General features: G+C 43.1%; 49 protein-coding genes (1 of these 49 running past the window's edge). 27 read left to right on the top strand and 22 right to left on the bottom strand.

Translation table 11 applies throughout. From position 1 onward, the window contains the following. The 4 genes in view from ACZW67_RS06695 to ACZW67_RS06680 are tightly spaced (at most 52 nt apart) and all read right to left on the bottom strand, a layout consistent with a single transcriptional unit that may run on beyond the window. A protein-coding gene (locus ACZW67_RS06695; protein ID WP_465182632.1) for a molybdopterin-dependent oxidoreductase crosses the window boundary here: on the bottom strand, nt 1–430 show its 5' end (the start). It extends 3,062 nt beyond the left edge of the window; only the first 430 of its 3,492 coding nucleotides appear in the window; its start codon is at nt 428–430; the stop codon falls past the left edge of the window. After that, nucleotides 427–1,905 carry an NAD(P)/FAD-dependent oxidoreductase gene (locus tag ACZW67_RS06690; RefSeq protein WP_465182631.1) on the bottom strand — a complete coding sequence of 493 codons (1,479 nt, stop codon included), beginning with the start codon at nt 1,903–1,905 and terminating at the stop codon, nt 427–429. The genes ACZW67_RS06695 and ACZW67_RS06690 overlap by 4 nt, the downstream gene beginning before the upstream one ends. A 52-nt stretch (nt 1,906–1,957) precedes the next feature. After that, the gene (locus ACZW67_RS06685) at nt 1,958–4,132 is read right to left on the bottom strand and encodes a protein kinase domain-containing protein (RefSeq protein ID WP_465182630.1); all 2,175 of its coding nucleotides are present in this window, start codon (nt 4,130–4,132) and stop codon (nt 1,958–1,960) included. Between the two features lie 16 nt (nt 4,133–4,148). After that, entirely contained in the window at nt 4,149–5,657 is a 1,509-nt protein-coding gene (locus ACZW67_RS06680) for a NarK family nitrate/nitrite MFS transporter (protein WP_194196420.1), read from the bottom strand. A gap of 640 nt (nt 5,658–6,297) precedes the next feature. Between ACZW67_RS06680 and nirB the strand changes: the two genes are divergently transcribed. Both nirB and nirD read left to right on the top strand, forming a co-directional pair. Next, the gene (gene nirB, locus ACZW67_RS06675) at nt 6,298–8,898 is read left to right on the top strand and encodes a nitrite reductase large subunit NirB (RefSeq protein WP_465182629.1); all 2,601 of its coding nucleotides are present in this window, start codon (nt 6,298–6,300) and stop codon (nt 8,896–8,898) included. Nucleotides 8,899–9,077: 179 nt separating this feature from the next. Continuing rightward, nucleotides 9,078–9,428 (top strand): nitrite reductase small subunit NirD, encoded by a 351-nt coding sequence (nirD, locus tag ACZW67_RS06670; protein ID WP_465182628.1) that lies wholly within the window; start codon nt 9,078–9,080, stop codon nt 9,426–9,428. 149 nt (nt 9,429–9,577) lie between these two features. Here the strand turns inward: nirD and ACZW67_RS06665 are convergent, their stop codons facing one another. Together ACZW67_RS06665 and ACZW67_RS06660 are read right to left on the bottom strand one after the other, a co-directional pair. Then, a complete protein-coding gene (locus tag ACZW67_RS06665; protein WP_465182627.1) occupies nt 9,578–10,399 on the bottom strand; it encodes a DODA-type extradiol aromatic ring-opening family dioxygenase in 822 nt (273 codons plus the stop codon). A 113-nt stretch (nt 10,400–10,512) separates the two neighbouring features. Then, nucleotides 10,513–10,965, bottom strand: coding sequence for a DoxX family protein (locus ACZW67_RS06660; protein WP_197217050.1), 453 nt, complete (start codon nt 10,963–10,965; stop codon nt 10,513–10,515). Nucleotides 10,966–11,126: 161 nt separating this feature from the next. On the opposite strand from ACZW67_RS06660, the gene ACZW67_RS06655 reads away from it, so the two are divergent. Next, entirely contained in the window at nt 11,127–12,053 is a 927-nt protein-coding gene (locus tag ACZW67_RS06655) for a LysR family transcriptional regulator (RefSeq protein ID WP_465182626.1), read from the top strand. A 326-nt stretch (nt 12,054–12,379) separates the two neighbouring features. Here ACZW67_RS06655 and ACZW67_RS06650 read toward each other — a convergent pair whose 3' ends face one another. Beyond that, the gene (locus ACZW67_RS06650) at nt 12,380–13,606 is read right to left on the bottom strand and encodes an NADH:flavin oxidoreductase/NADH oxidase family protein (RefSeq protein WP_465182625.1); all 1,227 of its coding nucleotides are present in this window, start codon (nt 13,604–13,606) and stop codon (nt 12,380–12,382) included. Between the two features lie 77 nt (nt 13,607–13,683). After that, nucleotides 13,684–13,992, bottom strand: a complete 309-nt coding sequence (locus tag ACZW67_RS06645) for an ArsR/SmtB family transcription factor (RefSeq protein WP_110924327.1) — start codon at nt 13,990–13,992, stop codon at nt 13,684–13,686. A 177-nt stretch (nt 13,993–14,169) separates the two neighbouring features. Between ACZW67_RS06645 and ACZW67_RS06640 the strand changes: the two genes are divergently transcribed. The 13 genes from ACZW67_RS06640 (at nt 14,170) to ACZW67_RS06580 (ending at nt 28,539) form a co-directional block, all read left to right on the top strand. Continuing rightward, nucleotides 14,170–15,867, top strand: coding sequence for a phosphoethanolamine transferase (locus tag ACZW67_RS06640; protein ID WP_465182624.1), 1,698 nt, complete (start codon nt 14,170–14,172; stop codon nt 15,865–15,867). A 43-nt stretch (nt 15,868–15,910) separates the two neighbouring features. Beyond that, nucleotides 15,911–16,597 (top strand): response regulator transcription factor, encoded by a 687-nt coding sequence (locus ACZW67_RS06635; protein WP_465182623.1) that lies wholly within the window; start codon nt 15,911–15,913, stop codon nt 16,595–16,597. A 107-nt stretch (nt 16,598–16,704) separates the two neighbouring features. Next, nucleotides 16,705–18,051, top strand: coding sequence for a sensor histidine kinase (locus ACZW67_RS06630; protein ID WP_465182622.1), 1,347 nt, complete (start codon nt 16,705–16,707; stop codon nt 18,049–18,051). A 417-nt stretch (nt 18,052–18,468) separates the two neighbouring features. Then, the gene (locus ACZW67_RS06625; RefSeq protein WP_465182637.1) at nt 18,469–18,858 is read left to right on the top strand and encodes a diacylglycerol kinase; all 390 of its coding nucleotides are present in this window, start codon (nt 18,469–18,471) and stop codon (nt 18,856–18,858) included. Between the two features lie 164 nt (nt 18,859–19,022). Then, entirely contained in the window at nt 19,023–19,790 is a 768-nt protein-coding gene (locus ACZW67_RS06620) for a PAP2 family lipid A phosphatase (RefSeq protein WP_465182621.1), read from the top strand. Between the two features lie 337 nt (nt 19,791–20,127). Continuing rightward, complete coding sequence (locus tag ACZW67_RS06615; RefSeq protein WP_465182620.1) at nt 20,128–21,549, top strand: cytochrome c; 1,422 nt, start codon at nt 20,128–20,130, stop codon at nt 21,547–21,549. A 69-nt stretch (nt 21,550–21,618) separates the two neighbouring features. Further along, nucleotides 21,619–23,265 carry a flavin monoamine oxidase family protein gene (locus ACZW67_RS06610; protein ID WP_465182619.1) on the top strand — a complete coding sequence of 549 codons (1,647 nt, stop codon included), beginning with the start codon at nt 21,619–21,621 and terminating at the stop codon, nt 23,263–23,265. 136 nt (nt 23,266–23,401) lie between these two features. After that, the gene (locus ACZW67_RS06605) at nt 23,402–24,016 is read left to right on the top strand and encodes a c-type cytochrome (RefSeq protein WP_110924342.1); all 615 of its coding nucleotides are present in this window, start codon (nt 23,402–23,404) and stop codon (nt 24,014–24,016) included. A gap of 665 nt (nt 24,017–24,681) precedes the next feature. Then, entirely contained in the window at nt 24,682–25,956 is a 1,275-nt protein-coding gene (locus tag ACZW67_RS06600; protein ID WP_465182618.1) for a patatin-like phospholipase family protein, read from the top strand. A gap of 227 nt (nt 25,957–26,183) precedes the next feature. Then, on the top strand, nt 26,184–26,879 hold the full coding sequence (locus ACZW67_RS06595) for a haloacid dehalogenase type II (RefSeq protein ID WP_110924318.1): 696 nt from the start codon (nt 26,184–26,186) through the stop codon (nt 26,877–26,879). Between the two features lie 42 nt (nt 26,880–26,921). Then, the gene (locus ACZW67_RS06590) at nt 26,922–27,338 is read left to right on the top strand and encodes a DUF6789 family protein (RefSeq protein WP_342767482.1); all 417 of its coding nucleotides are present in this window, start codon (nt 26,922–26,924) and stop codon (nt 27,336–27,338) included. A 289-nt stretch (nt 27,339–27,627) separates the two neighbouring features. Continuing rightward, nucleotides 27,628–27,777 (top strand): hypothetical protein, encoded by a 150-nt coding sequence (locus tag ACZW67_RS06585; protein ID WP_465182617.1) that lies wholly within the window; start codon nt 27,628–27,630, stop codon nt 27,775–27,777. Next, nucleotides 27,778–28,539 (top strand): haloalkane dehalogenase, encoded by a 762-nt coding sequence (locus ACZW67_RS06580; protein WP_465182636.1) that lies wholly within the window; start codon nt 27,778–27,780, stop codon nt 28,537–28,539. It abuts the gene before it with no gap. A 423-nt stretch (nt 28,540–28,962) separates the two neighbouring features. Here the strand turns inward: ACZW67_RS06580 and ACZW67_RS06575 are convergent, their stop codons facing one another. Then, nucleotides 28,963–29,136, bottom strand: coding sequence for a hypothetical protein (locus tag ACZW67_RS06575; protein ID WP_181416335.1), 174 nt, complete (start codon nt 29,134–29,136; stop codon nt 28,963–28,965). A 131-nt stretch (nt 29,137–29,267) separates the two neighbouring features. Next, entirely contained in the window at nt 29,268–29,903 is a 636-nt protein-coding gene (locus ACZW67_RS06570; protein ID WP_110924315.1) for a DUF411 domain-containing protein, read from the bottom strand. Between the two features lie 478 nt (nt 29,904–30,381). Here ACZW67_RS06570 and ACZW67_RS06565 point away from each other — a divergent pair, with 478 nt between their 5' ends. The 4 genes from ACZW67_RS06565 to ACZW67_RS06550 all read left to right on the top strand — a co-directional run bounded on the left by ACZW67_RS06565 (nt 30,382) and on the right by ACZW67_RS06550 (nt 33,805). Continuing rightward, on the top strand, nt 30,382–31,101 hold the full coding sequence (locus tag ACZW67_RS06565) for a heavy metal response regulator transcription factor (protein WP_465182616.1): 720 nt from the start codon (nt 30,382–30,384) through the stop codon (nt 31,099–31,101). Then, entirely contained in the window at nt 31,091–32,575 is a 1,485-nt protein-coding gene (locus tag ACZW67_RS06560) for a histidine kinase dimerization/phospho-acceptor domain-containing protein (protein ID WP_465182615.1), read from the top strand. Before ACZW67_RS06565 ends, ACZW67_RS06560 begins: the two co-directional genes overlap by 11 nt. A gap of 546 nt (nt 32,576–33,121) precedes the next feature. After that, nucleotides 33,122–33,382 carry a hypothetical protein gene (locus tag ACZW67_RS06555; protein WP_465182614.1) on the top strand — a complete coding sequence of 87 codons (261 nt, stop codon included), beginning with the start codon at nt 33,122–33,124 and terminating at the stop codon, nt 33,380–33,382. 69 nt (nt 33,383–33,451) lie between these two features. Further along, nucleotides 33,452–33,805, top strand: coding sequence for a hypothetical protein (locus ACZW67_RS06550; RefSeq protein WP_465182613.1), 354 nt, complete (start codon nt 33,452–33,454; stop codon nt 33,803–33,805). A gap of 254 nt (nt 33,806–34,059) precedes the next feature. On the opposite strand, the gene ACZW67_RS06545 is transcribed toward ACZW67_RS06550, so the two are convergent. From ACZW67_RS06545 to ACZW67_RS06530, 4 genes are all read right to left on the bottom strand, one after another. Then, entirely contained in the window at nt 34,060–34,707 is a 648-nt protein-coding gene (locus tag ACZW67_RS06545) for a glutathione S-transferase (RefSeq protein WP_465182612.1), read from the bottom strand. Nucleotides 34,708–34,795: 88 nt separating this feature from the next. Then, nucleotides 34,796–36,349: a phosphatase PAP2 family protein gene (locus ACZW67_RS06540; RefSeq protein WP_465182611.1), complete on the bottom strand. Its 1,554-nt coding sequence runs from the start codon at nt 36,347–36,349 to the stop codon at nt 34,796–34,798. Nucleotides 36,350–36,666: 317 nt separating this feature from the next. Then, a complete protein-coding gene (locus ACZW67_RS06535) occupies nt 36,667–37,704 on the bottom strand; it encodes a hypothetical protein (protein ID WP_465182610.1) in 1,038 nt (345 codons plus the stop codon). Nucleotides 37,705–38,172: 468 nt separating this feature from the next. Continuing rightward, a complete protein-coding gene (locus ACZW67_RS06530) occupies nt 38,173–38,778 on the bottom strand; it encodes a short chain dehydrogenase (protein ID WP_197217002.1) in 606 nt (201 codons plus the stop codon). 187 nt (nt 38,779–38,965) lie between these two features. Between ACZW67_RS06530 and ACZW67_RS06525 the strand changes: the two genes are divergently transcribed. From ACZW67_RS06525 to ppc, 3 genes are all read left to right on the top strand, one after another. Then, a complete protein-coding gene (locus ACZW67_RS06525; RefSeq protein WP_465182609.1) occupies nt 38,966–39,850 on the top strand; it encodes a LysR family transcriptional regulator in 885 nt (294 codons plus the stop codon). A 391-nt stretch (nt 39,851–40,241) separates the two neighbouring features. Further along, entirely contained in the window at nt 40,242–41,258 is a 1,017-nt protein-coding gene (locus tag ACZW67_RS06520) for a bile acid:sodium symporter family protein (RefSeq protein WP_465182608.1), read from the top strand. A gap of 420 nt (nt 41,259–41,678) precedes the next feature. Next, a complete protein-coding gene (gene ppc, locus ACZW67_RS06515) occupies nt 41,679–44,459 on the top strand; it encodes a phosphoenolpyruvate carboxylase (protein ID WP_465182635.1) in 2,781 nt (926 codons plus the stop codon). 172 nt (nt 44,460–44,631) lie between these two features. On the opposite strand, the gene ACZW67_RS06510 is transcribed toward ppc, so the two are convergent. Then, nucleotides 44,632–45,351: a hypothetical protein gene (locus ACZW67_RS06510; RefSeq protein ID WP_465182607.1), complete on the bottom strand. Its 720-nt coding sequence runs from the start codon at nt 45,349–45,351 to the stop codon at nt 44,632–44,634. Between the two features lie 193 nt (nt 45,352–45,544). Then, entirely contained in the window at nt 45,545–46,267 is a 723-nt protein-coding gene (locus ACZW67_RS06505) for a hypothetical protein (RefSeq protein WP_465182606.1), read from the bottom strand. A 330-nt stretch (nt 46,268–46,597) separates the two neighbouring features. Between ACZW67_RS06505 and ACZW67_RS06500 the strand changes: the two genes are divergently transcribed. Beyond that, complete coding sequence (locus tag ACZW67_RS06500) at nt 46,598–47,764, top strand: TauD/TfdA family dioxygenase (RefSeq protein ID WP_465182605.1); 1,167 nt, start codon at nt 46,598–46,600, stop codon at nt 47,762–47,764. 143 nt (nt 47,765–47,907) lie between these two features. On the opposite strand, the gene ACZW67_RS06495 is transcribed toward ACZW67_RS06500, so the two are convergent. The 3 genes from ACZW67_RS06495 to ACZW67_RS06485 all read right to left on the bottom strand — a co-directional run bounded on the left by ACZW67_RS06495 (nt 47,908) and on the right by ACZW67_RS06485 (nt 50,291). Then, the gene (locus tag ACZW67_RS06495) at nt 47,908–48,414 is read right to left on the bottom strand and encodes an MFS transporter (RefSeq protein ID WP_465182634.1); all 507 of its coding nucleotides are present in this window, start codon (nt 48,412–48,414) and stop codon (nt 47,908–47,910) included. Between the two features lie 14 nt (nt 48,415–48,428). Next, nucleotides 48,429–49,031: an MFS transporter gene (locus ACZW67_RS06490; protein ID WP_465182604.1), complete on the bottom strand. Its 603-nt coding sequence runs from the start codon at nt 49,029–49,031 to the stop codon at nt 48,429–48,431. Nucleotides 49,032–49,100: 69 nt separating this feature from the next. Next, nucleotides 49,101–50,291, bottom strand: a complete 1,191-nt coding sequence (locus ACZW67_RS06485; protein WP_465182603.1) for an MFS transporter — start codon at nt 50,289–50,291, stop codon at nt 49,101–49,103. A gap of 156 nt (nt 50,292–50,447) precedes the next feature. Between ACZW67_RS06485 and ACZW67_RS06480 the strand changes: the two genes are divergently transcribed. Beyond that, the gene (locus tag ACZW67_RS06480) at nt 50,448–51,359 is read left to right on the top strand and encodes a LysR family transcriptional regulator (RefSeq protein WP_465182602.1); all 912 of its coding nucleotides are present in this window, start codon (nt 50,448–50,450) and stop codon (nt 51,357–51,359) included. A gap of 131 nt (nt 51,360–51,490) precedes the next feature. Here ACZW67_RS06480 and fhuB read toward each other — a convergent pair whose 3' ends face one another. The 3 genes from fhuB to ACZW67_RS06465 all read right to left on the bottom strand — a co-directional run bounded on the left by fhuB (nt 51,491) and on the right by ACZW67_RS06465 (nt 55,512). After that, nucleotides 51,491–53,644 (bottom strand): Fe(3+)-hydroxamate ABC transporter permease FhuB, encoded by a 2,154-nt coding sequence (fhuB, locus tag ACZW67_RS06475; RefSeq protein ID WP_465182601.1) that lies wholly within the window; start codon nt 53,642–53,644, stop codon nt 51,491–51,493. Continuing rightward, nucleotides 53,641–54,576: a TroA family protein gene (locus ACZW67_RS06470; RefSeq protein WP_465182600.1), complete on the bottom strand. Its 936-nt coding sequence runs from the start codon at nt 54,574–54,576 to the stop codon at nt 53,641–53,643. The genes fhuB and ACZW67_RS06470 overlap by 4 nt, the downstream gene beginning before the upstream one ends. 171 nt (nt 54,577–54,747) lie before the next feature. Continuing rightward, on the bottom strand, nt 54,748–55,512 hold the full coding sequence (locus tag ACZW67_RS06465) for an ABC transporter ATP-binding protein (protein WP_465182599.1): 765 nt from the start codon (nt 55,510–55,512) through the stop codon (nt 54,748–54,750). Between the two features lie 151 nt (nt 55,513–55,663). Here ACZW67_RS06465 and ACZW67_RS06460 point away from each other — a divergent pair, with 151 nt between their 5' ends. Both ACZW67_RS06460 and ACZW67_RS06455 read left to right on the top strand, forming a co-directional pair. Beyond that, entirely contained in the window at nt 55,664–56,839 is a 1,176-nt protein-coding gene (locus ACZW67_RS06460) for an SIP domain-containing protein (protein ID WP_465182598.1), read from the top strand. A gap of 216 nt (nt 56,840–57,055) precedes the next feature. After that, nucleotides 57,056–57,421, top strand: coding sequence for a DUF3817 domain-containing protein (locus ACZW67_RS06455; protein WP_465182597.1), 366 nt, complete (start codon nt 57,056–57,058; stop codon nt 57,419–57,421). Nucleotides 57,422–57,671: the final 250 nt, after the last annotated feature.

The following is a 57,671-nucleotide window of genomic DNA, read 5'->3' as shown; positions in this document are numbered from 1 at the left end:
AATCGTTATCCAATTGCATGGGCTGATGCTGTTGCATGACTGCATGCTTGTTTTGATAATATGGCTCGGTCAAGCGGCGTGCAGCGCCCAATGTTTGTGCCAGTGCACTCCCTTTTGAGCACAATTTACCAAAGTTAGCCGGATGTTCAGGATCTCCTTTGACACTCAGCACCTCTGTTGCATTCACACTCGCTAAAACACCGCATCCCACGCCGCAATAAGGGCACGTCGTGCGGATAGTAGTGATCGAAGCATCAATCAAATCACCATTAGATGACGACGGTGCTTTTTTGATATGTTTGGCAGCACTTATATCATGTGTTTCAATGACGCAGTCTGTTGTTTTTTGCATGCTATTAGGCAGATTGTTCGATTTATTAGCTGGCACTACTTTGCTAGCAGCAGATTGATTGGCGGTAGCATCATTCATAATGCATCCTCTAACAGTTCGGCCGCTTTATGATGATTGATGTTATTGTCTGTATCATTAAATTCTACATCTACTTCCGTAGTTGGCGAATTGTTAAGCGTGATTTCGTCCAAATGACAATATGCTTCGCCAAATATGAGTGTGTCTTTGATAGGCGTAATATCAACATTATCTATAATCAACTGACTGTAAAAGCTGCCATCGCTGGTGTCCCCATAAAGCACAGCGCCAATGAGTTTGTTTTCTTTGAGGTACAGACAATGATAATGGTTTAAGGCAGGCTGACGATACACGAGGGTTTCAACAGTATCAGCGGCTTCGTCATCAAAAGCGATTTGCCCTGCAGAAAATGCCGACATACCAGATACTTTCAATTTTAATGACAACGGCTTGCTGACAAAGGGAACCCAGTGGTCTGGCACGGTGGCTTTACTATCTATGACATTTATATCGTTTTCTATCAAAGCATCTTTTAAAACCGTGACCAATGTATCCACTTGCTGATTGACCGGCGCCACCATTCCAAATAGCTCACCCTCTCGCTCTATACACTCACCAATGGCATAAACATTGGGACAACTGGTGTGCATAAAATTATCGACCACAATACCGCGATCAACCTCAAGCCCGCTTTGTTTGGCAAGCGATGTATTGGGTATCACACCCACTGCCATCACGATAAAATCGGCCGCTAGCGTATGCCCGTCCTTTAAAGACAATCCGCATACTTCTCCTGCATCATTCATCTCAATGGCCTCAGTATGGGCAGAAACCGCGAGACCAACCCCTCGGCGACTGAGCTCAGCTTGCAAAAGCTCGGCAGCTGGCAGGTCTAGTTGGCGATTGAGTACATAACCGTCCATATGAATGACCGTCATGCTCGCGCCCTGTGCCGCTAACGCGCAGGCAGCCTCTAATCCCAGTACGCCCCCGCCAATCACCAACCCCGTTTTTCCTTGGCGGGCATAGTCCATCAGCGCGGTCACATCGGCAAGGTCTCGAAACACATGCACGCCCTTAGCCGTGTGATTGGGGAACGGAATGACTCGGGCAGTTGACCCTGTGGCCATTACTAACTTGGCATAGTTAAGTGTTTGCCCATCATCTAGCTTAATACACTGGCACTTGGTATCTATTGTCTCTACCACAACTCCAGCCAATACGGTGATACCTAACTGCTCATACTCTAAGCTATCGTATAAATAAGTATCTTCAAACGCCGTGTCGCCAGCCAATACGGGTGACAACATAATGCGGTTGTAGCCCACTTGCGGCTCTTTACTGATTAATGTAATTGGCAAACGGGCGGTGTCATCATTCGATTGTGTGCGAGCAAGCTCAATGGCAAAGCGACTGCCTGCCATGCCCGCCCCGATGATAACGATGCCAGCGTTTTTTTGATGACCTGATGCTAAGGCGTGATTGTTGGTATGAGTATCTACCGTAGTGGCGGCTTGCGATATAGATAACGACATAAACAGTAAGTCCCTTAGCCGCGCGGAGCAGCATTGAATGCAAAACAGCGTGTCATGAAAAGTACGCCAACAATAATAAAATGATGACAAACTCTATGAAGCAAATGCCATGCCATACCAGTAGAGGGTTACGCTTAATGAGTGGTTCTGGGTCACGGCTGTGTGCCTTATTATCGGGGTTAAAATCCTGTAAAAACTCACCAATGGCTTGATAGCGCGCGTTGGTGTTGACATGCAGCGCACGCATGAGTGCCTGTTGGCTGGCGTCAGGTACGTTCTGCTGCCGTAGCGGCTGCGCGGGCATTAGTAATGTTTGATTTGGCATCATTAGTGTCTGGGTATTAAATGGCAATTGTCCCGTCAGCAATTCATAGCCAATCACTGCAATCGAAAACAAGTCAGAATGCACGCCTTTTGGTGCATCGGTGTAATATTCTGGTGCAGCATAGTGCAAATCACCATTTGGTGGTCGGGTACTGTCTTTTAAGATAGAGGAGCTGGCGGAACCAAAATCAATGAGTTTGACGGCGCCAGATTTGGTTAAAAGAATGTTTTCGGGTTTGATGTCTTGATGCAGCAGATAGTTGCGATGCATGACTCGAACCGCCATGCCAATTTTGGTGAGCAAATCAAAGGTTTGCCACACATCACAAGGCGTATGACGATCCATAAAGTCCCGTAAACTCTCACCAGCGATATATTCAGTCAAATGATATAAGTATGTGGTACTTGCTGGTACTGGATAGTAACGCAGCAGCCCCGACTCACTGAGTCCAGAACCCACGTTATGACCAATATTATTGGATGCAGGATTGATAGGTAATCGATTGGGGTCAGCTTGATTGTAAGCCGACTCGCCCGCGCGGCGATGTTTTGATAGGCTCAAACCAATTTTGCGTTCCTTTAAAAAATCACGCAGATAGTGACCATCGGCCACAGAGTCTAAACTAGGCGATTTCAAGACAAAGTCACGGTTGTCTTCATCTTGTACCCAGTACACGTGACTGCGAGCCGTGCGGGCAATGATACCAATCACAGTAAAGCCATCAATATGATCACCTATCTGTAAATCGGTTGGCAGCTGGTAGCGATTCACATCATGTATGACCGTATCCAGATTATCAAAGTCAATGCCATTTAAATGACCAATACCTTTAGCGCCATTGATAGAAGGGAAGTGGGCTGACCGTGTGTTCATACTCAGCATAACCATGCTTAGATTGTCATGACTGCCTGCACTAAAGGCTTGCTCGCACACGGCTTGACTGGTATTGAAACCTAGCGGTAATTTGTGTGTGGTTGCCATCAACTGAAATATATCAGTCGCACTGCTGCACAGCTCAAATTGCAACTCTGTGGGCTCTATATGCTCATAAACCCCATCTGTCATGATAGCCAAACACTCGTTTTGATGAAGGGTAAATACCGATTGTTGTAGCTCTAACTGGCTATCTGCGCCGATAGCTGCAGCAAGCGCTCCTTTGTCTTGGCCACGATGAACGCGGTGATCTTTGCTCAATACTGTCAGACAATCTACCCCAACGCGGTATATTCGAGAGTCGCCTGTATGAAACAGGTGAATACGGTCACCGATACAGAGCAAGCCTGATAACGTAGATAACAACGGCGGCACCCGTTGATACGCTTGAGGAAAATATAAAATATCGTTGGCTTTATTGACTGCTGTTTTGATGAGACTAGCGACTTGATCATCGTCAAAACTGATGGATGACGTCTCATCTTGTGATTGTGCCAGTGCGGTCAACCCCAATGTTATTTTGTGAGCAATGGTATTCACCACCAGCCTACTTGCCTGTTTTGGAAACTGACAAGCGCTGACCCCATCTGCCATCAACACCAATAATGGGGCTGATGATGGCGGGTGAGATACTGCATGAGGCATTGGGCGATTGGCACCAGATGATTCTGCACCTGAACATTGATATGGTAGACAGGTGGTGATAAGTAAACTGTCTTGGTTTTCCGTCTTGCGACCTGCCATAGTAAAAAAATCAAGCCACCATAATGCAGTGCTGCCATCATCAATACTCTTACTTTCATCAGTCTCACTAATAGCGTGGCTATCAATGCTCTGGCTGACCTCATTGGCAACAAACTGACCTGACTCTATCAAAGATGACGGATTGCCTGTATTAAAATGAACAGCCATCTCATCAGCATTTTGACTATTGTTTCTATTGGCGTTTGCTGCGTGTGCTATCGTCATCTGTCTTCACCCCGTACTATCTATGACTCACTTGTATTTCGGCAAATGTGCCATCTGGCATTTCTTCAATAATGATGCCTTCTGGCTCTTTTAAGAAAAACAAGGCAAAGAATCCAGCCACTGCTGTCGCGGCAATCACAAAGAAAAACACCTGATAAGACACCAGACTCAGCACCGTTAAATACACCACTGATCCAACATTGCCATACGCGCCTGTCATCCCTGCAAACTGCCCTGTCATGCTGCGTTTGATCAGAGGAATCACCGCAAAAACAGCACCCTCACCTGCTTGTACAAAGAATGAGCAAAACATTGTGATTAACAATGCCAATGCCAGTGGCCACGTTGAGTCAAGGAAGCCCATCAACAGATACCCGATGGCCAAACCAGCTGTCAAAATCAATAAAGTTATTTTGCGACCAAACTTATCACTGAGCCAACCGCCGCCTGGGCGTGACATAAGGTTCATAAAGGCATAGCTCGATGCCAATACCCCTGCCATCACAATCGATAAACTAAAAGTTTCTTGGTAAAACAGAGGTAGCATCGACACAACAGCGAGCTCTGATCCAAACGTGGCAAAATACAAAATATTTAAGATACCCACTTGCTTAAAATCATAACGATGCGCCACTGGTACAGGCGTGGTGAAAACCTCTTTATTAAAGCGGTAGCTACTGATGAACTCGTAAACATAAAGTATCGCAAGGCCAATATAGACCATGGTGACACTAGACTGGCTCAATAAGCTCACACCATCAGGTGATAGTTTCCATGCCAATAATGCCAATGCCAAATACATAGGCAGTTTAAAAACCATCATTAACCAAAAATCACCTGATGACGTCACCATCATGGCACCTGATTTTTTGGGTTTAAAATAAGTAGCCCCTTTGGGTGTATTACGCGCCATCTTATAAAAAATGATGCTATAAAGCGCCATCACCACCCCTGATGTGGCTGTTGCATAACGCCACCCTTCATCACCACCGAAAACTGCTGCTGCACCAATCGCTATAGTTGGTAATAACAGTGCCGCTGCTGCCGAGCCAAAATTACCCCACCCTCCATAAATACCCTCAGCCGTCCCCAATTCATTGGTTGGAAACCAATCACTCATCAAACGAATACCCACCACAAAACCTGCACCCACAAAACCCAGTAAAAACCGAGACAGCGCCAAGGTATTGTAATCCTGCGCGAACGCAAAGGTAAAACAAGGAATCGCACCAATGGCTAAAATGGCGGTATAAACAATACGAGGGCCAAAGCGGTCTGTCAGCATCCCGATAATCACGCGAGCAGGAATGGTTAATGCCACGTTTAAAATGAGTAACGTTTTGATTTGGTCTTTACTCAGATTGAGTGTTTCTCCAATCGCTGATAAAAATGGTGCATGGTTGAACCATACAAAAAAGGTAAGGAAAAATGCCATCCAACCTAAATGAAGGATTTTATTTTTACCCGTAAATGACAAAACATTAAGCTTGTCTTTACTAGGCGCAACGGGGGCTGATGATGACATAGGCAACTTCCTCAAATGATTAACTTCAGGGTTCTGACAACGTACTAAAGGTACTAGGTGTTCAAAAAATGCAGTGTTCAAATATGATAAGTAGCAATGTTTCAGGCGGTGCAATGGTTATGCCAGTTATTTTTGTACGCTGCCAAATCTATATAAAGACCAACGCTTATTGAGTCTCTAGGCGCCTTTAATGGCGGGTCTATAACCATCATCACACCTGACGCTTATGCTAATAAAGCATTAACACAGCAGGTTTAAAACACTCCATCAGCCTTTCTTATAAACAGCAATAACATCCAACGTGGGGCACAGCAGTATCTATTTTGGTGCATTAATTTTTGATATCGCTATCGTTAATAATCATGTTCACCCTGATTTTTGGCAAGTAATGGTAATAATCATGCTCACGCAAAAACCTTTGTACATAAGCGACTGCTCCCGATACGACATACCTTTATATCTAATAGCAACGCGCAAAAACTCAGTCAATCAAAGTGCCATGGCATGATTATTGAATGCTCTGTAATAGTAGGTATTAAATGCTGTTTATCAGCTGTTGTTGAGAAACGAAACCGTTTATAGCGTGATAAAAAATAAACGATGACCGTATCCAACCAGCCCCATTACTAAGGACAGACGCATGAGTAGCACTGCATTGAGCACAGGAAGTAAAGGCAATTTGGTGGTGATTGGCAACGGTATGGTCGGTCATCACTTTATTGAACGAGCAATTGAGCAAGGGTTACACCAGCAATTTGACATTCATGTATTTGCTGAAGAAGACCGCCCTGCTTATGACCGTGTTTATTTGTCGAGCTACTTTGAACATAAAGATGCCAGTAAGCTAAACCTAGTAGATTTAACAGCCTATGAATTATCAAAAGTTAATTTGCATTTGAATCAGTGTATTGTAGATATCGATTCAGCCAGTCAGCGTATTACTACTGAGGCAGGCGAGATTATTGAATACTCTGAGTTGGTGCTAGCGACGGGCTCATATCCTTTTGTGCCGCCCATCCTAGGCCGCGAGCATCCGCATTGCCACGTATACCGAACCATTGCGGATTTAGATGAGATTTTAGCGATTGCTGAGCTGCCCACTGTCAAAAAAGGCGTGGTGGTTGGTGGTGGTCTATTGGGGCTTGAGGCCGCAAAAGCGCTCGTGACGCTAGGGCTTGATACCTATGTGGTCGAGTTTGCGCCGCAATTGATGGGCGTTCAGCTCGATGCCGCTGGCGGTGAGATTTTAAAGCGAAAAATAGAAGCATTGGGTGTCAAAGTACTGACAGGCAAAAACACCAAAGAGATTCTGTCTAATACTGCGCCGAACTCTGATGACACCAGCGGTGATGATCAACATTTAACCATGGAGTTTACAGATGGTACCTCTCTAACGACCGATATGATTGTGTTTAGCGCCGGTATTAGACCGCAAGATGGCCTTATTAAAAACAACCCCGAATGCGGTATCGAAATGGGCGGGCGTGGTGGCATCTTGATCAATGAGCAATGTCGTACCAACGCTGATCATGTTTATGCCGTAGGCGAATGCGCAGTATGGGACAATAAAGTATTTGGTCTGGTGGCTCCCGGCTACAATATGGCCAGTATCTGTGCCGCGCAAATTGCTGGTGATAGCAAGCAGATATTTACGGGTGCCGACATGAGCACCAAGTTAAAACTGATGGGTGTGGATGTGGGCAGTATTGGCGATGCACATGGCACGAGTGAAGGCAGTTTAAGCTATCTGTATCAAAACCCTGCTGAGGGCATCTATAAAAAACTGGTCACCACACCTGATAACAAACGCTTGCTTGGTGCTGTACTGGTAGGCGACACCGAAGACTATAACAACTTACTGCAATTGTATTTAAATGACATTGACCTACCTGCACACCCAGAAAGCCTGATACTACCCAATGTTGAAAAACCCGTAATGGGCATCGACAATCTGCCAGATACCGCCACGATTTGTTCTTGTTATAACGTGACCAAAGGTGCTATCTGCTCCGCCGTCGAAAACGGCGCATACTCCGTCAGCGATGTAAAAACCATGACCAGTGCTGGTAGTGGCTGTGGCGGCTGTGCCCCTATGGTCAAAGATACGGTCAGCTATCAACTCACCGCCATGGGCTTTGAAGTAAACAATGACTTGTGTGAGCACTTTGCTTACTCTCGTCAAGATTTATATAGCCTGATTCGCGTGCACGGTATCAAAACCTTTGATGAATTACTAACCGAACATGGTAGCGGTCATGGTTGTGAGATCTGTAAACCAACGGTCGCCTCGATTTTGGCATCGTGCTGGAATGACTACGTACTCAAAACCGAGCTGACACCACTACAGGACAGTAACGATTACTACTTAGGTAACATCCAAAAAGACGGCACTTATTCCGTCGTGCCGCGTGTGCCGGGCGGTGAAATTACTGCAGACAAGCTCATCGTACTGGGTCAAGTGGCAAAGCAGTTTAATTTGTACACCAAAATCACTGGTGGGATGCGGGTCGATCTGTTTGGCGCACGCATGGAGCAATTGCCTGATATTTGGACGCAACTGGTGCAAGCAGGCTTTGAGACTGGCCATGCCTATGGTAAATCTTTACGTACCGTGAAGTCTTGTATTGGCAATAACTGGTGCCGTTACGGAGTCGATGACAGCATTGGCCTCGCCTTGAGATTAGAAGATCGTTATAAAGGCGTGCGCTCACCGCACAAAATCAAGATGGGTGTGTCGGGTTGTATGCGCGAATGTGCTGAGGCGCAAAGTAAAGACTTTGGCATGATTGCGACTGAAAACGGCTGGAATTTATTTGTCTGTGGTAATGGCGGTATTACCCCGCGTCACGGCGAGCTGTTCGCCACCGATCTAGATACCGAAACCATGGTCAAATACATCGACAGAATCATTATGTTCTATATAAAAACAGCGGACAAGCTACAGCGCACGTCAAAGTGGCGTGAAAGCTTAGATGGTGGGCTTGACTACCTGAAGGCTGTCATTATCGAAGACAGTTTAGGCATAGCAGATGAGCTCGAAGCACAAATGCAATTATTGGTCGACAATTACGTGTGTGAGTGGGCGGCGACGATTAATGACACCGAAAAACTCAAACGTTTCCGTCATTTTGTAAACAGTGAGCAAGGCGATGAGAATGTCGTTTTCGTGACCGATCGTGAACAGATTCGTCCAGCGACTGACGCGGAAAAAGCAACCATCAACCTGGTTGAACTGGCCTAGCCAATGATGAGTGCCTTGTTAGTTATCACAAAAAGCAAGGTGCTGTTTTTTCTACTCATGTTTCTAGACTCAAGTTTTACGACTCACTTTTCTCAAATCATGTTTTGCAAATTGCAGCTTGTCATTCACAATTTATCACTCATACAGAGCAATATTATCATCACTAAGGATACCGCCTCATGAACCAACAGACTATTTGCACACTTGACGATATCATCCCTGAAACCGGTGTCTGCGCCCTGATAGATGGCAAACAAATTGCTATTTTTCGCACCAAGCAAAATGATTTATTTGCTCTTGATAACTACGATCCATTCAGTCAAGCCAATGTACTGTCTCGGGGTTTGATTGGTGGCACCACGATTACAGATGATACAGGAACAGCAAAAGAAGTGCTTTATGTGGCCTCGCCCATCTATAAGCAGCGCTTTAACCTAGCTACTGGCCAATGTCTAGATGACGACAGTATTGTGCTCAATACTTATAAATTCAAACTTGATGGAAATAATGTGGTGGCAAACTACAAATAATAAGCGACGTTATCCCTCATTTTGAAAACTTTGACATGTCACTAATAATTGCTGTATTAATCTAAAACATCCTTTGAATCTCAGACTCAAAGGATGTTTTAGATTTAATAATCACGCTGAAACACTATGGGTTGTACTTTTCAAAACATTTAGCCAAACTGAAAGGCTGATATTTGCGTTTTTAGTACTTGTTCAGAATAAACTTTCCGACCATCATCGTGACCTGCTGCCCCTACTATCACCATAAGCGGCAGTAAATGCTCTTCTGCACCTAATAAATGTGAATCAAGCGCGTGAGGCGCTTTTGACCAATTCGCAAGGGCTACAAGTCGCTCATCTGAATCTACCGATTCCATAGTATTAGTCAGCCATTCATCAAAACGTTCTGACGGTGCGGTGAAGTCTGCATCGCCATAGCCGCGCATATTATGAAAACTCATGCCACTACCGATGATTAGCACGCCCTCTTTACGCAATGATGCTAGTGCTTGACCAGCAGCCAGATGCGCCTTCGGGTCTAGATTGTTACGTAGTGATAGCTGTACCACTGGAATATCGGCCTCAGGGTACATCAGCTTTAAGGGTATAAAAGTCCCGTGATCAAAGCCTCTCGTAGTGTTTTTTTCATTAGTGATACCTACATCGGTAAACAATTGGCTAATCCGCTCGGCCAATATTGGCGCGCCACATGCAGGATAAGTCAGTTGATAGGTATGCTCAGGAAAACCATAATAATCATAAATGAGCTCAGGTTTCGTACCAGCGGTAATACTAAATTCAGATGTCTGCCAATGCGCACTAACCATCAAAATAGCTTTGGGACGCTCAGGCAATCGATCAGAAATACTTTTTAAAAATGCAGCCATATTATTCCACGTATCAGCCGGTTGCCAATCCATGAAAAAGCACGGCCCCGCACCATGAGGGATAAAAAATACTGGCTGTGTGACCGAAATCGACTCGTTGCCCATTCGCTTTTACTCCATTATGCTTCACTTTAATGCTCAATAATCCAATGATAAATATCAATATTTAAGCTGAGAAATGGCTCTAGATGACGCAAGTTTTAAACTGCTGACAGCTATTAAATCTGCTCGACTTTTCCTGATAGCATTTTGTCGATACTGAAACTTCCGCCCCCTTGTATCATTAACGCGAGCGAAGCCACCATCAATGTCAACGCGTATTCGTAACCACCATTATCAGCAAATAATCCATTGCCGATATGGACAGAAAAAATAGCCACCAACATGGTAAAGGCTGCGGCTAAAGCGGCTGGTCTGGTTAGCAAACCCAATACCAGAGCAAGACCACCAAAGAATTCAGCACCACCTGCCAATATCGCCATCAAATAACCAGGTTCCATACCCATACTGCTTAACCATTGAGCCGTACCTGCTAGCCCATTACCACCGAACCAACCAAATAGCTTCTGGGCACCGTGGGCTGCCAGAATTAGGCCAACTGGTACACGAAGAACTAAAGCCGCTGCTCCAGCATTCGATGTCAAAATTTTATTTAGTAGTGATGTTGTCATTGATGCTTACTCCAGAATATATGATTAGAATAAATAGTGTCGGAAATGATATGGGCACACTTTACTATCAACGATATAAAAGAGTAAGCTAAGTTATATTGAATAATTATCAACATATTGTTTATAATATATTTGACATTAGGATAAATACAGGAAAAAACATGGATAGAATCGATGCGATGCGCGCCTTTGTGGCAGTCGTGACGGAGGGCAGTTTCAGCAAAGCCGCCATCACTATGCAGCTCTCGCCGCAACTGGTGAGCAAATACGTTGCAAAACTGGAAGAGCAGCTAAATACTCGACTGCTTAATCGCACAACCCGTAAAGTGAGTGTAACTGAGGGTGGTAGCCAATATTTTACGCATGCGCAGCAGGTTTTATTGAGCATTGATGAAATGGCGGCGCAATTAGGCGGCCTACAGCAGCACCCCAAGGGAGTCTTGCGAATCAGCGCGCCTGTCTCATTTGCCTTAAAGCATATGGCAAGACTGATCACTGATTTTCAAGCACAATATCCTTCCGTCACCGTTGACCTTCAGCTAAGTGACCGGAAAGTTGATATCGTTGAAGAAGGCTTTGATATTGCACTGCGTATCGGACAGCTCGATAGCTCATCGCTCATCGCCAAGCAAATCGCACCTATTCGTGTGGTTTTATGCGCATCGCCTGAGTATTTAAAAACCCACGGCATGCCTAAGAAACTTGAAGATTTGGAAGCGCATCGCTATTTGCATTACAGCTATATGAATGTAGAGACCAAAGGACAAATTTATAAGTACCTAAAAGCAAAACAATTCAAGGAGCATAGTATATTTCGCAGTAACAACGGTGACGTACTCGTTGAGGCGGCTATTGCAGGTGGAGGATTAATATTACAACCGACTTTTATAGCTAGTGATGCACTACATACTGGTAAGTTGGTCGTAGTGTTGCCTGAGTATGAGCCCGACCCTTTGGGCTTGTATGCTGTCTATGCTCATAGAAAGCTGCTGCCCCATAAAGTCAGGTGTTTTATTGACTTTATGACAGACTATTATGGCGCGCCACCGTATTGGGATGAGCACATCACGCAAGCACCAAATAGCTAATTAGCATATATAGAATCAAAATGCTAAGTATCGTTTTCAATATCAAAGTTTTGAGCTGTAATTTCAGCAACCATATTATTGTTATAAACACTCTACCCAAGCTTGCCTTCCCTGCTAATGAGCCCGAATTGGTTTGAATAGATTTAGTTGACCCTTCTTTGAACCGACAGATCGGCATCTTTAAACTCGCCAATAAATCTATCTCTCCGCCCGCCCAAGCCTTTTATAATTTCTGTATTGCATATGTTCAAGAGAACTACTGGCTGTAGAGTGGCAAGGTTTACTCTGAATAAGAAAACTAAGACCTAAAATCAAGGCGTCTTGCGTTAGATACGACCAAAAGCCTGACGCCACTCAGCACAACGAGCCTCATCTCTCGCATCATAAATGCTCATAGCAGATTCTAGATCTAAATCGAATGCATCCTCATTATTTTCTGCTAATGCCGTCAATCGCATTGAATACCAAGCCGTCACACCGCCCGGAGGATTGGTGGCAAACCTTGGTAGTTTTGGATCACCACCTTCAGCACTTAACCAATCATTGGCCAGACTGGGATTTACTGCCATACCACGGCCTATACTCACCATATCGACCGCACCATTCGCAATAGCATCGATGGCTTGCTGGCGCGTCTTAAAACCGCCCGTCGCCATCATAGGAATGGTGGTTATCTGCTTGGCACGCTGGGCAAACTCAATAAAGTAAGGGCCGCTACCAGAGCTACTGTCTGAGCTTGCAGGCGCTCCTGGGAAATAAGTACCACCGCTGATATCCATCAGGTCGATAGAGGTCTGATCGAGGATACCAATCATTTTCATGGCATCGGCTTCTGTTAGGCCGCCTTCTAATTGATCTTTCGAGTTTATCTTGATGCCAATGGGGAAAGCATCACCCACCGCCTCTCTAACGGCTTCTATCACCTCATATACGACACGGAATCTTCCTTCTACAGAGCCACCGTATCCATCAGTGCGTCGATTGAACAACGGAGATAAAAACTGACTTAACAGAAAACCATGTCCTGCATGTATTTGAACGCCACCGAACCCTGCTTCTTTAGCAATAAGCGCCGCGTTTGCATACATAGTGGGTAATGCTTCGATGTCTTCTATACTCATTCCTTCGCATTGTAATTCTGCCAGATCTAATGCAGAGGGGCCTTTGGGTTTACTAACAGGCAAATATGACAATGCACCAGCGTGGCCAAGCTGCGGCCAAAGATGTGCACCATTGATAGATCCACGACGTGCCAAATCCTGTAATGCCTCGATATCTGAATTTGGGTTTAGTACTAAATTGCCAGGCTTCTCAGGATAATGAGGAGTACCTTGTACTTCGCCAATCAATGACAATGCGACGCCGCCTTGCGCCCAGCGCTCATAAAGACGTGATTGAGCATCCGTTGCATTACCACACCCATCACCGAGAGAATCTGACATTGCGGCCTTCGCCATTCGGTTTTTGAGCACTACCCCGCAAGGCAGTTCAAGTGGCTTACCTAATATTTCTGCTAGGTTGGTTGGATTAATTTTGGTCGTTGTTTGTTTCATTGGGACGCTCCATCGCCATATCGAAATATCTCGATATTGTATTTTAAAAACCTATCTTAGACTGTGAAAACAGTGTATTAAAGCTTTAGCAGTTCTTTCTCAACCTCGTTGAGAAAAGCTTTAATATTAGCCTCATCGCGTTGATAAAATGTCCATTGTCCATGGCGTTCAGCAATGACCAATCCTGCTTTTTTTAATACACCCATGTAATTCGAAATGGTTGATTGTGACAATCCTGCTTTTTCTTGGATATATGCCACACACACACCGTCTAAATCAGCATGCTCTGGTAATGAGGCTGGAAAGTTCGACCTGTCTTTTAGCCATTCAAGGATTTGACGGCGCATAGGATTATTAAGGGCGGATATTACATTTTCTATATTCATAAATCATGGTATCTCGATATACTATCAAGAGTCAATTACTTCTCTAGCACAACCTTGCTTAATAATTTGATCAATCATAGCGTCCTATTAAAAAACCAGCTACCTTAACGTCTTCTTAACAGGCCCCTTGTTATGGTGAGGAATATATTCCCTATAACTCTGTTGAGAAGCCAGATTATGTCAATACCTCAATTAATGAGCACCAATGATACTAAGACTTATAATAAAAATAGAGATATACACACAATAAGCAAAGTGTCTAATCGCGAGATTAATCTCCATTATTTGATTATAATCGTTGCGCTCTACTTGGTCGCCACGGCGAATATTGGGTTTTTTGAGCAAGTGCTGAATATTTATCCTTTTCGAACGCATATTGCTTTTATAACATCCCTCGCAGGTCTGTTATTCGGACTTATGTGGCTACTGTTTCAGTTGCTATGCTATCGTCCAATTGCAAAGACCGTGCTGATTGCGATGGTATTGATAGCTGCTGTATGCGGGTACTTTACGGATGCTTACGGGACGATATTTGACACCAACATGCTGATCAATAGTATGGAAACGGACCAAGCCGAAGCAACGGGCCTGATGGCACCAAGCTTTTTTATTCGTCTTATTTTATTGGGCATCATACCCGCTTTTATTATTGCCAAAACCCCTATAAAACGTAGTCCTTTACGTCGTGCTGTCTTACAACGCATTATGACTTTGATACTGTCGCTTGCTTTTATAGGCGCATGCCTTTTGCCCTTGGGCGATCAATATGCCACCTTTTTTCGTCAACACAAAATCATCCGTAGTTACGCCAACCCCATCACCCCTGTCTATTCTGTTATCAAACTGGGCACTGATTACATTGATGAACTACGTCGGCCTGACACGTTGATACTGCATGCGACCGATGCCAAGCGTCTAGCGCCTGTCACTGCGACGGGCACTAATGCAGCAAAACCTAAGCTAATGGTATTTGTCGTCGGTGAAACCGCCCGTGCCGATCATATTAGTCTCAATGGTTATCAGCGCGATACCATGCCATTACTGGCTAGCCAGCCAGACATTTATAGTTTCAAAAAAACCACCTCTTGCGGGACGTCTACCGCTTACTCGGTACCTTGTATGTTCAGTTATGCCAATAGAGAAAACTATGACTCTAAAAATGCAGACTATAATGAAAACGTACTGGATACGCTACATAAACAAGGTGTCAACGTTATTTGGCGAGACAACAACTCTAGCTCTAAAGGTGTGGCCGATCGCGTCACGTTTGAAGACTATAAAACCGCTGAGACTAACCCTAATTGCGATGTTGAATGCCGAGATATTGGTATGCTCGATGGTTTTGACAAACTTGTCAAATCAGGCGAGACACCTAAAGATACGCTGATTCTATTACATCAAATGGGCAATCATGGTCCTGCTTATTACCAGCGTTACCCTAACGAGTTTGAAGAGTTTAACCCTGTCTGTATGACCAATGAGCTAGCTAAATGCGATGACCAGTCTGTTATCAATGGTTACGATAATGCCATTCGTTATACCGATTACTTCTTAGATAACGTTATTGATACGCTAAAAAATTATGAGCAAGACTATGATGTGGTGATGGTATATATCAGCGATCATGGCGAGAGCTTAGGAGAAAACAATATTTATTTGCATGGCCTACCCTATAGTATTGCACCCGATGCCCAAAAGCAGGTACCAGTCATCATTTGGTCGCCTACTAGCAACAGCATTGATAACCATAGTCTTGCTCGTATGACCGATCAGCCCGTGTCACATGATTTCATTACGCCCACTTTACTCAGTTTCTTCGGTATCATAACCGATGAAGTGGCAGCAGAACCCACCTTTTTTAAGCTGGCCCTTTAGCGTTTTAATCCATTCACGACTGACATTTATGCACGAGACATCTATGTACAAAATACTTATTATTGAAGATAATCCTGATATTGTGGCCAATATTTATGCTTTTTTTGAGCCAAAAGGGTTTGAGTTAGACAATGCTCACAACGGTATTAGCGGCTTAACGCTCGCCGCTAATAATCGTTATGACGTGATCCTATTAGATGTAATGCTACCTGGCATGGACGGTACAAAACTGTGTAAAAAGCTAAGAGATGAGCTACATAATAAAACCCCTGTACTCATGTTGACGGCGCGCGATACTATTTCAGATAAAGTCGCAGGATTCGATAGTGGTGCCGATGATTATCTGGTTAAGCCCTTTTCTTTAGTGGAATTAGAGTCACGCATCAAAGCCCTTATACGTCGACATCAAGACGACCATTTCCGGCATAGTATAGAAGTCGGCAAGCTGTCGTTAAACACGGAAGAGCACACCATTACACGTGAAGGAAAGTCGCTAAAACTCACGCCAACAGGCTTTAAGATACTAAATGTGCTCATGAGCACTTCTCCTCGAGTCGTCAGTAAAAACGAGCTAGAAGAAAAGGTATGGGGTGAAGACATTCCTAGTAGTGATGCCCTGCGCACACATATGCATGGTGTACGTGCACAAGTCGATAAACCCTTTGTACAAGCCATGATAGTCACGATACCTGGTGTGGGTTACCAAATTGTTGATCCAGACAAAGTATAAAATCCGCTGATAGCTTTAACAACCTATCCTTGTGATAAAGAATATTTAGCTATTTCCATGGCCGCTTCTTTCTCTTTCTTTCTGCCTTTCATTACGAAGTAAATACCATGTTTAGTATCGACTCAATCGTTAATAAGTTTCGAATCTCTTACTTCTTATTTGCCTTATTGCTTTGCGCAACTTTCGTCAGTATTTTTCTGTACGCGGAGAGCAGAATAGAACAGGAGTTGGTCAAGGCTCGTCTATTACAGCAGCTTGATCTCAGTCAAGAGAAGTACGGCGATCAGCCTATTTACACTGCTGACCCAGGTATTAAAATTTACCGCTACGATGTTGCACCTGCCAATCTACAAGCAATGGCGAATGAAAAAGTGCAAGAGATCTCGATCACTATCAACAATGAGTCTGGCAAAACCCACGCCAACCTTCATTTTTTTATCGATCAGCAAGGTGAGCAAGCTTATATCTTAACCTACGTAGAAGGGGTTGAGATGGTGATGAGTCACTATCCGGTTTTAGAAATCTTCGAAAGCTTAGAAGATATTTTTGCCAATGCCTTGAGAGCGGCTGTCATTTTGAGTTTATTAATCGCAGCGATATTCTCTCAGCTGTCCTCTAGGCAAATCACCAAACCACTATTAGATTTAAAAAAAGCCGTAGAAACGGATCATCAAAACCTATCCCAACTGACACATATGCCTTCAGAAGTTGGCGTATTGGCTCGCGCTATCGATGATAAAAACCATAAGCTAGAGCAATACCTAAAGCGTGAACAGTTGTTTACAGGTGATGTCAGCCATGAACTGCGTACTCCTTTGACTATTATCATGGGGGCATCAGAGGTACTGGCCTCACAATTAGAACATGACAGTCACTTAAGTGAATTTACCAACCGCATTAGCAATACCGCTAAAGAAACTTCTGAGATTATCAGTGCTTTACTATTACTCTCTCGTGCACCTGAAAAACTAGACACACCGCAAACCTCCATCAACGATATTGCCTCAAATGAAGTGGCGCGCTTAAGATACTTACTACGCAATAAGGCAGTGACTTGCACCGTAATGGCTGAACAAGAATATTTCGCGTACGTACGACCCGAGCTACTAAAAATGGCATTGGGCAATCTAATAAAAAATGCATTTCAATACACTGACGATGGCGAGGTAGTCATTACGATTGATGCCGAAAAAATCACAGTCATGGATACAGGGCTTGGTATTCCTGAAGTGATGATGCCTTTGCTATATGAAAGATTTGAGCGCCTAGAGCAACAGAATAGTGACCAACAACTGAATACCGCGTTATTGCCAAAAGGTCAGTCTAGCTACCAAGTTGAAGGCAGCGGTTTGGGGCTTAGCATCGTGCAACGCATCATGACTCATATGGACTGGCAACTAACGCACCAAGCCAATGAGGCTGGCGGTAGCACCTTTAGTATTTATTATACGTAGCCTCTTCTATCGTCAATCCTCTATAAAAGAGTGACAGCGTGAACCTCGCTTGAAGTGTTGCATCTACACTTAACAATCGCTTAAGTACATCGCATAAATATAAAAAAGCAAAAGTCTATCATCTTAACGTTTTCTTAACAGTGCCCCGCTCATACTAATACCCAAGTGCTAACCAGTGACCTCCTACACTGGGATCATTAAAACAATAATTATAAGAATGATTGCACTTACTCTATATTTTCAGAGATAAGAAAGGCGAGTGAAAGCACTACGTACTCCTTGCCATACACTCAAAATATCCATAACGATTGAGCCATCAATATGAGCATCAATACAAGCAATGTCGAAACCATTTCTATCGACAACCAACAGATAGATTCCTATTCTAAAAATAAGAGCGTACCTGATACTCTTGTAATGACTGGCAGCTTTGCAAGTAATGCCAAGGGTAAAAAAGGTCTGGATCGACTCCTAAATGCAACAGCATATTCTATAGATGGTTTCCGTGCTGCTTATAAGTTTGAAGCCGCATTCAGACAAGTTCTCTGGCTCAATATACTGCTGTTCATAGTCATTATATTTATGCCTTTTACTATCAGCATCAAAATGATGCTGGTGTTTGCCTCTTTCTTATCCTTAATCGTTGAGCTTATAAACACTGGTATCGAAGCGAGTGTCGACCATACTTCTACTGAGCAACATCCATTAGCCAAAATAGCCAAAGATGTCAGTTCAGCTGCTCAGTTTCTAGCATTACTATTATTGTTTGTTTTGTGGCTAATGGCATTATCGACCTTTTTATCTTAAACAGTATTTGTTGAACGGTATCACTACCATAATGTATGTATAGTTTATTCAGTTTAAAAGAGAGACAAGGCAACCGAGTGTAGATGTATATGTGATACTTCAAGCGAGGTTAACGCGGTAACTCTTTTATAGAGAATTGACTATAGGACTAGTTGAGGTTTTAAATGATTCTAGAGGACGATTCAACGGATTGGGTTTGGCTTAAACTCTTGTGCTTAACGATTATTGCGGCTTTAACTTTTGAGCATAGCCAATTTGATATTCGTATTAGTGAGCTGTTTTATAGCCATGGGCAATGGCTCATCCAAAAAGATGCACAGCCTTATGCTTTCATCTTTTATGATGGACCTAAAGCATTATTGATTCTCCTAGCACTCTATTTGATTACCGTATTAATCCTAAAGTACAGACACTCTCTAAACAGTATCTCTGCAACCAATAGCAGTAAGCTCCATAAATTTATTACCCCTTTATCCATTCGTGAGATAAGTTGTCTCCTGACGATTCTTATCGTAGTACCTACGTCTATTGCGCTATTAAAAGGGGTGACACATGTGAGTTGTCCCAATCATTTAACACTCTTTGGTGGGAGCTTACCGTATCTAAATGTTTGGCAAAACATAGTCGCCGACACGCCAGCCAAATGCTTTCCAGCCGCACATGCCAGCGCAGGATTTTCTTTGTATGGTTTAGCATTTTTACCCACTCTAAAAAAGTATCGTTATGAAATATTTGAGAGCGTGACGGTCTTAGGCTGGACAATGGGGCTATACAAAATGCTCTTTGGTGACCATTTTTTTAGTCATACATTAGTATCGATGCTGCTGTCACTAACCATTGCTTGTGCGCTTTCAAGTGTCTTTTTTAAGAAGAGAATTACTAGCACAGCTAAAAGTATTACCCTCAAAGAACTTTATAGAAATCCTCAATAGCCAAAAACATCCTAAAACGATTTGACCGTAACGATGATGCGGCCATCGTCGAGTAAACACTACTTAGGTCATCGATATTACTCCCACTAAAATATCGCTACTAAATATTTGAAAAACAATGTATAAATAATCAACAGTAACCAATATATGAGTCGATAAAAATATGAATCGCACTCGTCGTAATCGTCATTGATGTGTAGATGGCCTACAAAGAAATGTAGCCATAAGCCTTCTATTTGAATGTCAGAATAAACTGCTACGATAGAAGCCTCCCATACGACTGGTGCTGCGAACAAGCGTTATAGACAGGAGCTATTACTAGCATTATAGGGATATTATGAAATCACTTTCTATACCGATATCAGCACTGGTTGTTAGTCTGGCTTGCAGTACGGCCTATGCTGATAATATCTATCCTGCACACACTGATTTGCCTGCTAGAACCAGCCTGCCAAATGTTAGTCCACTGCATAGTGATCTCGCCAATCGCGGAGCTTATATAGCACGTATGGCAGATTGTATGGCTTGCCACCGTGAAGATTACAGTGGCGGCGTACCGATAGAGACGCCTATTGGCAATATTTATTCAACCAATATTACGCCTTCTACGCAGTACGGTATCGGCAACTATACCGAAGCTGACTTTAAAAACGCGCTTCGTAAAGGCCGTGCGCCAAAGCATCAAACATATCCCGCCATGCCCTATCCATCCTATCACGGCATGTCTGACGCTGATGTCAGCGCTTTATTTGCCTATTTTCAGACCGTGCCTATCATTGACAAACCTCCTGAACAGACCACTCATTTGCCATTTCCATTAAACATCCGTAGCTTGATGTTGGCATGGAATGTCATCAATGTACCCTCTACCGAAAATCGCTCAGGACTGAGCCAAACCCAGCAGCGCGGTGAATACTTGGTGAATAATCTAGAGCATTGCGGCACCTGTCATACGCCGCGCAATCTCACCCAAGGTCTAGATAAAGATCGCTATCTATCTGGAGCACCGCTCGGTAAGTGGTTTGCCCCTAATATCACGCCTGACAACGATACGGGTATTGGACACTGGTCTGAGCGTGACATCATCACTTATTTGCGTACTGGAAAGCTTGATAAGCAAGCTTATGCCGGTGGCCCTATGGCCGAAGCGGTAGCACATAGTACGCGCTATCTCACTGATGAAGACTTGAGTGCGATGGCTAACTATCTAAAAGTCGTCCCCGCTATCAAGACGGATGATTACTTAATACCAGTTAATGTCGCTCGACTCCCTAGCCCAAACAGCACTTCTATCACCTATGACTTACTTGAGCAAAAGGATTATTTGGCGAAGGCGAAAGCTGACACGTCTCATGTCAGTATTAATCAAAGCAGTCATCAAATCAGTAATCAAAGCAGCAGTCAAAATAACAATCCAAACAAAGTAATGGGAAATAGTAATTCACCAAAATCCCTATATCTGGCTCATTGCGCCAGCTGTCACGGTGTCGATGGTTACGCGCAACCTGATGCCCGCTATGCCGCTATCGTCGGTCTCAGTAGCATCCGCCGTGCTAAACCTGATGCACTTATCGGCGTAATTGCGTTTGGGGCAAAAGGTTCATTCAACACTGCACCCAAGATGCCAGGCTTTGAAAAAGACTTGAGCCACGCACAGATTGCTAGTATTACTAATTATGTGCGAATCAACTTTGGTGGCCTATCCAGTAGTGATGTGAGTGCTGACGAGGTTAAGCGAGTGATAAAAGAGAAAAGCTAACCCTAAAAATAAATCGGACTGTTTGCCTCTTATACCAATATAGAGACTGAGCACCACAAGGATAATCAAATGAAAGATTTGCTGCATTCCCCTACACGGCGACAACTGCTCTCGATGATTGGTAAGACGGCTGGCGCGACGGCCATGTATCAGGCAATGACCACATTAGGCTTTGCCTCAGAGTCTAGCTTTCAAAAAGAAATAGATCTAAAAGGCGCCCCTGCTGGAGCCAGCATCGTTATCCTGGGTGCGGGCTTAGGTGGACTGACTGCAGCTTATGAATTACGCAAAGCAGGCTATAAAGTTACTGTCCTTGAGTACCAAAATCGCGGCGGTGGACGCAGTTGGACGCTAAACAGTGGGGATAAATACACGGAATTAGGGGGCGAAGAAGTCACCTGCGACTTCGAAAAAGGCAACTACTTCAATGGTGGGCCATGGCGACTGCCCGTGCATCACTATGCAGTCTTTCATTATTGCAAAAAGTTCAATGTGGCATTACAGCCCTTTATTCAAACCAATGATCGTGCTTACCTACATCGTACCAACCATTTCAATGGTGCGCCGCAGCGCTTAGGTGACGTGCAGAGCGATATTCGTGGCTATGTATCAGAGCTATTATCCAAAGCCGTCAATAAAGGCAGCTTGGATGATACGGTGACTAAAGAAGACAAAGAAAAACTGTTAGAAGGTCTCAAAGGCTGGGGCGTGCTCGATACTGATTATCGCTATGTCAAAAGCCATGAGACGGGCAAACATCGTGGTTATAGCGTCTATCCAGGTGGTGGACTGATGCCCGATGCCAAACCCTCTACGCCCATCCCAATGGATAAGCTGCTCAGTTCAGGCATGTGGTCTGATCTCTACAACAACTATACGGTTCATGTGCATCAACCCGCTATGTTCCAGCCCGTTGGTGGCATGGGTAAAATCGGTGATGCTTTCACCCGTGAATGTCGCGATATGATTCAGTTCAATGCTAAGGTGACTAAGATTCATCAAGATGAAACGGGTGTCACGGTTGACTATATCGATGCCAATAACTCTAAAGGCAGCAACTCTGAAAGCGGTAACTTTGAAAGCGGTAACTTAACAGGTAGCATTAAAAGTATTCGTGCTGATTGGTGTATTTGCAATATTCCACTGTCAGTATTGACGCAAATTGACATCAATGTCTCAGAGCCAATGAAGCAAGCCATGGCTGCAGTGCCTTATGACACTTCCTATAAAGTAGGACTTGAGTTTAAGCGTCGGTTTTGGGAAGAAGATGAATGGATATACGGCGGCATCACTTATACAGATCTGCCCATTACCCAAATCTCCTACCCTTCACAAGACTTATTCACCTCAGGTTCAGGCGTGTTATTAGGTGCTTACGGCTTTGGAGAGGCGTCTTATAAATTCAATGCGTTAACGCCAAAAGAGCGCATTAACGTTGCTTTAGAATATGGCAAATATATTCATCCGCAATACACCAAAGAGTTCCGCGCAGGTACATCAGTCGCTTGGCATCGTATTCCTTGGTCGCTCGGCTGCTATGGCATTTGGAGTGAATCGAGCCGTCAGCAGTATTACGAGTCGCTTTGTAGCATTGACCATCGTATTGTATTAGCGGGTGAGCATTGTTCTCATATTCCTGCTTGGCAAGAAGGTGCGATACTCTCAGGGCTAGACGCAGCCAAGCGCTTACATCAAAAGGCCAAGAAACTTGGATAACACGTATTTAAATAATAAGTCTGGCGTTGACGCAAGAATGATAACAATGAGACTAGGCACATTAGGAACAATCATGACTATGGTGACATCAAACCCATTTAAATTATCTAGCTCGCTTAGCTCCAGTAAGGCAGTAATGACCCTCGTTGTTGGTGTATCGATAGCGTTAATAACGTTGTCAGGCTGTAGTCAGCATAGAACCGAAAACGTAGCTACTATCGCCAGCCAGCAAACAGCGCCCATGGTGTTTGACAATCAGGCCAGCCGCAATAATGGCGCTTGGGGCGGCGTCTATCTATCAAAAGAAGCGCTGACACGCCCGCCTATGGATATCGTCGACATCAGTGCTATACCAAAAATGAGTGACGATGCCAATTTGCAAAAATGGTTAGCCAAATTTGAAGGCAGTACACAAGGTAAGACTGGGTTTTTCGCGACGGATGGTAAGAAGCTTTATGACGACTCCTGCGCGGGCTGTCATATGCTCAAAGGCGAAGGTGCACAGGGAGCGGGTTACTATCCACCATTAGCCAACAACAGTAAAATGGAGTCTAAATATTACATCATTAGCATCCTTATCAATGGATTACGCGGTATGCCCTCTTTTCATAGCATGATGAATGATCAGCAGATAGCCGCTGTTACCCAGTACGTGCATAGTGATTTAAATAACTATACTGATACGGTGACGACTGACAACGTATCTCAGCTGCGCCATGACTTTCCACCGGGATCTGATCCTAGCGAATAAGTATGCTGACGACGGCTAATATATAGTCATTCTCTATCATCAGACTTTGGACTTCAGCATAATTGTCTAGCTCTGCTTAAAACAGACAATCTCTATATTCAAACGACAACATATGTCTTCTAGAGGGATTAATCTTAAACACACCGCTATCAACATTGAAGGACTGCTTAATTTTATCTTGACTGACCATTGCTATGCCGTTACTGTTTATATTCAACAATTGGACTATTGACTGCCATTTACATTGTAAACTGTAGACCGTACGCATCAGCTATCTATTATAAGAAAGGTCAATACAATAAGCGTCAAGCGCTCTCTAAAATTTCATAAAAAGTGTCACGGATAGCCGCTTTGAAATAACTGGGAGACAAGAGACCCGACCTATAGTTGAGTTCAAGTAATTTCGATACAAGGAAACCGAGTGCAAGCTATACATTAGTATGGTTAGCGAGGGTGACGATGTAGCGAATTTATGTGGATTTTACTATACATATTTTGAGGTAGTCTGCATGCGTATATACTTATCTAATTGCTATGAACACCTCCTTCAAAGGCTATCAAACCGCATAGCTGCGCCGCCATTACGCTTCATGATTTTCCTCTTAATGCTTATCCTTATATCCAGCTTATTGACCGGTTGTACGCAACGAGTCTGGAACGAAGCCATGGCAGATACAACCACCACTCGTTATGACTTTGATAATACGTTACCTCAAAACTCAGATGATGTATTTGTGGTGCTCGCCTTTTCTGGTGGTGGCACACGGGCAGCGGCGCTTAGCTATGGCGTGCTCGAAAAACTGCGTGACACCCCAGTGACTATCAATGGCATAGAGCGCCGACTGTTAGATGAGGTAGATGTCATCTCCTCAGTATCAGGCGGTAGTTACACCGCTGCTTATTACGGCTTGTTTGGTGATGATATTTTTGAGCGGTTTGCCCCAGAGTTTTTATATGAAGACTGGCAATCTCGACTGATCAGGCTTGCATTACGTCCGAAAAGCCTAATCGCCATGAGCAGCTCTGAATACAATCGAGGCGATCTGGTAGCGGATAACTTAGACAGTAATCTGTTTCAACAAAAGACTTTTGCGGATATGGGTCGAGGCAAATTACCTTACGTCATCCTCAATGCCAGCGATCTAAATAACGCCATGACCTTCTCATTTACTCAGCAGCAATTTGATTTTTTATGTTCAGATTTATCGAGCTATCCCGTGGCCAATGCAGTGATGGCCTCTTCATCCGTACCCGGCATCTTTGCCCCCATAGCCCTACGTAACTTTTCTGACTGCGCACAGCGAGAGCAATCTTGGGTGGATGAGGCGCTGAATCAAGACGATCATCTACCACGCAGTTACGCAATCGCCCGTGCATTGGATCGCTATTCACAGCCAGATCGTATGCCTGTCGTTCGCTTGGTAGATGGCGGCGTCACTGATAATCTAGGGGTTCGTGGCTCGATGATGAGTCCTGTGACTCAATATGGCGACGTCCCAAATATGGCTGGTGCATTTAGCCCTGATAAGTTGCGTCAGGTCAAACAAGTGCTAGTCGTCATTGCCAATGCACAAACCTACTCAGAGCATGACTGGTCTTTAGAAAGTAAAGATCCTAGTTTCCTCGAAACCATTTCAGCCGCCAGTGAAGTCGCATTAGGTACTTTGAATAATGACACTGTCTCATCGGCTAAAAAAGAGTTCTTGCAGTGGAGCGAGCATGTGAATGCTCAGCGCGACTCAGCCTCTCCTCAAGTTGCAGTTCACTTTTCAGTATTAACCTTTGATCAAGTAAAGGATAAAAACGAACGTGCAAAGTTCGATGCGATGCCAACGACCTTTCACTTGCAACCTGAGCAAGTCGATGATTTGCGCTCACTTGGCAGCAGTCTGCTTGATCAATCTGAAGAATTTCAAAACTTTCGTAAAGCCCTTCAGTAATATACAAACAAGTACCTTAAACTAAATAATCTAAGTCAATCGAGCTATTTAAAAATCTCGATTAAGCTTAACCATTCAATTTGAGCGATTACTCAAATTAACTTGAATGCTTGCTTAAGTCCAGTTACTGTAAGAGCTACTAACGCTTTTGCTCTAATACTTATAACTGCAAAGTGCCAACATTTAATACGTTTATTCAACACACTTATATATTAAAAGGAGCTTTTATGCCCTCTAACCTATCTCCTTCAATCATCGTATTCGATGTCAACGAGACATTATTAGATATCGACACCCTCACACCTTTATTTGCTCGTCTGTTTAACAATGAGAATATATTAAGAGAATGGTTCGCTCAGTTGGTACTGTATTCGCAAGCCATGACTTTATCCGGTCTTTATACATCTTTCGGTGAGCTCGGTGTTGGCACATTACAGATGACAGCTGATATCCATCAAGTCACGCTAACAGATGATGACATCCAAGAATTCAAAACCCGCATGGGTAACATGCCCGCTCATCCTGACGCTGCGCCTGCATTGACCAAACTACGTGCAGCAGGGTTTAGACTCGTGACATTGACCAATTCAGCGAGTAGCACCTCGCCTACACCACTTGACAAAGCAGGATTGAGTGAGTTTTTTGAGCAATCTTTTAGCGTTGAGACAGTAGCGAAGTTCAAGCCTGCACCTGAGACCTATCAAATGGTGGCTAAAGAGCTATCGGTGGAAATGTCTGATATGTGCCTAGTCGCTTCTCATCTTTGGGATACGATTGGTGCACAAGCAGTTGGCTGCCAGGGGGCTTTTCTCACAAGACCTTACAACGCTATGTTACCCGCGCCTAATGTCCCAACCCCTGACTTTATAGCGTCAGATCTTGTCACACTGGTTGAGCAAATTATCTCAAAGAAGAAAAAATAACCTTAAAACTATAAAAAAGGAATATTTATCATGAATGAATAAATAGCAGGAATAATTGCAGGATTTATTGCTACTATCGTCATGTCTTTACTACTCATGTTCAAAAGTATGATGGGACTGATGCCTGATTTTAACATCATCGCGATGATCGCATCCAAAATGGGTGATAGTAAAGCCATCGCTTTGGTGGCTCACTTTATGATTGGTTCTATCGGCTACGGTATTGGCATCGTATTAGCATCTGGTAATAATTTACATAGAAACTTCGTCGGACTAGGTATCGGGATAGGTTTTGTAGGTTGGCTTGTGATGATGGTTGCCGTGATGCCAATAATGGGTAAAGCAATGTTTGGCTTAGATATGCCAAGCGGTTTCATGATACCTATCGCAACCTTAATGCTACATCTCGTCTTTGGCGTGGTATTAGGCAAAGCTTATACCAAGCTCGTTCATAAATAATAAAGCTTATATACAACAATCCATTTATTAATGTAGTTTGAATTTGTCACTATTGACACGCCATATCGCTCGTATCCTTTTCAGCACTCTCTGTGTTGCATGAACAAAAGTATGTGCGATATAGTTTTTATTGAAAATATATAAAATGAGCTTACTCACTATAGTAAATGTCTCTGCTGATTGAGGTGACTACCCGTCGAAGTAGATAGAATATAATTATTACATCACGTACCAAAAGCACAACCCTGAAGTCACACTTAATAGACCTAAACGATAACAAGGATGATATATGAAAGTACTTAGAACCCCTGATTCGTGTTTTGCGAACCTATCTGATTACGACTTTGAGCCGAACTATTTGATGGTCGACGATAGCGAAGGGGGTGAACTACGTGTGCATTACCTCGATGAAGGCCCAAAAGATGCCGCTCCAGTATAACTGTTACATGGAGAGCCTTCATGGTCTTATCTATATCGCAAAGTCATTCCAATATTAACTGCCGCTGGTCATCGTGTGATTGCCCCAGACCTTCCTGGTTTTGGACGTTCGGATAAACCTGCGTCTCGTGAAGATTATACTTACCAGCGTCACGTCGACTGGATGCAATCGGTACTTGATCAATTAGATTTGAAAGACATTACCCTGTTTTGTCAAGATTGGGGTGGTCTAATTGGCCTGCGACTTATGGCAGCACACCCAGATAAATTTGCTCGAGTAGCAGCTGGTAATACCATGCTCCCTACAGGCGACCATGATCCAGGGGAAGGCTTTCGAAAATGGCAAAAATTCTCACAAGAAACGCCATTATTCAATGTAGGCGGTGCTATCAAGAGCGGTACTACCACAGAGCTATCACAGGCGGTAATCGATGCTTATGATGCACCGTTTCCTGATGAGTCTTATAAAGAAGGCGCCAGACAGTTCCCTCTACTTGTCCCTACGACACCGAATGATCCTGCCTCAGACAAGAACCGTGCAGCTTGGGTTGAACTGAGTAAATGGACAAAGCCTTTCATCACCTTGTTCAGCGATTCAGACCCAGTTACCAACGGTGGCGATAAGATAATGCAAAAGCTTATTCCGGGAACCAAAGGTCAAAACCATACGATTATTACCAATGGTGGGCACTTCCTTCAAGAAGATCAGGGCGAAGTATTGGGTGAGCTTTTGGTTACGTTCATTAATGACAATCCTGAATAACCTTTTTACTATAGTCAGTTCAATATAATTTGGATACAAGGAAGCCGAGTGAAAGCACTACAAGTAGTAGGCTAAGCGAGACTGACACCGTACCCAATTTATAGAGGATTGACTATAACTGGCAATATTTTAATAATCATCTGATAGCAAAGCATTAGACAATATATTAAATGACGTCATCACCATACCAGTAGGGCTGGCAATTTTATTAAATTGCCAGCCCTATTAAGTTGTTAAATCCTATTTACGCTATCCAAGCAGGTTACAGTGTCAGAGCCTCATGGCTGCTTATCGTCTATGTGAATTTTCAGGTATATCACACTTGATCAAACGCTCTGTTGAGAACCATCAGCTTGAAATAATTTCTGACAACTTGGGACAGACGCATTATCTCTATCCCCTGCTGCCAGATACGGCCATTTATTATGCAATTGCTGCTGGCTTACGCAACTGTTTTATCAGTGCGATGCCAGCCAATATGAGTACGGCAAATAGCAATAGTGCAAATAGCATACACATCATCATGCCACCCATGCCCATACCTTGCATCATGGTTCCGTTCATCATTGCTCCATTCATAGCGGTATCGTTCATCATCGTACTTCTCCATGGTTCTAAATTTATGGTACTGATATCAAAAATGATGTTTAAGCATTTCATTTTCAATAGGTTGTTTATCATTGATAATAGTGACACCCTATCCATTTTATAGAGGATTGACTATAGCGTTACAACTGCTGCTGAGCAGACGTAATATCAGCATATACTTCTGTTGTGCCATCTTTATTCATCTGCATTACTTGGTACGGCATAAATTTATCTTGTTGCTCCATACCAGGACTGCCCACTGGCATACCCGGGACAGCAAGGCCAATGGCTTGTGCCGGCGGGCTCGCTAAGAACTGCGCCATATATTTTGTAGGCACATGACCTTCGAAGACGTAGCCATCTGCGGTAACGGCCGTATGGCAAGTGCGCATCTGCTGCGGAACATCATAACGATCTTTAAATAAAGACAAGTCTTCAGGATGTTGAACACTTGCATTCAAACCATGACTTTCTATGTGTTCTATCCAGTCCTCACAGCAGCCGCAATCTGGCGTTTTGTAGACAGTGGCTGAAACATTTTTAAGTGATGTAGACGAGTCGGACACAGGAGTCATGACTGGCTCTATCTCAGCAGCGCTTGTTTGTACTGCTTGCGAGTCAGTAGTGGCGGATTTATCGTTTGATACACTTTGTATATTCTGCTCATCCGTACTTGGTTGGCTACAAGCAAAGAGTAACGATGTCAGCGCCACTAACAAAATATGACTCGATATCTTGTGATGCTTATACGTATAAGTACTATTATTGTGTCTCATAAGACCGCCTCTAATTTGTTTCGTACCAAGATTAATTTAATATTGAGATAGGCTTGTATTTAAATATACACCAATCAAGCTGCCATTGATTTGAGTGGCTACATCAAGGAACTCTATTGGTTTGATTCGATGCTAATAAAAACTATAGGGCTAGTAGGATTGACATTACAGTCCATTAAATTAGCATGAAGCATACACGGTTGATTCTGACTGATAGATGACACCAACATGACAATTTTGTCATGTTGATGTCTTTGGATTCTAATGCGCGACCGTTTCCTTTAATATGAGGTTTAAACCTGATGATTATGTCAGCTGTATGATTTCTATCAAACATATACTGCCACACAGAATTGACGCATCAAAAACTGATATAACTTGAATCCTAAACACCTGATAGCATTAATGGCATCTACCCTATCCATACCCATGCCCTTCAGTTGTGATAAATACGCGCACCATACTAAATAGAGAAAATATGAAAGTATTACTGGTTGAAGATGAAATAAAACTCGGTGAATATATCAAAAAAGGATTAACCGAAGCAGGTTTTATTGTAGACCACTATATGACTGGTTTAGATGGTCATCATGCGTTGATGACAGATGATTTCAGCGTGGTAGTCATGGATGTCATGTTGCCAGATATTAGTGGCTTTGAGTTAATCCGCAATTATAGAGCGGCTGGAAACTATACGCCTGTATTATTTTTGACAGCAAAAGATGATCTGAGCGACAGAGTCAAAGGTATCGAAATTGGTGGGGATGACTATCTGACCAAACCTTTTGCTTTTGCTGAGTTGATTGTAAGAATCAAGAGTTTGCTACGCCGTGCTAATCAAGCAGATTATAAAAGCAGCATCATGCAAATCGCAGACTTAAGGATGGATCTCTCCAAGCGCACAGTCAATAGAGGTCACACCACCATAAAACTTACTGCTAAAGAGTTCTCTCTACTGCAGTTCTTTTTAGAGCACCATGGCGAGGTGTTACCGCGCTCTGTCATCGCCTCTCAAGTCTGGGATATGAACTTTGATAGTGACACCAACGTCATCGATGTTGCCATTCGTCGTTTACGTCTAAAAATCGATGATGACTTTGATATAAAACTGATTCATACCGTACGAGGTATGGGTTATAAGTTAGATACACCAGACAATAGCAATGACAACGCTGAGCAAGCATACAATGAAGAGTAACGTCCACAATCGACGCTTGCCTTTGCTATGGCGTACTATTTTCTTGCTAACGATATTTGTCGTTATCTCTCAAGCCATCATCTATATCTGGGTTCAGCGCTCTGTCAGTAACCATTTCGATCAAATGGATACTGAAATGCTGTCTCATGCCGCCTTCAACCTGCGTAAGCGTGTCAATGGCACTGATCAACAAACGACTCTATCTAATGCTTTGACATTATCTGCACCTGCTGATGCGGATCACCTGCATTCTTCATGGCTTGATTACGATATAAAAACCCTTATTTTTGATAAAAACGGAAAACTGCTATCGAGTGCCCCTAGCGAATTTTCAGCCTTTTTACCCGAAGACTTTCAAGTATTGCCATTATGGGACACCCACCATGAGCAACAGTTTTCATTGGCAATGAACGGTAAAAACTACCATGCCATTATTATTCAAAACAACCAAACATTGGCACTGATTGCCTTACCTATCGATGTTCATCAGCAATACCTATTACACTTCAATCGTCAGTTAAGTATTATTTTAGGGATTATCACCCTGCTACTAATATCAGTGGCCGCCATGAGTGTCTACTGGGGTTTTGCACCGTTATCTACCATCGTCCAAAAAATGAAAGGCATTAATCCTGAGCGCTTGGATGAAAGGGTCATCGTTACTGATATGCCTCGAGAGCTACGACCACTGGCTGAATCTTACAATCTCATGATGGCAACCCTTGAAAGCAATTTTGAATCGCTGTCTCGCTTTTCAGATAATATCGCGCACGAGCTACGCACTCCGCTTGCCACGCTCAGCACCCAAACTCAAGTAATGCTGAGCAAAAATAGAAGCTGCAATGAATATGTCGAACAGCTGCATCATCAGCATGACACCCTCGAGCATCTGTCTGCGCTAATCAACAATATGCTACTGCTCGCAAAAACCCAAAAAGGACTGTCTGACTCACAGCTCAATCGTATCGATACCGAGTCAATGATGACCAACCTTATCTCTTACTATGAGCTGGTAGCAGAAGAGCGTGACATCACCTTTCAAAAAACAGGTAACTTCCAAGCAGTATTGGGAGATGAAAGTTTATTGCAGAGGTTATTTGCCAACTTGATATCAAACGCCACTTATTATGCAGCGAGTGATAGTAGCATCACTATTGAAGCCTTTTCGATTGAAAACTCTGCGCTGACGCATACAACTAGGAGTAGTCTACAAAAGACTTCAGCACCTGCATTAAAGCAATCTTCTCTAAAAATCGTGATGACCAATCGTTTAGAGGAACCAATGACCCAGCTAGAGGTAGATAAATTATCTGAGCGTTTTTATCGTCATCATAAGACAGACAACAAGCACACAGGAGCGGGCTTAGGATTATCAATCGTCCAAACGATTGCACAAGCTCATAGAGGTAATGTCAGCATCACTATCAAAGATGATTATTACTTTCAAGTCAGTGTTGAGCTATTGAGGGCCTAATTTAAGTGAGAGCCATCTAAATTAGGGCTGTACTTTAACGATGTGTTAGAAAATCTCAGTACTAATTAGTACTAAACAGGAATAACCACCAGATCACTTCCTTATTGCCATGGCTGAAACTCAGTCATGGCTTTTTAGTATAAATAATAAGTTAGTCCTATCAGCTAGCAACTTTTCTAAATCTTATAAAATCCTTTACCTATTGCAAATATGCCGTCTGACTCCCCTCTCAATGATGATCTAGATAGTTGGCTGGTGTGGCATATCAGAATGTAGTAAGGAGCTAGCGGAAAAGCAAATTGATGATATTGCGTAAGTATGCTCTCTAGAGTATTGCTAACGTACCTATCACTCGCACAACTCACGTGCGTTAGTGTGAGTAGTTGAGTATTGGCTAGAAAACGTAACCTTTCTTTAACTTTCATAAATGTACTTAACACTGCAATCCGTTATGATTTCCTTATTCGATAGAGCGACGTTCTATTTGTATATTTCTAACCACTCAATAAATACTCATACTTATAATGAGATTAAAAGGACCTTACTATGAAAAACTTTAACTTGAAAAACATCGCTATCAGCTCACTATTGGCTGTATCTACTTGCTTTGCTATGATCGGTCCAGCGAATGCTGCACCACAAGTGATCGTTGTCAAAGACAAACATTCAGCAAAAAAAGTGGTAGTCGTTAAAAAAGCCCAGCCTAAAGCGAAAAAAGTAGTAGTCGTTAAAGCAAAACATAAGGCCAAGCAAGTTGTCGTAGCGAAAGCAAAACATCCAACAAAGAAAGTGGTCGTCGTTCGATAGAGCAACTTTATATTCATACCTCTTTAACCACTTAATAAATGCTTATAATGAGCTTAAAAGGGCTTTAACATGAAAAAATTCAACATGAAAAACATTGCCATCAGCTCACTAATTGCTGTGTCTACTTGCTTTGCTGCGATTGGTCAAGCAAATGCTGCGCCTCAACCAGATACGCATCATTTGACCCAAAAACAAAAAAATTCGATAGAGGCAAAACAAAAAGCCAAGCACAATGCAGAACTTAAAGCCAAAGCTAAACACAAGGCAGAATCAAAGCACCACTCAGATCTGAAATTGAAACAAAAAGCCAAGCATGATGCAGAGCTGCGAGCAAAACAAAAAGCTAAGCAGAAAGACGCGCATCATGACAGCAAAACAAAGCACAAAGATAGTAAGTTTGAACAAGATAGAAAACATGGCTAAGTAAAGAGAGCTGTTATTCATGTCTATTTATACGACTGTATTAGACTTACAGCTTCGGGTCTACTGATGACAGACCCTAGGGCGTGTCCTCATTTTAAAAATGGTGATAAAAATGAGATAAATTGCCGTCAAACGAGGAAAATAGTGCAGATAATATCGAGATATTGACCAACTATTTGACGATGTTTGGCAAAATTTAGCTGTTTTTAGCCCATTTAGAGGACACTCGTTTAAATTGAGGACACGCCCTAATATTAAGAAGAAAAAATCACTATCTCATCGCCTTCCTGCCATGGCTGAAACTTAGTCATGGCTTGTATGAATAATGGATGCGCCAACCAATTTTTTAGCCATAGTTGCAATTTCGGATAAGGCAAACTATAAAAGATATCACGATCTACATGGGCAAACTGGCGAACGAACGGCATAATACCAATATCAGCAACAGTCACGCTATTGCCTAGTAGATACGTATTATTAGTCAATAACACTTCTAAATCCTGCAAAAAAACTTCACCCTGTTGCCGATACTCTGTCTGAGTCATTTCAGGATAACGATCGGCATATTTGTAGCGATCGAGCCACTGTTTAAACTCATTGTCGTTTTGTGCAATCAAAGATTTACCCTGAGATAAAACGCTTGCATCCAGCAGTCCTTGCGGATCTTTTTGCTCAAGAGCCCACATCATTATTTCTGCACTTTCTTCAATCACCGACTCATCTAAAAGCTGTAATACTGGCACCGTACCTTTTGGACTAATCGCTAGCATCTGCTCTGGCTTATTCTTTAGCGTGATTTCTCGTAGCTCTACCGGTAACTCGGCAAATAATAAACCAAGACGAGCACGCATAGCATAGGGACAGCGACGAAAAGAGTACAAGCAAGGCAGTGAAGCGTTCATAGAGATTTCCATAGTTGAATAGGAATTTAATAGTAGCTAGCAAGCAAAGAAAAAGTAGCAGGCGCAGACCCACTGACATCAATGTGCATTAATGAGTTGTTGGATATTCGATAGATTTATAATTGGCCACCGCTTCTACCAATGACTGTGGCAGATAATACTCTGAAAGATGCGCATGTGGATAATGCTGTTCAATCCACGATTGATAGCTATGAATGGTTAGCGTACCACAATATAATAAATATAAAACCTGCACGCCGATGCTACGTGATAACCCCATCACGCAATGGAAATTGATAATCGTGGTGAGGCTATCCTTTACCTGACCATTTTTTACCTGACCATATTTTACCTGGCTCCCCTCTACCCGACTCTCATTATTAGCGGTTATCGCTCGCGTTTTAGCTGATTGCGTCAAAGCATCAATTCGCTTAAATAGGTCAATATAATCTTTAAGCAATACATCACTCAATGGCTGCAAGTCCAGTAAAGGCAAATATAAGTAATGAACCGGCATCTTAGTGATATCGTTAGCAACTACTTCAAGATGATAAATATGACTAGATATCTCAGCGGCTAAATCAATGACGATAATCTGATAGTGAACCGAGGACGGCAGTTTTTCTAATGAGCGCGACCGCTCTAGTGAATCGTAGCCAAACAACCAATACGTTACGTGGCTATACAAATCAGCCTGCCTCAATCGAGGGGAAGCCACAACTTTGACCCTGTTATTAATCGCATATGGTGTGAGTGGATATTTTTGACTTTTCGAGGTAACTTTAAAATACCACTGTCCCAAAAACGACATACCGTTATAAATAATAATGATGGGCGCAAACTTCATCCAAGTATATACGGTGAGTCTTCCACTATTCGACTTTTGAAACCAGCGTGTATCCTGTATTGATTTGGCCTGTTGATAAGCACAAGCCAACATCGTAAAACTGATCAGCCAATATGCAGCAATTATAATGGCTAATTTTTCTACAACTTCAGAAACTATCATACTTATATTGGCAAGGTAAAACCCTCCTATCGCTATCAACAAAAACCCGATACTACCCACTGCCAGATACTTGATGACCAGTGCGTTACGGATTCTGTTCGAGAGCATAAGCACCAAAACGGCCAACACTGCCCCGCCTAGCATGTCTAGAAAATGATGTTGATACGTCAACACCGTTGAAAGTGCTATCAATGTACATATACCAGTAAGCAACAGTCGATAAGTGACTGAAATCCACTGTTTTTTAGACGCTACTACATCCCACAACGACACCCCAAGCAAAATGGCATAACTGACATGCAAAGATGGCAATTGATTAAATGGCTTGTCCACCAACTGTAAAAACTGATAGCCGAATTGCGTCCAATCATCAGGTATCACTCGATTGAATGAAAAACGAGCAGGATAAAAATAGAAAATCAAACAGGCAAAGATGGTCGCTAAGATTAGGCGATAGCTCAGTAAAGATAATTGCGTAGACGTGCGTACTAAAAAAAAGCTGACAACAAATAAAATCAACGACCAGCTATAAGGGACAATCATAGCTGGAATGAAAGGAACGGCGCTATCGAACGGCGTGGCTATATTGTGAATGCTCGAAGGCGCTACCTCATATAATGAAACACTATACAAAGTCGTCACATTATAAAGCAGATAAAATATGGATAACGCAAGACATAGATGTCTAAAACGTGTTGATTTCGATGGAGCATGAGTTGTGGACGAAAGGTGCGTAGACAAATTATTCTACTTGTATCTAAATTATATTGAGTCGACTATATAGCTAAAGGATGAAGTATAGCAAATCACTTTTTATAAGATACAACGAAGACAAAAAAACCAACCTTTGGAGGTTGGTTTTTTATTGCCACTACTGCTACATATAATCGATTCAATTTAAAAGTAGTACAAGGCAACCGAGTGTAGATGTATATTAGGGTTTGTTGAAATTAATTGACTGTATGACGTACCAGCACTTCATTGTCTAAAATGACATTGGTTGACCATATAAAACGCGCATCATCATCTGCGTCATCGAATATGTCTGAAAAGTCAGTGTAAGCCGACTTATTATCGACCCCAATCTCATCATTGGTAAATAGTGTTGCCTTTGACCAAGCACTATCGTCAAAGTCTTTTGCGTACCAGTTTGTAGGCACTTCCCAATGTAGGGCGTAGTCCTGTGACCCTTCCTCAAGTCCTTCAGTTGAGCATCCTGAGGTTAGACGTAATGCGCCCTGCTCTGTCGCACAGCTAAGGTCACGAATTGGCGCACTATAGAAAGTTTGTGCTTTCCAGCTATCATCCGTTTTGGCGATGATTTTATTATCTGCATTTTTAAATACTGCAACCATGCCACCATCACCCGGATGATAGGCATGACCCTGATTGTCCTCTGAGCCGATACCGCTGTTTTCTTCCCAATCGACCAGTTTCATCGCCACGGTAAAAGGCTGCTTTACCTTAAATTGTAGAATGTTTGAGTTGAACTGGGTAAAAGGAACATTGTCTTTGCCTACTGCAATACCATTAATATACATCTCAAAATAGTTGTCTGCAAAAACATATGCCGTCACTACTTCACCATCCGCATTAATCTCGATAATGTCAGAAGGATCTAATGCATCACGTGCCTCTTGAGCTGACGCATAACTCACGCCAGTACAAGGATTGTTCAGGTCTCCAGCAAATGGAAATTTGCTATCCGTAAAGTTGACCTCTGCTGGCACGGTCCACGTCTTACCGTCGGTACTTTTGATATGACCAATCGGCGCGTTTCTACCCTTTTTACAGTCGTACAGTGACGGTATATCGATACTCGCCTTGCCCTGTGAGACAGAGGCTGTTCCCTTATAGTTACTCGTTGATGGCAGTTCAGAGTTATTGGCTACGGCAACCATGTTGTCGTGGCTACAAGCACTCAGCGTATAAGTTATCGCTACTATCGTAGCAATAGTCAGGCCTGTTTTTGGTGAGGCAAGTTTCATTTTTCTATCCTATTCAGATGTCTGCATTGAATATGGTAAATATCATTCAATTTAAATATTTTATAATATTATATTACATAAAATCTAATAAATATAACTTTAAGCGAGATGTTTTAAGTATCTGCACATTGAATAATTTTGCTTAGCATGGCTAGAACGTGTCCCCAATTCAATCGATAGTCATCTAAATGGGTTAAAAATGGCTAAATCTTGCCAAACGGCGTCAAATAGCTGACTAATATCTCGATATTATCTGTGCTATTTTCCTTGTTTGACTACAATTTATCTCATTTTTATCACCATTTTTAAAATGAGGACACGCCCTAGAACGTGTCCCCACCAATCTCAACAAGAGCGGTAGCAGAAAGCAAAAAAGCCAGCTTACTATAAGCTGACTTTTGGGTAAAAAAATGACCTGATAAAATCCCAGTATGAGACCTTATTTAGGGCATGTTTGGTTAACGGCAATTAAGCGTCAACAACAATCACTTCACCAGTAATAAAACCATCTACTGAACGCTCGAACGCTTTACCTACCAATGCACTTGGTACTGGCTCAAAACCTGGCATCATCTCACCATACACATCCCATGCTTCGACCAATACTGTTGGATTCACCACGTTAATACGGGTGTTTCTTGGCATCTCTAGCGAAACACATTGCACAAAAGTATCAATAGCACCGCTCGTTGTAGCATCTGCAATGGCGTAAGGAATCGGCTTTTTATTCAAAATACCACTAATCAAAGTAAATGAGCCTGCATCGGCAATATACTCTTGACCAATACGCACCAGATTAATTTGCCCCATCATCTTACTCATCACAGTGGTCATCCACTGTGCTTCTGTCATCTCTGCAAAGCTTGCATACTCGCAAAGCCCAACAGTATTTACTACCGCATCAAAATGGCCAACCGTTTCATAAAGCGCTCTAATAGATTGCTCATTAGTAATATCTACAATGTGATCCACGTCGCCAGAACGACCGGCAGTAATCACCGTATGATTGCCAAGACCGCTTAACGCTGCTTGACCCATTTTGCCCAATGCACCAATTAAAATAACCGTTTTCATTTTTTTCTCCGAGGTTTGTTTTGATGTGTTGATGATAAGCCACTCAACCAACAATTAAAAACAAATGATTCCTGTTAGTGATACAAGTATTATTGGTTTATAGTATTGATTGTTAGCAGCAGATCAACAAGCAGTTGACAACTGGTTAAATACTATGAGGCGAACGTTCTGACAATGGAGAGGTACATTGAGTAAATTAGACAGGTTAGACATCAAACAACTGCGTGTGTTTCAAGCGCTCATACGTGAGCAAAGTGCCTCTAAAGCTGCAGCGCAGCTAGGACTTACGCAACAAGCGGTCAGTGAGCAATTAAAAAAACTACGCGACGTTTTTGATGATCGATTGTTTCTTCGCAAAACCAATGGGTTTATTGCCACCCCCTTTGCACAAACTCTATCCGTGAGTGTTGATAAACTGCTGAATGATTTTAATACCTTGGTGTCACCAACCACGTTTGACCCCAATACCGTTGAAGGCACCTTTGTTGTTGCGGCCACTGATTACGCACAGCAAATAGTCCTACCAACATTGATTGCCCTGATAAGGACACAAGCCCCTAACTTAAAGGTGATAGTGAGGGACTTTGAAATTGATAAACTCAATGAATTGATGGAGAGTGGTCACGTTAATCTGGCGATTGCCTTTCCTGATTATATTCCAGACAGTTATCCTATTTTGACCCTATTTGAAGAGCATCATGTTTGTGTCGCATCGCCAAACGCCACTATTTTGAAAGGCACACCTACCTTGGCCGACGTGGCACAATATCCTAGTATCATCGCCTCACCATCACGCCCTAACTTTAAAGGCTCTGTTGATGACTGGTTTAAATCGTTTGGTTTAAAAAGAAACGTGGTGGTGTCTGCGCCCTGTTTTTCGGTCGTACCACTGTATCTTGAAACAACGGATTCCATTGCTTTTTTGCCTTCTCGTGCTATCAAGGGATTAAATTTAATTGAGATTAAACTTGAACACACACCGGATACGTTCGATGTGATTGCCGCTTGGCACCCACGTTATCATGAAGATGCGTTGCAGCGATGGGTGATATCACTACTGAAAGACAAATGATTGACCTGTAATCAGTCAACAGAGCCTATCAGCTATAACGATTCATACTGTTTCATGTGCATGATGGTTGTCTGCTTGACGATCATCTGCATTATGGCTGTCTGCATAGCTTTTTTGCAGATTTTTCATCAATAAAGCGCTATGTAAATTAAATAAACTAAATCATGAGTGATTATAATTAATTTTGAGAGTTTGGAATTTAAAGAAAGGTAACGGTAATGTCCGGCTTAAGTAACTTTGAGCAAATGAAACCTTTTACATTAAAAATGGGATAACATCTAAAGTTGTCATAATAGCAACTTATTGTTGGCTAAAAATACCTGAAACTTGTTGGAAATATAAGGGTTTTAAACTTATACTTAACTATTTTTCGACTTAAAGGGATTTAGAGATGCATTTTTTAGGGATGATTAGCCAACAGTTAAGTCGGTTTACCGCATTGGTTATTGTTTTGGCGGCAGCCGTGACATTTATAGAACCTGCAACTTTTTCTTGGGTGACAGGCGACACTCAGGTCATTGTGCTAGGGATTATCATGCTTGCTATGGGTATGACATTGGGTAAAGAAGATTACAAAATATTGGCCAAGCGCCCACTAGATATTTTTATTGGTTCTATCATTCAATATACCGTGATGCCGATATTGGCAATTGGTGTGGCTCGCCTATTTGATCTCTCACCCGGCTTAACGTTAGGATTGGTTTTAGTCGGCACTTGTCCAGGTGGCGTGTCTTCTAATATCATGAGCTATCTGGCTAAAGGCGATGTGGCATTTTCAGTAGGCATGACCACTGTATCGACCATCATTGCACCTTTGGTGACACCGCTGTGGTTGAATTATTTAGTGGGTCAATCAGTCGAAATGGATGGTTGGGGCATGTTCCGCTTTATGCTGCTAGTGACATTGTTACCAGTCGCTATCGGCTCTATGCTAAATATTTTATTTCACAACAAACATTGGTTTAACGATGTGCGTGCTATTATGCCAGGCGTTGCTGTCTTGGCTTTTGCCGCGATCGTTGGCGGCGTTGCAGCCGTATTTGGCAGTCAGTTTTTACAATCAGGATTGGTCGTCATTTTAGCCATTGCCGTACACAACTTTGCTGGTTATATCTTGGGCTACTACTCAGGTGCATTATTTGGTATGAATAAGGCCAAAAAACGTACCATATCTATTGAGGTTGGTGTGCAAAATGCAGGCTTGGCAACGGGTTTAAGTACCAAATTTTTCCCTGGTAATGCAGAGTCTGCCATCGCAGCAGCCGTGGCTTGTATCTGGCACTCGGTATCCGGCTCTGTATTGGCAAATATTTTTGCTTGGTGGGATAAGCGTCAGGAAGCAAAACCCCCTACGACTATCGATGTAGAAGAAAACGTAGATCTTGGTAAACCCATCAAAAATAGTTAATATTATTGAAAAAGGTAAAACTGAAAGCACTACGCTAGGGCGTGTCATCTATCTTTTTGATATAAAGACCCACAATCTAAATGATGATACGCCCTAGATTATTAGCTACTAGCCAGCTAATTCAATAGCAATACCCTTGATCGCAACTTCATATCTTAAAACAAATTTATTAAACGACAGTTAATTCATTTTGAAGTACTGTCGTAGAGTGAATGTGAGTTTTTTGACAACTTTGATAAATTCTAAATGCATTTCGCGAGAAAAATTTATACCAGTAGCACATTAGTTTTGCTATGGTTAATGTGGTAAATTGCTTGGACAGTCAAAATAATAAAAGCAGCCAATGAATACCCGTCAATAACAATATATTAAAATCATGATTTTCATATATTGCCAACCCATTTAATGAGAAGGTTAATGATGACTATAGATAATAACGTATTACGTGAGCGCATCAGCTTATTAGGCTCATTTTTGGGTGACGCGATTTCGCGCCAGTCAGGTGAACAAACCGTACAGACTATCGAGACACTGCGTAAAGGGTTTATCCAACAGCGCCGCGAGCCTAATGAAGCAAACAAGCAACAGCTGATTGACTTCATTGCCTCTCTAGACAATCAAGCCTTAAAAAATGTCATTCGTGGTTTTTCTATCTATTTTTTCCTTGCTAATTTGAGCGAAGAGAACTATTTACGTGAACAACGACAAGCCCAACGTCTACAGTCAGAACACAGCTGGGAAGGCTCGTTCCGTCGTACCTTACTGGAGTGCCGTGAGCGCAATATTGAACCCGCTCAAATGCAAGAGCTGATTGATCAGTTGAAATTCATGCCTGTGTTCACCGCGCATCCAACTGAAGCACGTCGTCGTACGACGATGAACATGTTACAAAGCCTATTTACACATAGCGATGCGCTAAATAACCTAACTGAAAACAGCTTTGCTTATGAGCAAGCCAAAGAGCAAACTGCTCAAACCATTGACTTACTCTGGTCATCTGATGAAGTGCGTACCCGTAAACCTTTGGTCTATGATGAGATAAATAACGGTCTCCATTATTTTAACGCCAGTTTGTTTAGTGCCATTCCTAAAGTGTACCGCAATATTAAAAAAGCCATCATCGATATCTATCCTGAGCTGACTGACTATCCACTACCCGCATTTATTAGCTTTGGCTCTTGGATCGGTGGCGACAGAGATGGCAATCCTTTTGTCACGTTTGAAACCACAGAGCGTGCCGTATTAATGCATGCCGATACGGTACTGCGTCACTATCAAGTACTGCTGAAGAAACTACGCCGCCAGCTCATTCACAGTGATACGATCGTGACGATTGAATCTGACGTCTATAACAAAATCAAAAGCTACGACGAATTAGACCAGCGGGTATTTGATTATAATCTCGATGATTATAGCAATGAGCCTTATCGTCGACTGCTCTCTATCATCCTAACTAAAGTCAAAGCCACCAATCGCCGCATTCAAAGCAAAGGCACAGATATCGAGGCTGAAAAGGACGCTTACCGCAATCCAGAAGAGTTATTAGAAGATTTGCGCATCATTCGTCAAAGTGTGAACACACACGACACGGCACATGCAGAAGGATTATTGCTTGATGTTATTCGACTGGTCAAAACTTGCGGCTTCCATCTGGCTGCGCTCGATATCCGTCAAGAGTCGTTTTATCATAGTGAAGTCATTGCTGATATCTTTGCCAGTGCCTCTAACCTGCCTGATTATCAAACGCTCAATGAAGTGGAGCGTCGCGACTGGCTAACACGCTTGCTCGAAAAACCGGGCACACCGCTTATTTATACCGACAATCTCGGTGACAAAACACGCGAGCAATTGGCGCTGATGAACTCAGTAGCGACCTTGCGCAAACTGGTTGGACAAGACACCTTTGGCAGTTATGTTATCTCGATGACCAATAATGCCAGTCAATTATTAGAAGTGTTGCTATTGATGCGCTTTGCAGGCTTGTGCACCGTTGATGCTGATGGCAAATTGTCTGCTGACCTGCCCGTTGCCCCCTTGTTTGAAACCATCGAAGATCTTAAAAACATCGACCAAATATTACCTGCTGTGCTAGACAACCCACTGTATCGTGGATTGCTACAGAACACCGATAATACGCAAGAGATCATGCTGGGTTACTCAGACTCATCGAAAGATGGTGGCATTATCACATCGGCATGGCAGCTGTATAGCGCACAGCAAACCATTAACGATATTGCCGAAAAATATGGCATCAAAACACGACTGTTCCATGGTCGCGGCGGGTCTGTGAGCCGTGGTGGTGGCTCAACTCACAAAGCGATTGCTGCACAGCCTGCTGGTACCCTGCACGGTCAGATTAAAGTGACCGAGCAAGGCGAAGTGCTATATGCCAAGTACGCCAATACGGATACTGCGGTGTTTGAGCTGACCATGGGTATCACAGGTACACTCAAAGCCTGCTCTTCAAGGTTTGTGGTTCAACCAGCTGAGCTGCCAAATTATGAAGCACTGTTTGCACAGTTGGCAGATGCGGGTGAGCAACGTTATCGCGAGCTGACGGACAATACCGAGGGCTTTTATAAATTCTATTCCGAGGTCACGCCTGTACAAGAAATTTCTTTATTGAATATTGGCTCACGCCCTGCCCATCGTAAAAAAGGCCTACCAAGCAAAACCACCTTACGAGCGATTCCTTGGGTATTTGGTTGGTCATTGGCACGCTTTACCCTACCGGCTTGGTATGGCGTAGGCAGTGCGCTGGATAGCGTCAAAAAAGACGAAGCATTGATGAAAGAGATGAATGCTAAATGGCCGTTCTTTAGCGTGTTTATCAGTAATATCGAGATGGCCTTTACCAAAGCCAATATGAATATTGCAGAGGCCTATAGCCAACTGTGTGATGATGAGCCGTTACGCGAAAAAATCATGACAGCAGTGGTCGATGAACATACGCTGACCAATTCAGGTCTTAACTCTTTGCTTGAACAAGAGTCTTTATTGTCTAATCAAGATAACTTGGCCGCATCCCTTCAGTGGCGAGACGCTTATCTAGACCCTATCAACTATATACAGATTGAGCTGTTAAAGCGTGCGAGACAACAGGATACCCCTAACCATACGGAACATGGCGATCTTAATGTAGAAGACCCATTAATCCGTAGCATCAATGCGCTGGCAGCGGGTTTACGTAATACTGGTTAGAGTAGCTTTCGAATAACCAGAATACTGATAAACAACAAACACTAAATATGGAGGTTTCGTTAGCGTAGCCTCCATATTGTTTAAACAAACTCTTCGGAATGATGTGATGGGCTTGTGGATAGACGGACATGTTACTTTCCTATAGTTTTTTATATAAAAGTACGATTAAAAATCAAACTAAATGACAAAAATGGGCGTTCCATTGCTCGTGTATATCGGCTTGCACTAATGCTTGATACAGCCTATCGGACATAAAATAAGAACTCTGAAATAAGGGGTCATGCCATATATCCACATCACACTCTGTCACGGATTGACTTACCGCTAACATATTGTCTTCTATATCATGGAAAGTATTATAAAATGGTGTAGGATAGTTCTTATAGTGATATTCAAGTCTTTCATCAAGCTGTGGATTTATCAGATACTCTTTACGCTCACATAAATTTAAAAAATAAAAAGTATCGTCCAGCCACAGCTCATCGGTAAAGAGTTTATGAATCTTCAGCGGGGTCAGCGTTGACTCCCCTAAGTTAAACTGCTTAAAAACATTTGCACAGGCTTCGTTTAGCACTAACCCACCGCCTTTGACTCGAAATATATAATCTGACTTCTTAGGCAACTCTTCTCTATCATTTTCTAGCCATAAGCTATCTGGAGAAGTGGGAAACTTCTTAAAAGCTTGGACAAGCCTTTCTATATTCGCGCCATAAGACCCTAACTCCTTATTTTTAGCTATAACATCCTTATCCTTTTGATTAGCAAAATATTCTAAATTGCTTGCTTGATAGGCAGGGTAGTCATAAACATTAGGAATATTCATTCCGATTGAATAAATATTGACATGTTCATAATCCAGTATGCTAATCCATACCTTTGGTTCGTTACTCATTTGTTATCTCCTCAGGGTTAAAGTTTAAGTTAGTTAAAAGCTTTGCAGTCATTACTGTCATCAATAGGCACTGCAAAGCTATCTACATTTTCGGAATGATGTGATGGGCTTGCTGTGGGACGGAGTCTGCCATAGTAATGTTCCAAAAGTTAAGCGTTAAAATGAGTAAGATTTAAGTATTAAAGATCGAATATCAAACCAACTGACAAGACACCATCTCCCATTGACTGTCCATATTCGCTTGTACTAGAGCATCATGCAGCGCATCGGACACAAATACATAACTCATCAATAAGGGGTCATGCCATAGATCTAGCTCGCAGCTTAGTGCTGATTTACTAACTAATAGCTGTTTATCCTTAACAGGTACACCACTAGTACCGTATTTGTCTCTACCTTCTATAGTTGGAAATCGTTTGAAAACCTTATCCACCTGTGGGTATTGAATATATTCTCGTCTTTCACACAAATTAAGAAAATAAAAGGTCTCCTCACTACACAGCTGCTGAGTCTCAAGGTCGTAGATTTGCACTGGTGTGAGCGTACTCTCTCCTAAGCGAAACTGCTGTAGCAGCTGAGCACAGGCTTGGGTAAACACAACGCCGCCACTTCTCACAAAAAAGATGTATTCAGACGATGATGGTAGCTTGGTATCACTACTCTCTACCCACAAGCTGTCTGGTAAGTGCTCGGTCTCAAAAAAACCACTGCTAGCTTTGGATAGCTCCAACCTATTTTCTTTATACACTTTTTTTATTTCTAATAACTTAGGATCAGCTGTTTTTTCCCTACTTTCAAATACTTTCCAATACTTAGGAAAGTCATATTTTTTACTATTGGCGGGATAGATATCATAAAAATTGACAGAAGTTGTCATATTAAAGCCTGACAGCCAGACGTTGTTTGTATTGCTCATTCATTTTTCCTTAGTCAGTAGTGTTCAGGTATATAAAAGCTTTACGATAGCCAAAGCAGCATTCGCAAAGCCATACAATAGCTTATACTCGGTTCCCTTGTATAAGAATCATTTGAACGCAACTATATCCCTCATGTCAATGGTTCACAATGCAGGTTATCTGTTACCCCCAACTAGATTACCCACATCATTCACTCCTTTACATGCGCTCTTTCACATGTTAATTGATATTGCCCATTAGGGGATTCGTAATTCAGTGTTTGAATAACCGATATTAGCAATATACCGTAAAATATATTTTTACTTCATGTATATGTAGGATCTGCTCCAATGGAAACGCCTCAAGCAACACCATCTCTAGACATCGCCGTAGCAAATGACTATCAAATAGAATCCGTTGCACTCATTGACCGCGCCATTCAAATACGCTGGAATGATGGTATCGAGAGCACCTATCACTATATCTGGCTGCGTGATAACTGCCCATCGGCTTTTCATCCGCAAACTGGCGAGCGTTGCTTTGATTTGCTGAGTATCTCAAAAGATATCCATCCACTATCCGTCTCTTTTGATGAGACAACGCTGACGATTGAATGGTCAGAACAAGCGCATACCAGCCACTTTGAACAAAGCTGGTTACGTGAGTTTGGGTATTCTAGTGCATTGGCAAAAAACCATAGCAGTCCTTATGAAAGTTGGGATGGCACGTTTATTGACCACATCCCCATGTATGACCAGCAGAGCATCATGACCAGTGACAGCGCTTTATATGAGTGGATGAGTGCGCTGGATAAATATGGGCTTACTATCATTGATAATATGCCAGATGACTCTGATGCTGGCATACAGACAGCCATGCGAGTTGATTATTTACGGCAGACTAATTTCGGTATGACCTTTGATGTGATATCAGAAAAATCGCCGATTAATTTGGCTTATACGTCACTCTCATTACCTTTGCATACCGACTTGCCAAATCAGGAATTACCTCCAGGCTATCAATTTTTGCATTTTTTGAGTAATGAAAGCATAGGTGGCGAATCTACTTTCGTAGATGGGTTAAAGGTGTTAGAAGGGTTACGAAAAGAGCAGCCTGAGTATTTTCGCTTGCTTGCCGAATATGCCATCCCCTTTCGTTTTCATGACAGCGCCCATGATATTCGTGAGCATCACCCCGTCATCAATCTAGACAACTTTGGCAATATTGTAGAAATCAAATACAACGCGCATCTTGCAGATGTTTTTGATTTGCCGAGCGATATTATGTACGACTACTACCTTGCTTATCGAGAGCTGATGGCTCGACTAAAAGACGCTCGTTATAAAATTGAGTTAAAACTAGCAGCGGGTCAAATGGTGGTCTTTGATAACCGCCGAGTCCTGCACGGACGTAACGCATTTGATGAAAACGTCGGTGAGCGTCGTCTCAAAGGCTGTTATGTTGACCGCTCAGAATTTAAAAGTCGCTTACGAACGCTTAAAAAGCAACTGGCTTAACACGATCCACAAGCTAACTGATGCTGTGATTGTGATTGTAATATAAAGAGCAAGAGCAACAGCATCAGTGTTTGGCTCAGTGTCTGTTGATGACCCTAATCTGCTTCCCTTCATGTTCCCTTATGGAAAGCATAAGCGCTCTATCAAGCAGCTTTACGACCTTTCAAAAATAGCACCATGCTAATGATGACGCTAAACACGCTACACATAATAAACACGTTGTGCGCGCCGCCCGGCATGTACTCCATAAATGATGTGAAGAACTGACCAGAAAAAACTGCCATCGTAAAGTAAGATAAGTTACGGCCACGTACTTTAGCAGCACTTAGCTCGACAGTCATATGGTTCAACAGCGGAATACTAAAACCAAATCCAATGCCGATCAATAGCGCGCCTAATACTAATAGCAAGGTGCTGGTTTGCGTAAAGCAAATATACGATAACGCAAATGCTAAAAATGCCAGTGCCAAGACTTTAGGTTCATTTAACCATTTGATTATTTTGGGCATAAAGCCTGCGGTAACGACAGCAACCAAAGAGATAAAGGCCAATAGTTGACCGATTTGTGATTCGTTATAGCTCAACTCATTCATAGTGATGGGCAATAACACGGTTGAGGTGAAAAAGATGGTCATCGCTAAGGTTGAGATAAGATAAACATTTTTTAGAGATAGGCCCTATCGTCTTCAGCAACCTGTGTATTCTCTGCTGTAGCTGCATGATGCCGTGGTACAAACAGTAATAGCATGGCTAAGAATACCCACGCCATTAAATAAATCGATAGCGGTAATGCCCAGAACTGTGAGGCCAGCAACCCACCTAAAAATAAGAATATGACCCCACCCAGCTCTACTGCCATGCCTTGTTTAGCAATCATCTTTAAGCGAGCTTCGCCTTGATACCACGTAGAGATTAATACCGTACAACTCGCCATGACGACCGCCGTTATACCGCCCAATAAAAACCGATTGCTAAACACCTGCGCTGGCCCATGTAAAAGGTAAGCACTGGCACCTGCAAGTCCGTATAAAAACAAACCGATTATCAAGAGTTTGTACGCGCCATATTTATCGATTAACTTGCCAGCCAGTGGCGCAAATACCACCGCACCCAATGACGGCAAGGTGATTAATAGCACGCTGTTGTCGGTAATGCCCAAGCCTGCCGAAATACTGACCAAGCCGGGTGCCAGTAACGTGCCGACCATAATGGTCAAACTGGCAATACACAGTAAGGTAAAACTACCTGCCGTTTTTAATTGGTTCATATGTGTCCCTAGTCGTTTCGATATCCATGTACGGATATAACTGTATTGATATAACTGTACTGATATCACTTATTTTTTGGCGAATGAATTGAATATTGCGCTGATGATGATAAAGACGATGCTGACCACCACCACTCCTGGCCATTGGTATAAGGCAAAGGCTTTGACACCCGCCATAGACCCCAATGCCCCGCCTGTGTAGTAACCCAACATATAAATACCGTTGATGCGGCTTTGAGCTGCCGGATCGATACTAAAAACGCGAACCTGATTGGCCACTTGCGCACTGAATACAGCAAAGTCGATTAAGATAATACCGACAATCAACGACAGCAAATTACCTGCAAACAACCCTGTAATAGCGAAGCCTGTGGCAGCCAGTGCCAACGCAATCATGACTAAGGTTTTAGAGCCCAATTTATTGACCCATTTGCCAGAGGATTTAGCCCCTATCACGCCTGCCAGCGCAATCACACCAAATAGTCCTGCTTGCTGTGCATTGTAATTAAACGGTGCATCACTGACATAAATCGCCAGTGTTGCCCATAGTACATTGAATGAGGCAAACCAAAATGCGCCTGCAAGGGTGAATTTTTGCAGGGATTTGTGTTTTATAAATAGTGACAAGCTACTTTTGATAAGCGGAAAGTAACGCAGTGTGGTTTGCGGGGTGTTGGTTGGCAAAAATACGCGCAGTAATACCCCAAAGATAGCGGCAAGTGCTGCAGACATCACAAACACGCTGCGCCAACCGAACTGCTCCCCTACAAACCCACTTAAGGTTCTGGATAATAGAATACCAATGGTCAATCCCATCATCAGAGTACCAAGGGTTGCACCTTTGTTTTCAGGAGACACCATGGATGCGGCAAATGGAATGAGCTGTTGGGTAATATTAGCGCTGACACCAATCAAAAACACCGATAGCAGCAGTACGGGCAAGCTTGGTGACAGGGCAGCAAAGCCGCATGCTGCCACCAATAAGCAGGATAAAATACCAATCAAGCGTCTACGCGCAATAGAGTCGCCCAATGGTGAGAGGAACAGTAAAGCAAAGGCATAGCCAAACTGCGTCAATGCCGGAATACTACCCAGTTGCGCGTTGGTCAAATCAAACTCATGACCGATGAGCGGTAAAATCGGCTGGTTGTAATAAAGGTTGGCGGCGGTTGCGGCAATCGCTGCGGTCATTAACAGTAAAATAAATCTGCTTAACGACTGGCTTGACGATTGGTTTAGTACTGGTACTGGCTTATCCATTGTTATCTCGGCTTAATAAATCATGCCGCAAGTATAGAGCCTATCAAACCATAACAAAAATGATAGTATATGATTGAATCCATACGAATAATGTATAGATAAAAATTAAGACTGAGCAAGATTTTATGAAAGGCATTAATAAAAGGAATTGATGATATGGATATAAAAACACTCAAAAGCTTTATGGCAGTGGCCAAGTACCAGAGCTTTTCGGAAGCGGCGCGTGAGCTGTACACCGTACAACCTGCTATCAGTCGTCATATTTCATCATTAGAAACAGAATTGGGTGTTGTGCTGTTTAATCGTACTTCTCGTGAGGTAACTATCACGCCCGCTGGCGAGCAACTGCTGAAAGATGCTGCCACTATTTTGACCTTGGCAGAGCAAGCGAAGACACAAGTCAAACGAGCCCATGATGGACAAGTCGGCACACTCAATATTGCGCATCTAAGCTCGGCCTGCCTAACCTTTATGGCTAAACTGGTACGCAGTTATAAAGAAAAATTTCCGCACGTGCATGTGTCATTATTTGAGATGACGGTAACCGAACAGATAGAAGCGTTTAATAATGACCGCATCGATATTGGTTTTTCTAGGCCGCTACCGAGCGCTATTGCTAATGACTTTGTTAGCCACAGTATTTATATCGATAAATTGGTGGCGATTGTAAACCAGAGCCATGCATTGGCCGATCGACAAACCACTGATTTGGCGCAGCTAAAAGATGATAAGTTTATTATTTTTAACCGTGATGAAGCGGTTGGTCTATTTGATGAAACCATCATGCTATGTAAACAAGCTGGGTTTTCGCCCAATATTATCAGTCAACCCAAGCACATGCAGACATTGGTAACCGAGGTAGCTGCAGGCTTAGGCGTAGCGATTGCGCCTTATTGCGTACGCAAACTGTATAGCGATGGCTGTCACTTTATGATGCTAAACAACGTCAGCACACACATACCCGTGCATATCCAATACAAGCAGACCAATAACAGTGCAACGGTTGCCGCTTTCGTAGCAGTGGCATTAAACGCAACAGATGACATACAGCAAAGCATGGCGTATTAAACCCACAAAAAAGCCCCATTCGTCTGGTTTATAGAAAAATGGGGCTTAATACCATTCACATATCAACATACAAGCTCAAAGGTTACTCATTATATCTTTAACACTGAACAGATGTACCAATAAGAGAACCATCAACTCGCAGAAACAGGCACTTTGCGAATCAACCATAAGAAATATGCGCCACCAATAATAGCCGCCACAGTACCCGCAGGCAGCTCATAAGGAAAGATAACATAACGCCCTATCCAATCTGCTATCACCATCACACCTGCACCGAGCAAGGCGGCCAATGGCAATTGACGCTCAATCTTTATCGCACCTAGCGACGTCGCTAAATGTGGCACCATCAAGCCAATAAAGCTCAGTGGCCCGACAGCCAAAGTACTGGCCGTACTCAGTGCCGCTACCAATACCAACAATGCAAGCGTCACAGGCTTGACGGCGACGCCCAAATTACGAGCCACGCCTGTACCCAAACCGAGGATACGCAAAGGTTTTACTACTAGCAAACTGAGTGCAAACAGAATAAAGGCAATCGCAATAAGATACCAAACCGTACTAGGCTGGGCGCTATAGGTCGTTCCTGATAGCCAGCTAAGCATCGCTTCTAAACGCGGATCGCCAGATATCTTTACCATATGCATCACCCCATCCATCATGGCAGCGATCCCAATACCGACCAATAATAGATAGCCTGAACTTACCCTGCGTGCCAGCCAAATAACCAATAGCAACACCGCCATGGCACCAGACAATCCTGAGATAAGCAACGTACCCGCACCTGCGGACAGCCCTAAACTAGGCAGCAGTAAAAACCCTAAAATAACGCCAAGCGCAGCGCCCGAGCTGACCCCCAATACTTCTGGGCTTGCCATTGGATTGCGCGTCAGTGTTTGCAGTAGTACACCAGCGATGGCAAGCATTAGACCCGTTGCCGCCGCGCTCAAACTACGAGGCAGTCGATATTGCTGAGTAATGGCCCAGTCGGTACTGAGTCCCCAGCCATTAATATCTTGGACGAACAAACATGCCAACGCGATGAGCGCAACCACGCCAATACCCCAACGCCATAATACGACCGGCTTATCCTTACCGGTAATCATTGGAGTTACCGTCTCTATCTGCTCACGGCGCTGACGCAAAATCAGCCAGATAATTAACGGAGCACCGAGGATACCCGTCATTGCACCTGCCGGAATTTGCATGTCGAGTATCGGCTCTAGCAATAGCGCAACATTACTGGTCAGCCATAGTAATAGCGCACCCAATACGAAAGCGACGACTAAACGCTTGCTAATAGAAGAAATACCCAGCGCATTGACCAGACTAGCAGCACCCAATCCGATAAAGCCAATCAGCCCAACTTCACTCACGACCAATGCAGTTACGATCGCGACGAGCAACACCACCAGCGCGCGAATACTATTAATAGGTACGCCTAAACGCTTGGCTTGCAAGTCGTCTAAGCTCATTAGGGTCAGTGGTTTTAACAATGGCAGGCATAAGACCAGCATCACAACTGTGGTTATCGATAGCGTCGTACTGGTATGCCAGCTATTCTGTGCCAAAAAACCTGCAGCCCATGACAACATACCATTGCTGCGCTCCGCGAAAAACAACACCAATACATTGGCCACAGCAGCGAGTAAGATATTTACCACTAAGCCTGCAAGTATTAAAATCAACGGGTTAAAGCGACTGGGCGCTGACAAGGCAAATACCAAGCCCATACTGATAATCGCACCGACAAACGCGACATAAATACCGCCATAAATTGCCAAGCTTGGCAAAAACAGGGTCACGATTAGCATGGCCAGTTGCGCACCCACACCCACACCCAAAGTGGTGTCTGATGCCAATGGGTTTTTGACCAATTGCTGGAGTAAAATACTGACAACCCCAAGCAGTCCACCTGCCAATATTGCCACGATACTGGTTGCGACCAAGTGCAGCTGTGTCGCCATACTGGCAATATCTAACTGTGAGCTTGGCATCAACAGATCACCAATCGGACGTGTCCATTCTTGCGCGATTAACGTCCAACCACTCCATAGTGACAAAGCCAGAAGCACAATGAACATGCTCCATAGTCGCCACAGACCACTAGATTTAGAAGTATCTGACCGAGGTGACTCTGGAGATGGGGGTAATGGATTTGTTAGATTTTTCGTGTTCTTTAACGGCTTAGACGACGAAGGTGATGAAAGTGAAGACATAGAATCAACATTATTAGTAGTATTGTCAGCAGGCTGGTTATGAGGATGCTCGGCGGTATGAATGCTCATGAGGCTGCACCACCTTTTAGTGTGACATTTGATAAATTATTTGCCAAACCGACCAGTGATGCCATGCCGCCATAGATCCATACTGGCGGTAACTCGCCCACACAACGATCATGACCATAGCTTAGACGCTGCCAAATCAAGCTGTCATCAATCTCAGCACGCGTGATTGGACTCAAAGGATTGATAATCAATAGGCAAGTATCATTATCTAACGTGGCCAAATCACCCATACGTATCGGCACAAATCCCCATTGGTTGCCCTTACCTAATACATCGAGCTCTTTGCCCATGTGCGCCAATGCAGGCTGAAACAAACTGTTTGCCACATACATACGCATATTATTAGCATCAGCAAACTGAACCACAGCGAATTTTTTCACATTTGGATAGCGCTGTTGTAGCCGTTCACTAGCAATACCTATGCCGTCATTACTTTTTGCAATATAATCTTCAGCCAATTTTGGCTCGTTAATCAGCTTACCTAATTTGCGAGTTGGCTCAGTATAATCGGCCCATGTCGCGGTATCCCCTTTGGCTGCGAACATCACAGATTCAGCAGGGACATCACCATATAAATTGCGGGCATGTTGATAAAATGAATTGTCTACAACCAAATCAACTGGCAACTGCGCTACCAACTCGGCATTAGGCTGATAACGAATACCCAAATCAATCGTCGCTGGCGGTAATGTCGGCGTCCCTACCCATCTGTCCCATACTCTGACATCGCCCGTGGCAATCGGTGGATAGCCCATCGCCGTCAAGGTTGCTGCATTGCCCCAATCAGGCGAGGCAATATTAATTTTCACATGCGGCGCGCCGTCTACCTGAGCAGCTGTTTGAGCAGTTGCCTGAACATCTTTTTGCTCAGCCACTGGTTCTTGACACGCAGTTAGCATAGTGGTTAATGCCAAGCTGATGACAAGAGACAACCTCTTTAGTCGCACCTTTGGAGAGTCTGGTGAGCAGTTTCTGATTGACGGTTTTACGGCGTTTCTGGAGACGTTTTTAGAATGGTTATTTTGATAAAGAGCAGGGAACATAGCGACCTATCTTTTGAGCGAATAAGATGAAACAGGCGAATAAAAAAGATGAGCCAGACATTAAGCGATGGCAACAGGTTGCCCTGTTATAGGATGGCTAAGTAGTTGCATATCAACATTAAAGATATTGTGTAGTATGTCCGGTTGCATGGTACTTTTGATATCACCGTTATGGCAGATGCGGCCTTTTTTTAGAGCAATCACTCGATCGGCATACTGCGCAGCCAGATTGATGTCATGTACGATGATCACCACGCTCAAGCCCTGCTCATCGACCAGACGGCGAATCAGCTGAATGACTTCTAACTGATAGTGCATATCTAGTGCAGCCAGTGGCTCATCAAGTAACAGATATCGCGTGTCTTGTGCCAGACACATCGCCAGCCAAACTCGCGCACGCTCTCCACCTGACAACGTGGCGGTAATGCGGTCAGCGAACGCTTCTACTTGCGTAATACGCATGGCTTCTATTACTTTATCTTTATCAACTTGAGTGGGTTTTTGTAGCCATTTTTGATGCGGATAACGGCCTAGCATAACCAGCTCACGTACCGTAAACCCAGCAGCCTCAGGCAGTTGCTGCGGCAAATATGCCATTTGTCGTGCTAGCTCCTTGCTACTGTAGCTACTCATAGGACGATCATCTAAGCTGACGCTACCGCCATTACTTATCATCTCGCCTGCCAACGCTTTGATCAAAGTTGACTTGCCAGAGCCATTATGTCCCACCAAAGCAACCAATTGATTGGTATCAATCTCACAGCTCACATTGTCTAGCAAGGTGTTCCCTTGACGACTGATAGTCAGTTGGTTTGCACGTAACATAGCGATACTCGTCATTAATTTAAGTCGTGGTATTTATATTGGAAAGCCAATAAAAACCGATTTTACTCGTAAACCGTAATAAAAACAATTATCATTAAGATAAAATACAACTCTTTTAATCTTTCATGCACAATTGTTCGTGAGTACATATATGACCTATTCTATTTCATCTGCTAAAAATGAGACTTATATTCAATCAAATGTTTACACTTCCCTAGATATCCCAGAACTTGCCCATACCATTGCTCATATCAATGAAGAGCATTTCGACGAGTTACTCGGATTTTTGAAAGCGTTTACTTCCTTGACGACCGATGAGATGGATAATGCAGATATACAGTTGTCTGATATTTATGCTGAAGGTATCGCATTACGGGTACAGCCGAACAATTCAGCACATCCGCGCGCAAACGCTCAAAATACAGCCGCGCAAGATCATGATTTTTTTATCCCCTTTACCGCACCTATCACACAGCTTAGCGAACTACAGACGCAATATATTTTGCTCAAGCAACGTGCAGATAAAAAACTCGGCAAAAAAACCATCAAACTGACTGAACAAAAATTCATCGTACAGAACAGCTATCATGTCAGCGAGAACATGCTGCGTCTGGTCTTAACAGTACCAGAAACCAATACCTCTAATCCTGTGCCCGTCAATGAAGCAGGTTATGCGTACTTATTTGATTTAGAGCATAACGTCACTGATGAGCATGACCGCCCCTCACGCTCCCATTGCTACTACACATTAAGAAAAGCCTGGTCAACTTCAGATGGCATGCAGGCATGGGTTGATGTGTTTCTACACGGTGATACCTCTGGCGGTAATTGGGCGAGCTCATTGCAAGCAGGTGATAGCGTAATCAGTAAGCGTGAGTTTCCAGAGAAAGTTGAGCATCTACATGAGGGCCAAGCGCTGCTAGTAGCAGATGAGACTTCGATGCCGACCGTGGCACGCTTACTGGAGCTGTGGGATAACCCTCTACCACCACTTATCCTCTGTGTTACTCAAGATGAAAAAGATCAGGCTTATTTTAATGACGTTAAAATAAACGCTGATAACATGAGCAGTGACATAGAAAGCAATACAGATAATAAATTTATAGTACTGCCATTAGTGACAGGTCAGGTAAACTCAGGAGAAGAGTTAGCCACGTTGATAGACAATACGGTGGGCGACTATCTAGCCACGCATCCGCTAAAAATCGATAAGGTCTGGGGAGCGCTTGAAGCAGGTGCCGCAAAATCACTGCGTCGATTACTCAAACAAAGACTCACATTAGAGCGCGCTGATGCGGTCGTTAAAGTCTATTGGCGTAAGGACTGAAGCAGGCTTAAAGACTAATATAATAAAAGCTGAGTTTATATAAATGATGCTGAGCAGATGAGAGAGATACAAGTTTTGAAGAGACGGAAGTGAGAACATGTTCTGGGGTCTACCCTAAGAACGGACTCTATAGTCACTGACACAAAGCAATCCTTCAAAGCATGGAACAAAGCCAGTATCATATGGTGCATTCAATAATACCGAAAGGAACACAACGTGTCACAAGCTCAGACCACCAGCCCCACTAGCAGTGAAACAACTGGCCTTAGCAAAAAACAGCATTCGTCGTTAAAGATATTAACCGTTGTCGGCTATCTAGAAGGCACTTCTTTCTTATTATTAATGGGCATTGCCATGCCACTTAAATATATGACAGGTATACCCGAAGCAGTAAAATATATCGGTATGGCACACGGTATATTATTTATCGCTTATATTCTTGTACTACTGATTACTGTCGGTAGAATAAAAATGCCGCTTTGGGCCATGCCTGCAGGCGTACTTGGCTCATTTTTACCCTTTGGACCATTTATATTCGATCATTTTTTGAAAAAAACCTTAAACAAGAACGCAGAAAAGTAAGCGTAAAAACATCTTTCTAATATAGATAAACAAGATACCCCAATGCGTCTCATAAAAGACGTATCGGGGTATCTTTTTGCCATTTTATCAATACCACCTTCAATATTTTATTCCTTGTAATGAGTAAGGTAATTACCACTTAATGGCTCTTTATTCGACTAATAGTCAGCCCTGTAAAGCCAAAGAGCAGCGTTAATAGCAACGATAAATAACAGAAAAACGCATAAGGCAGATAATCCAATACCGGTAC

This window comes from Psychrobacter sp. TPE 89C, from assembly GCF_055522395.1.
Note: the sequence above shows the minus strand (reverse complement) of the source record. Positions and strands in the feature narration are given on the sequence as shown.

What these genes read in the sequence shown, in the direction of transcription:
- ACZW67_RS06690 (WP_465182631.1), bottom strand. Translation starts at nt 1,905, where the DNA reads ATGTCGTTATCTATATCGCAAGCCGCCACTACGGTAGATACTCATACC.
- ACZW67_RS06685 (WP_465182630.1), bottom strand. Translation starts at nt 4,132, where the DNA reads ATGACGATAGCACACGCAGCAAACGCCAATAGAAACAATAGTCAAAAT.
- ACZW67_RS06680 (WP_194196420.1), bottom strand. Translation starts at nt 5,657, where the DNA reads ATGTCATCATCAGCCCCCGTTGCGCCTAGTAAAGACAAGCTTAATGTT.
- nirB (WP_465182629.1), top strand. Translation starts at nt 6,298, where the DNA reads ATGAGTAGCACTGCATTGAGCACAGGAAGTAAAGGCAATTTGGTGGTG.
- nirD (WP_465182628.1), top strand. Translation starts at nt 9,078, where the DNA reads ATGAACCAACAGACTATTTGCACACTTGACGATATCATCCCTGAAACC.
- ACZW67_RS06665 (WP_465182627.1), bottom strand. Translation starts at nt 10,399, where the DNA reads ATGGGCAACGAGTCGATTTCGGTCACACAGCCAGTATTTTTTATCCCT.
- ACZW67_RS06660 (WP_197217050.1), bottom strand. Translation starts at nt 10,965, where the DNA reads ATGACAACATCACTACTAAATAAAATTTTGACATCGAATGCTGGAGCA.
- ACZW67_RS06655 (WP_465182626.1), top strand. Translation starts at nt 11,127, where the DNA reads ATGGATAGAATCGATGCGATGCGCGCCTTTGTGGCAGTCGTGACGGAG.
- ACZW67_RS06650 (WP_465182625.1), bottom strand. Translation starts at nt 13,606, where the DNA reads ATGAAACAAACAACGACCAAAATTAATCCAACCAACCTAGCAGAAATA.
- ACZW67_RS06645 (WP_110924327.1), bottom strand. Translation starts at nt 13,992, where the DNA reads ATGAATATAGAAAATGTAATATCCGCCCTTAATAATCCTATGCGCCGT.
- ACZW67_RS06640 (WP_465182624.1), top strand. Translation starts at nt 14,170, where the DNA reads ATGTCAATACCTCAATTAATGAGCACCAATGATACTAAGACTTATAAT.
- ACZW67_RS06635 (WP_465182623.1), top strand. Translation starts at nt 15,911, where the DNA reads ATGTACAAAATACTTATTATTGAAGATAATCCTGATATTGTGGCCAAT.
- ACZW67_RS06630 (WP_465182622.1), top strand. Translation starts at nt 16,705, where the DNA reads ATGTTTAGTATCGACTCAATCGTTAATAAGTTTCGAATCTCTTACTTC.
- ACZW67_RS06625 (WP_465182637.1), top strand. Translation starts at nt 18,469, where the DNA reads ATGACTGGCAGCTTTGCAAGTAATGCCAAGGGTAAAAAAGGTCTGGAT.
- ACZW67_RS06620 (WP_465182621.1), top strand. Translation starts at nt 19,023, where the DNA reads ATGATTCTAGAGGACGATTCAACGGATTGGGTTTGGCTTAAACTCTTG.
- ACZW67_RS06615 (WP_465182620.1), top strand. Translation starts at nt 20,128, where the DNA reads ATGAAATCACTTTCTATACCGATATCAGCACTGGTTGTTAGTCTGGCT.
- ACZW67_RS06610 (WP_465182619.1), top strand. Translation starts at nt 21,619, where the DNA reads ATGAAAGATTTGCTGCATTCCCCTACACGGCGACAACTGCTCTCGATG.
- ACZW67_RS06605 (WP_110924342.1), top strand. Translation starts at nt 23,402, where the DNA reads ATGACCCTCGTTGTTGGTGTATCGATAGCGTTAATAACGTTGTCAGGC.
- ACZW67_RS06600 (WP_465182618.1), top strand. Translation starts at nt 24,682, where the DNA reads ATGGCAGATACAACCACCACTCGTTATGACTTTGATAATACGTTACCT.
- ACZW67_RS06595 (WP_110924318.1), top strand. Translation starts at nt 26,184, where the DNA reads ATGCCCTCTAACCTATCTCCTTCAATCATCGTATTCGATGTCAACGAG.
- ACZW67_RS06585 (WP_465182617.1), top strand. Translation starts at nt 27,628, where the DNA reads ATGAAAGTACTTAGAACCCCTGATTCGTGTTTTGCGAACCTATCTGAT.
- ACZW67_RS06575 (WP_181416335.1), bottom strand. Translation starts at nt 29,136, where the DNA reads ATGATGAACGATACCGCTATGAATGGAGCAATGATGAACGGAACCATG.
- ACZW67_RS06570 (WP_110924315.1), bottom strand. Translation starts at nt 29,903, where the DNA reads ATGAGACACAATAATAGTACTTATACGTATAAGCATCACAAGATATCG.
- ACZW67_RS06565 (WP_465182616.1), top strand. Translation starts at nt 30,382, where the DNA reads ATGAAAGTATTACTGGTTGAAGATGAAATAAAACTCGGTGAATATATC.
- ACZW67_RS06560 (WP_465182615.1), top strand. Translation starts at nt 31,091, where the DNA reads ATGAAGAGTAACGTCCACAATCGACGCTTGCCTTTGCTATGGCGTACT.
- ACZW67_RS06555 (WP_465182614.1), top strand. Translation starts at nt 33,122, where the DNA reads ATGAAAAACTTTAACTTGAAAAACATCGCTATCAGCTCACTATTGGCT.
- ACZW67_RS06550 (WP_465182613.1), top strand. Translation starts at nt 33,452, where the DNA reads ATGAAAAAATTCAACATGAAAAACATTGCCATCAGCTCACTAATTGCT.
- ACZW67_RS06545 (WP_465182612.1), bottom strand. Translation starts at nt 34,707, where the DNA reads ATGAACGCTTCACTGCCTTGCTTGTACTCTTTTCGTCGCTGTCCCTAT.
- ACZW67_RS06535 (WP_465182610.1), bottom strand. Translation starts at nt 37,704, where the DNA reads ATGAAACTTGCCTCACCAAAAACAGGCCTGACTATTGCTACGATAGTA.
- ACZW67_RS06530 (WP_197217002.1), bottom strand. Translation starts at nt 38,778, where the DNA reads ATGAAAACGGTTATTTTAATTGGTGCATTGGGCAAAATGGGTCAAGCA.
- ACZW67_RS06520 (WP_465182608.1), top strand. Translation starts at nt 40,242, where the DNA reads ATGCATTTTTTAGGGATGATTAGCCAACAGTTAAGTCGGTTTACCGCA.
- ppc (WP_465182635.1), top strand. Translation starts at nt 41,679, where the DNA reads ATGACTATAGATAATAACGTATTACGTGAGCGCATCAGCTTATTAGGC.
- ACZW67_RS06510 (WP_465182607.1), bottom strand. Translation starts at nt 45,351, where the DNA reads ATGAGTAACGAACCAAAGGTATGGATTAGCATACTGGATTATGAACAT.
- ACZW67_RS06505 (WP_465182606.1), bottom strand. Translation starts at nt 46,267, where the DNA reads ATGAGCAATACAAACAACGTCTGGCTGTCAGGCTTTAATATGACAACT.
- ACZW67_RS06500 (WP_465182605.1), top strand. Translation starts at nt 46,598, where the DNA reads ATGGAAACGCCTCAAGCAACACCATCTCTAGACATCGCCGTAGCAAAT.
- ACZW67_RS06490 (WP_465182604.1), bottom strand. Translation starts at nt 49,031, where the DNA reads ATGAACCAATTAAAAACGGCAGGTAGTTTTACCTTACTGTGTATTGCC.
- ACZW67_RS06485 (WP_465182603.1), bottom strand. Translation starts at nt 50,291, where the DNA reads ATGGATAAGCCAGTACCAGTACTAAACCAATCGTCAAGCCAGTCGTTA.
- ACZW67_RS06480 (WP_465182602.1), top strand. Translation starts at nt 50,448, where the DNA reads ATGGATATAAAAACACTCAAAAGCTTTATGGCAGTGGCCAAGTACCAG.
- fhuB (WP_465182601.1), bottom strand. Translation starts at nt 53,644, where the DNA reads ATGAGCATTCATACCGCCGAGCATCCTCATAACCAGCCTGCTGACAAT.
- ACZW67_RS06465 (WP_465182599.1), bottom strand. Translation starts at nt 55,512, where the DNA reads ATGTTACGTGCAAACCAACTGACTATCAGTCGTCAAGGGAACACCTTG.
- ACZW67_RS06460 (WP_465182598.1), top strand. Translation starts at nt 55,664, where the DNA reads ATGACCTATTCTATTTCATCTGCTAAAAATGAGACTTATATTCAATCA.